The following is a 57,671-nucleotide window of genomic DNA, read 5'->3' as shown; positions in this document are numbered from 1 at the left end:
TCCAGCGGGGTTAGCCATGCCAAATAATAAATAGGTGGCAGCACGGTGGTGCATACACCATCGTCTTCATTTGTAGAACGACAAGCAGGCCAAGCTTCCAAAGCATCTAAAATAAAGGCACCGTTTTGTTCTACCAGTCCTTTAATAAGTAATGGGTATTCCTTTGGCCAAATCAGTACATTTTCCATTAAAACAACACAACTCCAGTGTGGCTTGGGGGTGGTAAGTTATATCAGTTTTAAGCTGACACCACGCTTAATCAAAGTGCCGATATTCTAGCACACCTTTGTTTTGCTGCTAGCGCAAAATTACGCAATAACAACAATCCTTTAGGATTATAACAATTCGCTTAATTAAGTGATTTATTTTGAGGTAGAAAACCGTGTGATAGCAAGGAAAAATTTCGTTATTTAGTTGTTCTAAATGATTAAGTATTACTGTGGATTGGTATTGTCCTTAGCAAAAATATAAAAACGGCCAAGTACATAAGTAATTGGCCGTTTTTGAGGTTGGAGTTGGGCTTAATCAGAGCCAGACAAATAGTCTATTTACTTTTTAACTCGCTAATAACTTGCTCTAAACCCACATCAGAAATGCGTTGAATAATCTCTTTTTGTTTAGCACTTAATAGTGAAATGCCTTCAGCAACAATATCGTATACTTTCCACTCATTGTTTTTACCTAAACGAAGCTTAAAGCTTAAGTCGATAGTAGGCGCATTTGGCTCAATAATTTGCGTATTAACTGTTGCGTACTCAGAGTCACTTTTTGCGTTATTACGCTCAAATACTACTTTTTGACCCGTGTACTTCATTAGTGCACCGGCGTATGTGCCTGTTAAGTAATGCTCTACTGCATCTATAAATTGAACAGCTTGCTCGCGCTCAATACCTTTAATGTGTTTACCTAATAATTTAAACGACACAAACTTAACGTCAATATGTGGCATTAAACGTTTTTCAACAATGGCAGCCATCGCGTCTTTGCTGGCTGTACCTTTTGAGTTTACTTGGCCAATATCTGCAAAAAGCTTGTCGGCTACCGATTCAAGTAACTGATCTGGTGATTGCTGAGCTTGTGCAAATAACGAACTGCTAAAAAAAGCAGTGGCTAAAACGAATAGTTTAAAGAGTTTCATAATTGTATATGTCTGTGTGATTAAGATGACTGTAATTTACGCGAACTATACGCAATAAAAAAGGCACAAATAAGCAACTTATTAATGCTCAATTAGCACCAATCCAATAAATAAAATAAATTCAAGCAGTTAGAAAACTCTATTAACAGCTCATATACAACCGGCATTTTGTCCTCATTGTAATTGTTAACAGGCCGCCCTTATCATTTAGTTATCAACTTAAATCAAACAAACATTTGGCACCTATGAAAACGTCACTTAAAACACTTATTATCTCTTTTGTATTAGTAGTTTCACTTTTTGGCAAGCTTGCTTTTGCTCAATCGGACCACGGTTATGCCGTTGACTTTCTCAAAGGCGAAGGTAACGTAAACGGCGTTAAGCTTGCGTATCAGTATCATGCGCCTGGTATGCAAAACCTTATTGGTGATGCACGCTTTTACTTTGAAACCAGCGTAAATATGTGGGAATACCGCCACGGCGATGAAACACAATCAAACCTAGTACTTGCTATGTCACCTGTACTGCAATTTCCTGCTTTTAGTTTTAACAACACCCCATTTTATGTAGAAGCAGGCATTGGTGTATCACTGATTGATGAAACGCAGTTTGCCGGTAAAAACATAAGTACTCACTACCAGTTTGAAGACCGCATAGGCCTTGTAGCCGATTTTGGCCACACCAATGTTGCCCTTCGCGTTATTCACTATTCAAACGCAGGCTTTAAAGAGCCAAACCCTGGGCTTAACTTTTTAACGCTTTCGGTAGCGAGACGTTTTTAACGTTATTGATTGTATTTTTGAGTAAATTAATTGCTGTTATAGCGCAAAGCGGTCACACTTAAACGTACTAAAGTTTAGGTGATACTGCGATGCAAACTTGGCATATTGTAATTATTGTCGCTGTTGTTTTTGCCATTATCATTGGTAATATTGCGCTGATTAGACTCTCTGCAAAACAGGAGTTTATAAAGCCCAACGCCAATATAAAAAATACAACAGACACAAAAAAGCCCTGATCAATCAGGGCTTTTTCAATAATACCAATTCGCTAAATATATTTTTGCTAATTTAGCCTACTAGCCAATGCGCCATTAGCGCAATAACCGGTAAAGTAATTAGTGTTCGCAAAATAAATATAATAAATAGCTCTAAAATATTTACCGGTATTTTACTGCCAAGTAAAAGTGCACCCACCTCAGACATATAAATAAGCTGAGTTACACTCATTGCGGCAATAATAAAGCGCGTTACATCACTTTCAATAGTCCCTGCTGCTAATATTGACGGAATAAACATATCAGCAAAACCAACCATAATAGTTTGCGACGCAGCGGCTGCTTCGGGTACTTGCAATAGCTCTAAAAATGGCACAAACGGCATACCTAAATACTGAAATATAGGCGTATGCTCAGCAATGATCAGTGCAAATGTGCCTACCGCCATTACTACAGGTAACACACCAAACACCATATCAAGCGCATTATGTACGCCCTCTTTTATAGTGCCTTTAACACCCGTTGAGTTATCTGCTTTAGCTAGTGCAACATCTAACGAATGCCCAAATAAAGTTTTATGACCCGGAATTGTTTCAGTGTCTCTATCTGGCTCAGTGCCATCAATGAGTAAATCTTTTTTAAAGCGCAGTGGCGGTAATCGCGGCACAATAATAGCGGCAACAATACCGGCTAAACATACCGTTGCGTAAAACGGAGCAAATAGGTATTCAAGTTTAACTTGCCCAAGCACCACTAAACTAAATGTAATTGAAACCGCTGAAAACGTAGTACCAATAATAGCCGCTTCACGTTGTGTATAATGCTTTTGATCGTACTGCCTTGCAGTCATCAAAATACCCACACTGCCATCACCTAACCACGACGCAGTACAGTCAACCGCGCTTCTACCTGGTACACCAAATACAGGGCGCATTACTTTGGTCATTAACGTACCAGCAAGCTCTAATAGACCAAAGTTAATTAATAGCGGCAGTAATAAGCCCGCTAAAATAAATACCGAAAACAACACAGGCAATAAGTCATTTAATACCAGCGCGCCAGTATTAGCCGAGGTAATCATCTCGCTGCCTAGGCTTAAGTACGTCATTAAACCAAACGCCATACCAAATAAGCGTACCACCAGCCATGTCCAGCTCACATCAAATAAATGCTTTAACAAAGGTGAGTTACATATAGCGGCGGGTTTAAACACTTTAGTAATTACAGAGATAACCCCTGTAATACAAATAATGAGGGTAATAATTGCTTGAGCAGAGCCAAGCATCATTGCTTGAACCGCTTTTGCCATAACGGCAATAGGAATGGTCATCCCTTGCGAAGTACTAATGGGTGTCATAAATAAAAACACACCAATTAACGAAGGAACCAAAAAAGTAAACCAAGTGCGCCACGTATAGTGTGAACGTTCAGGTAGCTGAGACATATTGTTTAACCTATAAAAACCACAAAAAGAGCATAGCGCTCTTTTTGTGGTAAAACTTATTATTATTTAAATTTTAATGCCGCGCTGAATGAGTGCTGCTTCTAATGCTTGTTGTAAACCATTCATAGTACCTGGCTCAAGCGTTTCGCCTTTATCATCCATCCACGTTAAGCTAGTACCGCCTTCTTTAGTTTTGCTTACTAAAATTTGGTATTGGCCTTCATCAATAGGTAGTTGAGCTACGTCATCACCCCAAATTGAATCCCAAACGCTTGTTTCTGGTTTAGTATAATCTGCAGTAATTAAGCCCGTATCTGGGTTAATTTCAACAATAGAGAACGACAAGCGCTCTAAAAACCCAGAGAAACGGTCAAACACAGCGTCGTAAGATTGCTCAGTTACAAGTGCTGCATTACCTTTATTATCAAAGCCCATTTCAAGAGAAATAATACCTTGGCGTTTACGCATATCAACTTCAAGTTGACGGTAACGGTAATCAAACTCGCTCACTACTTGGTTAAGCGCACGTACTTCTAGCTGCTGCTTGAGTAAGTCTGTTAGCGTTTTATCACCTTTAAAATCAATCAGCTCTACACGTAAAGACGCAGTGCGTTGATGTGATTTTTCTTCAATAGTGAATCTAAACTTTTCTAAATCATCGTTAACTTCATCGCCCCACCACCAAAAACCTTCTTCGGTTTTAATGATTGAGTACCAATCAGTTTCAATAATACCAAGTAGCTTATCTTCTTTAGTAGTTCCTGCATTATTATCAGCTAGGACAGATTTAATCGTATCCCAAAGAAACTCATCTAAATCAGCAATGCCATCATTTTTATCAAAATAAATACGCGCTTGTTTATCTGTCTCTTCTACCCAACTGCCTTTAGCAATTGTTAATACTTGTGCCGGTGGGCGGTAATTTGTAGCTTCAGGATTATTGTCGTATTGACCTACATCCATTTTATAAACTGGGTCTTGAGCTGGTTGAGATAACGACGCTGGTGCTTTTACAGGCTCATGCGTACGATAATTACGCTCGTCATGTGCCTTATTAATAAATACACTACACCCTGATAAACTTACCAATACACTTACTGCAAGTGCTTTTGGGATCCAATACTGCACAGATATTTCTCCTTAGCATACCCTTTAATTGTTTTAACAAATATATGAGTGGGTAATACCGATTTGGTTCAGTGTAAAATCAATATTAACTTTACATTTATTATTTGGCTGCCTAAATGCAATAAAGTTCAGCACTTCAACTTAGTAAGCAACTAAGCGCAAATAAGCAAATTTTAGCTATGGTACTTTCCTGTGCCAGTAAAAACAAGAAACACCGCACTTTAAAAGCGCTTAATTAGCGTGTGCTGTAGTTTAGAGCCCTTTTTGTGTTAAACTTCGCCGCCGTGCAACTTCTCGTGTGTATTTTTGGTGTTGCCAACTCGGTTGATATAATCCAAGTAACAAGGTATTTGAACTCATGACTGCATTTTCAAATCATCAAATTGTTTTAACAGCGATTGGCGAAGACAGACCCGGTATAGTAAGTGAACTAACCCAACTGGTTAGCGATTGCCACTGCAACATTATTGACAGCCGTATTGCTATTTTAGGCTGCGAATTTACCTTCATAATGCTACTTAGCGGCGACATGTCGGCAATAAGCCGCATAGAGCACGTACTGCCCACTAAAGCCATGGAACTTGGCCTGCTAACCATGATGAAGCGTACCGCGAGTCATACTCCTGAGGAGTTTTGTGCAGGTTACACACTAGAATACACAGGCATAGACACCCCTGGTACATTGAGCAAAGTAACGCGCTTTTTTGCCGACAATAATATTAGTATTTGCTCACTTAAGTCAGACACTTATTCCCAAGAAGACAACATAAAGATGCGTTGTGAACTTGAATTCAACATACCTGTTGATGTAGATATAGATCAATTTAAAATTAGTTTTGAGAGCCTTTCTCACACACTAAACGTAGATTATATTTTTAAACGAATTCGTTAAGGATGCTAAACATGAACACAATTAGTCCATTACAAGCTGGCGATACTGCACCCGCTTTTAGCCTACAAAACCAAAACGACGAAACAGTAACATTAAGCGAGCTGTTAAAAGAGCAACAAGTGCTTGTGTACTTTTACCCTAAAGCGTCAACGCCGGGCTGTACTGTACAAGCCGAAAACCTACGCGATGAGCAAGCACAGCTTGCTAAATTTAACACCCGCGTTGTAGGTATTAGCCCAGATCCAATTAAGCGCCTTAAAAACTTTGAAACTAAAAAAGAGCTTAACTTTGATTTATTAGCCGACGAAGATCACGCCATTGCTGAAGCATTTGGTGTATGGGGCTACAAAAAATTTATGGGTAAAGAGTACGATGGTATTCACCGCTTAACGTTTTTAGTAGGCCAAGACGGTAAAATTAAACACCTATTTGATAAGTTTAAAACTAAAGATCACCATCAAGTAGTGTTAGATTATTTAGCTGCAGAATAAGTTTGTGGCAGAATAAGCAGCGGCTGAGTAAATTAGCTGCCAGCTATTAGACAAATACAGAAAAGCGTTGCTCAAGGGCAACGCTTTTTTTATGCTGGTTATTAAGTATTTTGGTTAAGTGAAAGCATGATCGAGGGATAAATAGGCAGTCGATAGTTTTGATGTATGAAGTCAAGATTTCCCCCCTTCTGGTTTTAATTTATTATGTTTAAAAACAATCAGTATTTGTCTATTTAAAATTATTAATGCACAATATTCTGACATACAAATCAGGGATGTAGCTAACTACCTTTCAGCCTTTTTATTTAAAAACGGATTTATAATCATGAGCCTTACTCAATCTTTACAGCAAGCCCTATCAAGTAAAAAAATAATACCGTTGGTTGGTGCTGGTGTTTCGATGTCAATCAAGGATAAAAATGGAAATCCAGTGTTTCCTAGCTGGAAAGACTTACTTTTAAGTGCGGCAGAAAAACTTAAAAGTGAACAATTAAATAATAAAGCAAAATTAGTAGAGGCTTTTTTAGAGGAGGAAGAGTATCAGCAAGCTGCTAAGTATGCTTATGAAGGATTGAAAAATGGCCATTGGCATAATTTTATTCAAGAAAAAATAGATATAGACCTTGATACATTAGATGATAAAAGTGCAGAACTGCCTAAAGCCATATGGAAGTTAAGTAAACAAATAATAACACTTAATTATGACCGTATCCTTTCTTGGAGCTACCCAGGAAGTTCAGCTCAAGTATCAATAATTGAAAATAGTAAAGCTGCAAATTTATCAAATATTCATAACGATTCCCAAAAGCCAATTGTCTGGCATTTACACGGTCATATTGATAATTCTGAAAAATTAATTTTAACTCCTGATAGTTACGCAAAATTATACCCAACATCAGAGCAAGCAGAGACTGAATATTTAGCAGCCCTACAAACGTTGAAGAATATAGTTTCTAATCGAAATTTACTATTTATCGGATGTAGCTTAGCAGATGCTGAATTGCTAGCAGAAATAAACAAACAAAATGATCTTTTTTCAGGTAATGGCAAAATTCATTTTGCTTTAATTAAAGAATCTAATAAATGTGAAATTGAGAAAAGACTCAAAGATACTTCAATTCAGATAGTAACCTTTGAAGATTATGGTGAACCTCTTGTTAGCAAGATTAATGAAATGGCAGCTTATATTGATACTCCTGCAGTTATCAATGAAGAAACTAAAATTGAAAATAAAACAACTGCGATAACAGCAAAAGAAACTAAAGTGGTCTTTTTATCCGCTAACCCTTTAGGTCAAAATATAGATTACCACCCTATTATTAAAGAGCTAAAAAAATTACCCTTTAGCATTGATTGCTTCACATTATCTTTAAGTCACTTACAACAACTAGATGACTATGATTATGTTTTTATTGCTAGTAAGATTGTAAAAAATCGTCTAGTTGTAGAAGATGAAGACATATCACTAGCAAAAATAGACCTTATCGATTTACAAAAAAACACCGCTCTTGGTAATAAAAAAGGTGTATTTATTTTAACCGACACCCTCATAGATAAAGAGAAATTACAAGGAATAGAGTTCCCTTTACTTGTATTACCTTTGGTTGAGACCAAGGTGCATAAAAAATTCCTCACTAACTTTATATTTCAAATATTTAATAAGCAAAATATTAAGTATGCTGAAGATATAGGTTTAATCTTAAATTATGAAAAAATTGCATTACCTGATTCGAAAAGTAAAGCTTTAAATACAAGCAAAAAATTCATTAAAAGTGAAACTAGATTACCTTCAGATATAGACAAGTGCCTCCTAAAAAGATTTATAGGTCGTAAAGAGGATTTAGTGACCTTGAGTCGTGAGGTATTAAAATTAGAAAATGACAACGGCTTTGTCAATATCATAGGCAGTGGAGGTTTAGGTAAAACAACTCTAGCAAAAGTTTTAGCTATACACTTAGCTGAACGAGGACGGTTCAATGGTGGAGTTGCGTTTGTTGATTGTGAACATCTAATAAACTTTGATCAATTTAAATCAGGTATTGCTTCACCTTTTAATTTAGAAAAGGCACAGCACTTAGAAGAGCATCTGTCTAATAATTTTGATGGTGAATCTAGGTTAATCATTTTAGACAATTTTGAAACCCTTTTAATATTAGAAGATAAAAAGCAAATATTGCAGCTTTTAAGTTTTATGTCGGAATTCGCTATAATCTTAGTGACATCACGTGAACTTCTTAATATAGCTGGTGAAATCCCTCACACATTGAGGCCAATGACTTTAGACGAAGCTTTCGAATTGTTTATTTCGAATTTAGGGAAAAGAAAGCTATCCATTAAAGAAAAAAAGTTGGTTCGCGACGAAATCATAGAAAATTTACTAGATAGAAACCCCTTAGCCATTAGTGTTATTACCTCTAATATATTTCAAAATACTAATCTTTTAGAATTAAAAAAAGAGCTTCAGTCAGATATTTTTAATGTATCTGAAGATGATTTAAGCTTATTTGATAATGCTGTAGACGTAAACATCGATAGAAAGAAGTCGCTCTACGCTTCAATATTATATTCTTATAATATGTTACTAGATAATGAAAAAGAAGCCTTAGAGAAGTTAGCACTTTTCCCTGATGGCATCAATATACAAAATTTAAAGAGAATAGGGGGTTATTCTAAAAACACAGATATAAAAACAAATATAATAAAAGAAAAAGTTTTAAAAAAATTACAAAACAAATCATTACTTGAGGAAAGCCAAAACAAAGTAAAATTACAATCGATTATTGGACGATTCGCAGAACGACAATTTATTCATAGAGAAAAAAACACGGCTTTTTTTGATTCTGTATTTCACTATAACAATACACTCACCAGAAAAATTCGAGATTTGCTGGATTCAGAAGACCAACCTAAGAGGAGTTTTGCTTTAAAACTTTTTGAAGATAATCAAATGAATATATTAAAAATAATAGATTATTTGAATGAGTGTTCGATACCTGAAAAAGATAAACTATTTTATATCAATACAAACTGTATGCTATTTAATACAATTTGCTCTTTAAATAATATTATAAACACTCTAGAAAGAAATATCACCATATTTTCAGGCACTTATTACCGAGCAGTAGGAACTGCTATTGATATATGCAAGTACTTTAATGGCGATTTTGAACGTGTTTTTCAGAGAGTTAAAAAAAACATACCAATAACTAGTTTAAAACAACTTGACAAGGATGATACTGGCGACTTAATGACATTTGAAAACACGCTTAACATTTATGCTCTGGAAGGAAATCAAGCATATATATACCACCTTATAAGTGAGGATAATTTTCCAATTACTAAGTCATCAACAGCTATAAATTTAGGAATTTTAGAACAAAAGCCACCAATAACTTTTGGTTTAACGCACTTTGAATATAAATGGTTAACGGACACCTTGGACTTAGCAGAAATTGATGAATATCTTAGTTTAATGCACGCAAAAGAACATTTAGATAAAATACAAATATCTTATGTGAGGGCTAAGCAAAAACCTTACGATAAAGAGTATATTAATTTATTGGTTGATGTTAACCCCTACACCTTTGGCCTAAAGTCCCTTATGCTTGCTTTTTGTGAATCAGACTTAGAAAAGGCTAGAAACTACTACAATCTAGGTATTAAAAATTTAGAACATATTAAGTATTACTACGTAGAAGCCATATATTGGTATGCCAAATTTTTAAAAGAGCATAATCAGCATGAATACAAAGATGTGCATTCAAAGGGATCTGATTTAGCTAAAAAATACTACTATCGTTATTTGCAATTTCTCTTTGATGAGTTAGAAATTCCGACAGGTTTAGTGTACAACCCTGAACATTATCCACTTCCTAACTCTGTATCGCTAGAACCTAGCGATGTATTGTAAGGCTCGGGAACTCCTCCCCCCCCTGATTTAACATACAAAAATTAAATAATGGCTGCTGTTGGCAGCCAATAAAGCCAAAGGGGTCACCCATTAGAAAGTTCCGTTTAAGCAAACCAAAGGGGTCAAATCTTGACTTCATACATCATAATTAATTAGCTGTTGTATTCGCCGAAACTTGAATAGGTTACTGTGTCGGATGGCGCTTCGCTTATCGACCTACGTTTTCAAATATATAATGCGGGGTTGTTGGAGGCGTGAATATGGAGGTCCGTTGGGTTTCGCTGCGCTCTGCCCAACCTTTTATCTCTTCTTGATGAGTGTTTAACTTAAATTTTTACGCAGACGAAAATGGCGTTGCCTGAGCGCTCTGCCCATGGGGTTATTTTGTCGTAGTCATGTTCAAATATGTGAATTTCGAAGTACGGTTTTAATGCTTCTTTAAGCTCGGTATAACTAAAAGCAACCATTGGGTGCTCGTCGTGCCATACGAGTGTGTTGTCTGCGGTGGTTTTTTCTATGCTGAGTTTTAATAACTGTTTACTGCCAGTGCCACTGTAGTGCCAGCCAGAGCGAAATGTGAAGAAGCTATTTTCGCTTGTTGCGGTGTGCTCTACAAATGAATCGCTGTCGATTTTGTTTTTATCAACAGTGTTAAAACAAAATATTCCACCTACGTTTAATGCATTGTATACGCTAGCAAGGCACTCTTTTAGTTTATTAATGCCGTCGCAGTAATGGATTGAATACAAAAAGCAGGTAATTAAATCCAAGTGCTCAGTTACCTTAAATTCACTCATGTTTTGCAATGAAAATTGCGCTTCTGGGCAACGCGTTTTTGCTTTATCTAGCATTGGCTGGTTTAAATCAAGCCCACTACTTTTATAACCGTTATCAATAAAGTGGCGTACATGCGGGCCGGTGCCACATGCTAAATCTAGATGGGTGTTTGCGCCATTACCAAAAATTTGGTGCAGCCTGTGAATAGAATTGCTTTGGGCTTGATAATTAATATCTGCACACATTAAGTCGTAGTAATCAGAAAGGTCGGTGTAAAGCGCGTTTGCGGACATATAAGCCTAGTGGTAAGTAGTAGAATATTTTTAAGTCGCGCATAGTAAACTAGTTATGGCTATTAGCGAAGAAGATATGAGCTTTAAAGTCGATGTAATTAAGAATTGTCGTGTGGCGCTTCGGTTATCCGAGCTAAGTACACGACCTACGTATTTAAATATTATGAAAGGTTATTAGAAAATGGTGCGGAAGTGGAGATTTGTTGGGTTTAGCTTCGCTCTACCCAACATACGTAATATAACTTTAAGCTGGTTTTAACTAATTCCTAAATACTTATGTACTTGTATTGATAGGCGCCAGTTTTTGGCAATACAGGTGTCGATTGCTAATTTTGTTGCTGATACTTTTTGGCTAATTGGCTGCAAATAAACAAGCTTAGGATTAACGCCTGTTTTAGCAAATAATTCTTCTAGCTCTTCTACGTGCTTTTGCATCGCAACGGGGTGTTTAATTTCGTTGGCACGCTTCATAGCGCTGGTAAGTACTTCATAACCGCCGCGCATATTGATTTTTGGCGATACCGTTACCCATGTTTGCTCTGGGGCGAGTATTTCAAACGTGCCGCTGGTTTCTATTTGTGTGCTAAAACCGTGTTCATGTAATAAGTTACATACTGGATTTAAATCAAACATGCATGGCTCGCCGCCAGTAATTACAACATGCTTTGCGGTATACCCACGTGATTGAAACAAAGCTAAAATTTGCTCTGCACTGGCGTTAGCCCAATGATCTGAGTCGGCTTTTTTTTCTACGGTTTCATCCAGCGATACTTTATATACATTATCAACATCCCACGTTTGCTTAGTGTCGCACCAAGAGCAACCTACTGGGCAGCCTTGCAGACGTAAAAATATTGAGGGTGTGCCAGTAAAGCTAGCTTCACCTTGAATGGTTTCAAACACTTCATTAATTTTGTACAAAAGAGATCTCACTTACTACCTAGCAGCCAAATTGCTACTATTAAAAAACCAAAAAGCGCTGTGCAAAAATTGTTATTTAAGCTGCGGCCGTGTAGTATATCGCGCCCTGATATAAACCTCTATTAAAACTAAGAGCAAAACAGATATGACGCAAAAAGTAGTTGTTATTTATTCCGGCGGTATGGACTCATTTACCGTATTAAATAAAGCCCTGCAACAAGGCCATGATGTATATGCCCTTTCATTTGACTATGGTCAGCGTCATGTAAAAGAGCTTAAAGTAGCGGCAAGTGTGTGTGAAAAATTAAACGTTCCACATAAAATTGTCGATATTTCGGCGATTAACCAACTTATTGGTGGCTCATCACTTACTGATGATATTGACGTACCTGAAGGCCATTACGAAGAAGAAAGCATGAAAAGTACGATTGTACCTAATCGTAATATGATTTTGCTCTCGCTTGCTGTTGGCTACGCGGTATCACTTAAAGCTAGCCAAGTTTATTACGGCGCTCATTCTGGGGATCATGCTATTTACCCTGATTGCCGTCCTGAATTTGTGCAAAAAATGGATGATGTGTGTCGTATTGCTAACTACGACGCGGTAGAAATTTTTAGCCCGTATTTAAATAATACTAAAATTGGTATTTTGACCGACGGTATTGAAATGGGTTTAGATTACAGCCAAACGTGGACCTGTTATAACGGCCGTGAAAAGGCCTGTGGTAAATGTGGCGCGTGCCAAGAACGCCTTGAAGCATTTGCACTAAATAACATTACAGACCCGTTAGAATACGAATAAGCCGCAATTAATTAGTAATACAATTGCTGCAAACAAAAAAAGGCTATCATCGATAGCCTTTTTTGTTTGTCAGGTTTTAAGTCAATGATATTGATTACAGCCAGCGTTTTACGCGCGCTTTGTAAGCGGTAAACTCTTCGCCAAATAATTTAGTGAGCGCACGCTCCTCGGGTATTATTTGAAAAAATGTTAAATAGGCAATAAACCCGATAATACATAAAAGCGCCCACAAGGAACTTAACCAAACACCCCACCCTGCTAAAATAAATGCAAAACCCACATACATTGGGTTACGCGAAATTTTATAAATGCCGCTCGTAATAAGTTTTGACGCTTGCTCTGGTTTATTAGGATTTACTGTGGTGTTTGCTATTTTAAAGCTCGCCACACCTGCAATACAAAAAACACACCCAATAATGACCAAACTTGCTGCTAGGTAGGTAATAAAGGCGGTGAAATCAATAACACTGTAATGCGCAATAAGCGCCATTATGCCTGCAAAAAACAGCACAACGATAACCGGTGGAATTTTATTATTTAACATGGCAACTCACTGTATTGGCTAAAGTATGTTTATTATATGGTGGCTATGCAGCCATTAAACAATATCTAAAGTGTATAAATGATGAACACGCTCAAAGCTTGGCTTAAGTGAACTATACAGATTAAGTTACAATTGTCAGCTTTATCAAAAGCGCTTAAAGGTTATACTTTAACCATAAACGAATAATAAAATGATAAGGAATGAGGTTATGTCTGGAACTACGATGATTGTACTTATTGTGCTAATTTCGGTTGGCTCAGGAGTAGTTTACGATATGTATAAAAAGCATCTTGAGTTTAAGCATAAAATGCAAAACAACAACAGCGATGCCCATAAACAATTAGCTGAAACAAACGCACAAGTGCTTGCATTAAAAGAGCGTGTACAAACACTTGAGGCTATTGTTACTGATTCAAGCTTTAACGTTAAAGATGAAATTAATAAACTTTAAGTTGTTATAAGTAATTTGGATATAAATGCGCATTTTCTGGCTGCTCAATGCCGTGAGCAGCTAAAAACCCACCAATAGCTTGCCCGCAGCCCTGTGGTGCTCGCCCACTGTCTATCTCAAAATTTAACTGATTAGCATGTTGCTTACCCATAGAGCAAAGCCCTACGGTACTTGGCGAACGCATAGCGATACTTAGGTTACCTATTTGTTCAACCACAACGTGCTTACTAAAGCGGGCAAAACCTTTGTATTTAAACTGCTCGTTTACGTAGTCATTACTTGTGGCCACCAATGCCGCAATTAAGCCATGTAAAAAACTATTAGCGGATGAGTCTGCTGTTAAAAACGCAATTGTTTTTTTGTTAAACTCGCTAAGCTGGCAATCCTCACACAACAGTTCAACAGTATATAAATGTTGCTCGGCTACTTGCTGCTGACTTTTAAGCTCAATACTTTTTCCTGCAAATACAATACGTTTAAGCACTTCATCAACGTTACCTGTAACCGCTTCGCTTTTAACAAGTTCAGGGTTTTGCGCCATTACAGGTAAGTCGTGGTGATTGTTAAATGGCGTGCTTGTTGCGCCGCTTTGCATTAACTGAAAAAGTTCTCTTACTTCATGTTCTCGCGCTACTTTTAACGCTAAAAATGCGGTTTGAATAAGCTCTGAGGTAGGTAAGTTTTCCTCTACTATCCAACGTCTGCCAAATAATAGTTTTTTAGCTTTGGCTTCATTAGTAGATGCGCTTTTTTGGTAGTTATCAGGGCTCAGCACTGCTACTTGCAGGTAAATTTCTTCACCTTTTTGTGCAGCAAGCACCCTAAAGTGAGCCGAAAACTCAATACTCTCAAGTACTTCGTTTACGCTTTGAAGCGTGTGCTTGTAACGTAAAAAATGCTGTGGCACCACCCAATTACTATTAGCCAATTGCACAAGGGGTGCATAAGAAATAGGTTGCTCGTAACTGTGTTGCCATTTTTGCTCATTGCTAAGCAAATGATTAATGTGACTCTTGTTATCTGACATAAATAAACCAAATAAACTCGCGTTGTGCGATATAAACTATGAACACATTACGTCGTCAATGTCGTAATTAGATCACATGTACGCCCTACTTTTGGGCTTTTTTAACTATCGGTGAGTTCTTGATAGTCTGTTATAACTTTTTGATAGTATGGCTTATCTTTATTGAGCATTTTATTATAATGATTTATGAGTTGCCGTTGATACATAACGTGCTCTGTACTAGCAAAGTCCCACATTTTTTTGCCGGTATGGCTAATCTCAATATTGGTACTAAAGCTCACTTCAATCACTTCATAAAAACGTTTGTTGTCGTAAACTATTTGCTCACTTATAAGCCCTAAACCAAGTTGTTTTAAACCTACTCGCAACTTATAAGTGTGATGCACGGGGCATAAAATAAACCGAACATTATTTAAATGCTCCACTGCGTTATTAGCAATAATTTGTTGTACTAAACTTAACAACAGCTCACCGCCAACACCTGCTATTACAACTACTTGGCTTTTACTTTGAGCAATTTCTATTTTGCCTACATCCTGACATAAGACCTGCCACTGCGGGTTTTTATCACAGGTTTTTTGTAATTTATTAATAGATGATAATTGCGCTTCTAAATCGTTCATTAAAGTGGCGACTATATCTACAAAAATAACGTGGTTTGCAGCTGCGCGTTTTAATAGCGCCATGCCTAAATAACCATGGTCGCAGCAACAATCCCAAATAATATCGTGATGCTGCGAAATTAATTTATCAATGGCAGTTAGGCGTTTACTGAGCTTCATTTAAGCAGGTATTTGTGACGTTTTATAGACAAGCGCTTTTAAACTTTTGTCGCTGTCTACTTCAATAAAACGCTCGGTGGGGGCTAGGCGCTCAACAAATTCAATTGCGCCTTGGGTGTTCTCGTTTATTAACGCTTTAAATGCATCTTCGCTAAGCTCTGGGCTATTCGCACACAATAGTAATTGTGTGGTATCGCAAAGTAGCTCTGGCAACCTGCGCAGCACTTTTTGATAGTCTTTAGTTAATATAAAGCTGCCTTTTTGAAAGCTTGGCGGATCAACTATTATTAAATCAAACGGGGCTGCTTTTTTTAGTTTTCCAAACGATTTTAAAATATCGTGAGGTAAAAAACTGACGCCGCGCTCAAAACCATTTAGCTGATGGTTTTGCTTGCCGACTTTAAGCACGCCTTTGCTCATATCCATGTTCATCACATGATCTGCCCCGCCTTGCATGGCGGCAAGCGAAAACCCACATGTATACGAAAACAAATTAAGCACTTTGCCATGCTTGCTGTTAGCCATTACAAATTCACGGCCGCTGCGCATATCGGGAAATATTCCGGTATTTTGGCGGCTTTGTAAATCAACCAAAAAGCGAATGCCGTTTTCAGTTACAACATGCGGGTTAGGTAATTGCCCATAAACCACGGTGTTTTGGCTTTGTACGCCAGCACGTTGCTGGTACACAAGTGACGTAATAAGCTCAGGCTGATTTTTTTGTGCCCACTGCCACACAACATTGGTGAGCTCGCTTAGTGTTTGCTCATCAATTTCATCGTACGAAACCAAAAATAAACTTGGCGGGTAAAAGTCTAAATTAATATGGCTTAATGCTTCGACGCTGTGGCCTCGGCCATGAAAAACACGACACAGTTCATTTTTTAAAATTGGCGCGTTTTCAAGCGCAGTAATAAGAGGTGTAAAGTTTGCTGTCATTTTTAATTAATCAACTGTTGTTGTAGTTCATGTATTTCATCGCGAACAGAGCCCGCTTTTTCAAATTCTAGGTCGCTTGCGTATGCATGCATTTTGGTTTCAAGCTGCTTAATTTGCACGGCAATTTCTTTCGCACTAAGTACCTTTTTAGACTCTTTACGAATAAGTTTAAGGTTGTCTTTAGGAGCCGCTTCTTCGCCTACATCCATTACATCAAGTATTTTTTTAGCCAGAGCATGAGGCTCTATACCGTGCTCAACGTTGTATGCATGCTGAATTTCGCGCCTGCGTGCTGTTTCGTCCATGGCTTTTGCCATTGATTTTGTAATTCTGTCGCCATATAAAATAGCGCGGCCATCTAAGTGACGCGCAGCACGGCCAATGGTTTGTATCAGCGAGCGAGCTGAGCGTAAAAAGCCCTCTTTGTCAGCATCAAGTATGGCAACAAGTGCCACTTCTGGCATATCAAGGCCTTCTCGCAGTAAGTTAATACCCACTAACACATCAAATACGCCAGCTCGTAAGTCACGAATTATTTCTACGCGCTCAACGGTATCAATGTCTGAATGTAAGTAACGTACTTTAACATTATGCTCGCTTAGGTAGTCAGTTAAATCCTCAGACATACGTTTAGTAAGTGTAGTTACCAGTACGCGTTCGCCCTTCTCCACACTTTTGTATATTTCTGAGAGTAAATCATCAACCTGATCGCCCACAGGACGTACTTCTATAAGTGGGTCGAGCAGCCCTGTTGGGCGAATTACTTGCTCTGCTACTTCGCCTGCGCTGCGTTCTAACTCAAAGTCGCCAGGCGTTGCCGATACATAAATAGTTTGTGGTGCTATGGCTTCAAATTCTTCAAAACGCAATGGCCTATTATCCATTGCGGAGGGCATTCTAAAACCATACTCAACAAGGTTTTCTTTGCGGCTTCTGTCGCCTTTATACATTGCGCCAATTTGCGATACGGTTACATGCGATTCATCAATAATCATTAATGCGTCATCAGGTAGGTAATCAAGCAATGTTGGCGGCGGATCGCCTGGCGTACGACCCGATAAATAACGGCTGTAGTTTTCTATACCCGAGCAATAACCTAGCTCGGTCATCATTTCTATATCGTATTGCGTTCGCTGTGCTACACGTTGCTCTTCTACTAACTTGTTTGCACTGAGTAACTGGGCGCGTCGCTCTTTTAGTTCTTCTTTTATTTTTTCGATAGCGCCAAGTATTTTTTCACGCGGGGTAACATAGTGCGTTTTAGGATAAATAGTAGCGCGCACTATGTGCTTTTCAATTGCACCGGTAAGCGGGTCAAAAATACTTAAGCGTTCTATTTCATCATCAAACATTTCTACACGTACAGCAAAAGTGTCTGACTCAGCTGGGAATATATCAACTACTTCGCCACGTACACGGTATGTACCTCGGCTAAAATCTATATCATTGCGGGTATATTGTATTTCAGCAAGGCGGCGTAGCATGTCGCGTTGATCGACTTTTTCGCCCACTTTTAAAAGTAGCATCATTTTCATGTACGATTTAGGGTCACCCAAACCATAAATAGCCGATACCGATGCCACAATAATGGTGTCGCGACGCTCAAGCAATGCTTTGGTCGCACTTAAACGCATTTGCTCTATGTGCTCGTTTATCGAAGCATCTTTTTCAATAAATGTGTCGCTAGATACAACATAGGCTTCTGGCTGGTAGTAATCGTAATACGATACAAAGTATTCAACCGCGTTTTTAGGAAAAAACTCTTTCATCTCGCCGTATAGCTGCGCAGCCAATGTTTTATTGTGCGCCATTATTATTGTTGGACGATTTAAATCGCTAATAATATTGGCCATAGTAAAGGTTTTACCTGTACCGGTGGCACCTAATAACGTTTGGTGTGCAAGCCCCGCTTCTAACCCTTCGCATAGCTGTTTAATGGCGGTAGGCTGATCGCCTGCTGGTTTGAAATGTGATTTTAACTGAAAATGGTCGCTCAATTATTGCACTCCTGTAACGATTCGCCGCTCAGCGCTTCTAGTTTTTTCATAAACCATTTATATGCCACTATTGCTGTAAATAAATTACCTATGGCAGCGCCTATAAATAACCCTAATAATCCGGCTATTTCGTTGCCGATATAAGCAAATGGTACATAAAATATGAATAAACGAATAACGCTTAGTACCAATGCGTTCATTGGTTTGTGTAAAGCATTAAACGATGAGTTTGATAATATGATCACCCCTTGTAAGCCATAGCTTAGTGGGATGGTATAAATAAAGAGCTTAATTACATCTATTACGGCTTGTTCTTTACCAAATAATTGGCTTATAACACCTGAAAATGCAATTAGTAATACGTAAATGGCAAATTGCCATACCATCACAAATTTTAGTGTGCCGGTATACGCTTCTTTAACACGGCATAATTTGCCAGCCCCAAAGTTTTGACTCACAAATGGCGGTAAAGTCATCGATAACGCAAGCACTAAAATACTTGCAATAGATTCTATCCGGCTTCCTACTCCAAATGCGGCCACGGCTTCTGGCCCATGATGCGCTACTAAGGCGGTCATTACAGCCATTGCAACGGGTGTAAGCATGTTTGCACCTGCAGCAGGTAAACCAATTTTTAATATTTTACGAATAGCGCCAGTTACAGTTTGCTTGCCCGCTTTGAGACTCAACAAACGTTTTTTAACCGCTAATATATATAAAATAATAACCACAGCGACCGACCATGCAACAACACTTGCTATGGCAGCGCCTTGAATTCCTAACGCGGGTACCGGCCCAAAGCCAAATATTAGTATTGGGTCAAGTACGGCGTTTATCAGCCCGGCCCCGCCCATTACTATACTTGGCGTTTTGGTATCACCGCTGGCACGCAGTACCGAATTACCAATCATTGGAGTTATTAAAAATACGCTACCGATAAACCATACATTCATGTATTCGTGTATTAACGGCAATACTTGTGCGCCCGCTCCTAGCAAAGTAAATATGGGGTCAATCAGTAAATATCCAACAGATGACAACACAATAACCAAAACCACACCAACCATTAAAGAAATACTGGCATCAAAACGTGCTTCATCAATTTTATTACTGCCGAGCGCTTTCGCTATTACTGCTGATGTACCGATCCCCAGCCCTATTGCTAAGCTGATAACGGTAAAAGTAACTGGAAATGTAAAGCTCACGGCAGCTAATGGTTCGGTGCCAAGTAAACTTATAAAAAAGGTGTCTACAATATTGAACATCATTAGTGTGATCATGCCGAATATCATCGGTATGGTCATCGTCTTTAATGTAGGCAAGATAGGATCGTTTAGTAAATCTGGGCGAGTCTGAGATTTTGAAATTGCGCGCATGAAATAAATAGGCCTCTTTTTACTGAACGAATCATTTTAAAGCATCAAGGCAGTTCAAGCCACGGATTTATCACTACAATTGATGTAATTACGGAAGTAAATATTCTAAAAAATAGTAAAACTTGGTTTTTACATCTTTTTGTTAAAATAGAGCCTAAACACGCCAAAAAACAATTAAAACACATTTTTATAACTTTTATTACAAACACCCTGTGTTATCTGATGCTTTTTTACACAAAGCAACTACTTGGTTTATCGTTACGAAAAAATTCATTCATGGAGTTACATCTATTAGCCAGCAAAACATAACCTACTGTTTTACAATGAATAAAAAATAGTGATTTAAAAGCTTGAAATCGTTGTAGCACCCTAAAACATTGGTGCCGATGATGTTCTTAAAGTTTCATAAACAGAGTTATCCACAGAAACCGTGGATAACTCATTCAAAGCCGCATTTATAAAGGCCTTGAGAGACTCGCAATTTTCACTGAGGTCCAACCAATTGTTGATTTGCTAATTGTGGCATTTTTATAAACTCACACTGAAAACGCAAGCTTGCCGATTTTTCTTCTTAACATAGTTATACGTTAGTAAATAAAAAACGTTTAATACAAAGTTAAGTTATTGATTGTTCTATTTTTGAGCGAAGATAATAAATGCTCAATTTATAGAACAAAATTGGATCACTATTAAGGGGGAAAATACTTTTATGACTATTCGTGCAGGTATATTTTTAGAAAATTAAAATAAAAAAGTAAATAAATACGAAGAATACCCCAAAGTAAAAAATGAAATTTTATGTTTTTGAGTTGTTTTTTGATTACAAGTGGCTTTAATGGCGTGTTTAATTTAACCAATTTAAAGACTCAATAATAATAAAACTCGCATTAGTATTCTTAAATTCTCAAAAAAATAGCTTTAATAGAGCTATAAATCACGCAGATCGAACACAAAAACAACGAATAAACCTCTTTTTTCAATTTATGACTTTTATATGTTGACACTTTGCGGCTCCATCATTAATATTTCGCCCCGTTGAAAGGCAAGACGCTTCCCCCTTAGCTCAGTTGGTTAGAGCGACGGACTGTTAATCCGCAGGTCCCCCGTTCGAGTCGGGGAGGGGGAGCCAAGTTTTTCAACCATAAACGATTCCCCCTTAGCTCAGTTGGTTAGAGCGACGGACTGTTAATCCGCAGGTCCCCCGTTCGAGTCGGGGAGGGGGAGCCAAGTTTATGTTTATGATGTAGTTCCCCCTTAGCTCAGTTGGTTAGAGCGACGGACTGTTAATCCGCAGGTCCCCCGTTCGAGTCGGGGAGGGGGAGCCAAATCATCATAATAATATCAGTACTTTAGTTCCCCCTTAGCTCAGTTGGTTAGAGCGACGGACTGTTAATCCGCAGGTCCCCCGTTCGAGTCGGGGAGGGGGAGCCAATTCTAAGAATTTCATAGACATTCCAAGCTATTTCCACTACTCTTCCTTATATAACTAAAGCATTAGTTTAATTCTTTAATGCGCTGTACTTAGTTTATTAATCAAGGACTTGATTCCTTCCCTTTTGATTATTAAAAGACTGAAAACATGGCTGGATTTAAAAAACTTATTTTTATACAAATTATCTCTTGGTTATTGTGTGTTGCAGCAGGAAGCTACTTCATATCTATAAGCTTTGATACTGCGGTAAGTGATGCACAAAAAAATGCACAAAAAACTGTTACTAAGTATATTAATGACCTTTCTTTAGACGATATTTCTGCTCAAAATTTAAAACAATCAATTGCAGATGGTAATACGTTTTCAAGCTTTACCCTAAGAGATTACCAAGGTGCTGAAGTATTTAGCATTAACCCCCCTACTCAATTACCAATGTTTGCTGATTTTGTACTCTCTAACTTTAACTCTGTACGCCCACAGTTTGCTGTAAACGATGCCGCAGATATAAAAGTTGAATTTGTACTTAATATTGAGTATTTAGCGTCGCAGCTACAAACGTCCCTTTTTATTGTTATTTTGATTTCTGCCATTTTAGTTATTATTCCAATAATTCTAATGAAATCCATTTTTTATCATTTAAATAAAAATATAAGTACAACAGTTGCTGACATTATCGATATTTATATCAATCAAAACCAACTTGATAATGATTTAGAAGCAGCATTAGATGGCACTCGATTGAAAAAAATGGGAAAAGATTTAGTACCTAGTTTTAATCGGTTATCACATTTTTTAAAAAACAAAAACGAAGACATACAAAGCGCTGCTATGACTATCAAGCATGAAGCGTACAAAGATGTAATTACCTCGCTTGGTAATCGTAATATGTTTGTTGAGTACTACGAAAAAAATATTGAAAACACTGAGCAAAGTACATTTGGCTCTTTAGCTATGGTTCGTTGTAGCGAACTACAAGCTATAAACCAAAGCCGTGGTTATCAAAAAGGTGACGAGTACGTTAAAGGCGTTGCTGATATTATTAAGCACATAAGCGGCACTTACACGGGTAGCCAAGTATTTAGATTAAACAGCTCTGATTTTGCGGTAGTACTCCCCCACATTCCTTTAAAAGAAGCTGAGCGCTTTGGTGAAAACCTGCAATCGCGCTTCACGCAGTACCAACAAAACCAAGAGTTAAGCTCGGTAGCTAATACGGGTATTGTGGGTTACGAAAAAGGTAAACCGTTAGGCGAACTACTTTCTGTTGTTGATAACGCGATGAGCATGGCGCAGTCAAAACAAGTGAATGCATGGCATGTACAACGCGAAACCGATTTAGTTAATAACGTAAGTGCGGGGTTTGGTAATCAAAACTGGCGTAAGGTTATTAAGGAAGTTATTGAATCTAAGCGTGTGCATTTAGTGATGCAAAACATTATGCCGCTTGGTAAAAGCATAAAAGCCTACGCTGAAGTACAAGTTCGATTTAAAACAGAAGACAATCAAGTACTGCCTACCGCTTCTTTTTTAGCAATGGCCGAAAAACTTGATATGGCAATAGAAATTGATCGCCTGATCATCGACTCTTCTCTTGAAAAGGTTAAAAGCCGTAATTTATCTGAAAAGTTTTTTGGTTTAAACGTAACAGCCTCAAGTGCACACAACGATCAGTTTGTAATTTGGCTAGAGCGCCGATTATTGAAAGATACGCATATTGCATCTAAACTAGTATTTGAGGTTAGCGAGTTTGGTTTACAGCAAAACATCAAAGCTAGTAAGCGCTTTATCGACATGGTTCACCGTGTTGGCGCACGCGTAACTGTTGAACGTTTTGGTGTTGGCTTAACTTCATTTAAGTTTTTCCGCGATTTAAAACCTGATTTTATTAAAATGGATGCAAGTTATACTCGCGGCCTAGAAGATGATAAAAATAATCAGTACTTTATGCGCTTAATGGTCGATTTAGCCCACCGCATTGGTGTTAGCGTATTTGCTGAAGGCGTTGAGAGCCAAGAAGAGAAACACATTATAGAAACGTTGTGTTTAGATGGCGTTCAAGGTTATTACATAGAAAAACCTAAAGACATATAGTCTATTGGAGGCATCATGAAAAGAGTAGTTACCTTTATTATACTTTTTATTATGCCTTTGAGTTTGTACGCAAGCGCCCCGCAAAAAGAATTAGTTTTTAGCACTCACAACTATCCTCCATTTTCATTTGTTGATGAAAGCAATAATGCCACTGGCCCCTTTGTTGATATACTTACCTTAGCGTGTAAACGCCTCAATTATAAATGTGAGTTTATTAGCGTACCAAATCGTCGCTCTAAGCTGATGTTAAAAAACCTGCAAGCTCAAGGAAACTTTCCTATGGGCTGGAATATTGACCGCAACGAATGGCTTTACTTTTCGATTCCGCTTATGAAAATGCAATATGGTTTTTTTCAACCTGAAGGTGCTAAAAAAACCATTAAAAGCCTCAATGATCTACAAAAAATGCAAATTGCTGTTTTTGGCCCTTCAAATGCATCTTTTCAACTAATCAAAATACAGCAACAAATGATCAAAGACGGATTGAGAGAATTTGATATCGTTTTACTCACTGATGCCAATGGTACGGGTGTAAAAATGATAGAAAATAACCGTATAGATGGATATTTTGCCAATACTTTACAAGCGCGCGCTAGGCTAAAACAATTTAACTTACATCATGTTAATTTGGCTTTTTTACAAAGCGAATCCCCCTATTTTATTGGGTTTAATAAAATTCAATTATCTCCTGAAAAAATCGCCCTGTTTAATAAAGCACTATTAGATTTATACCAAGAACACGATCAATTTAAAGATATTTTAAAGCCGTATAATATTGATCCTATTCTAATTACACCTGAAATCTTAAGTCGCTTTAATATCATTACTGATTGAGTCGTTTATTTGCTTCTCATGTGTTGTTAATCGATAAAGAAAAAAGGATAATACCCACGTTTATTATAGCGTGAGGCACACATGACAGAATATGTCTTGTTATTAATTGGAACCGTTCTGGTTAATAACTTTGTATTAGTACAATTTTTAGGCTTATGTCCGTTTATGGGCGTATCAGGTAAGCTTGATACGGCGATTGGTATGTCTTTGGCAACCACGTTTGTGCTTACCCTTGCCTCTGTAACTAGCTATTTAGTTAATCAATATATTTTAATCCCTCTGGATATCGCCTTTTTACGCACCATGAGCTTTATTTTAGTGATTGCCGTTGTAGTGCAATTTACCGAAATGGTTGTGCGTAAAACCAGCCCTACTCTATATCGTTTATTAGGCATATTTTTACCGCTGATCACCACTAACTGTGCGGTATTAGGTGTGGCTTTATTAAATATCAAAGAAGATCATTCGTTTTTACAATCTGCGGTATATGGCTTTGGTGCTGCGGTTGGTTTTTCTTTAGTGCTTGTATTGTTTGCAGCACTACGAGAGCGTTTAGCATCTGCTGACGTTCCTACGCCTTTTAAAGGCGCCTCTATTGCAATGATCACTGCAGGCTTAATGTCGATGGCGTTTATGGGTTTTACTGGATTAGTGAAGTTTTAATATGACCTTGTTTTATGCCTTGATAGCGATTGGTTCGCTAGCACTCATTTTTGGACTTATTTTAGGGTTTGCAGCAATTCGCTTTCGCGTTGAAGGTAACCCTATTGTTGAGCAAATTGATACTATTTTACCGCAAACTCAATGCGGACAATGTGGCTACCCGGGTTGTCGCCCTTACGCCGAAGCCATAGCTAATGGCGATGAAATAAATAAATGCCCACCAGGCGGCGAATCTACCATGAAAAAGCTTGCCGGCTTAATGGGGGTTGATGAAAAACCACTTGCCGGTGGCGAGCAAGCAGAACCTGTAAAAACAGTGGCTTATATTCGTGAAGACGAATGTATTGGCTGTACCAAATGTATTCAAGCCTGCCCAGTTGACGCTATTTTAGGCGCAACTCGTCAAATGCATACAGTGTTAATTGATGAATGTACTGGCTGTGATTTATGTGTTGAGCCTTGCCCTGTAGATTGCATTGATATGCTACCTGTAGCCGAAACTAAACAAAACTGGAAATGGCAGCTAGACGCTATTCCTGTTACACAAATAGATTAGAGGTTTGAGTGGACAAGTTACTTGAACAAATAAAAAAAGGCACCGTGTGGGCATTTCCTGGCGGCATACACCCACCACAACAAAAATCACTCTCTAATAGTGCGAGTATCACTCGCCTACCTTTGCCCGACAAACTCATTGTTGCGCTTAAGCAGCATATAGGCGCAAATGGTAAGTTACTTGTAGAAAAAGGCCAACACGTCTTAAAAGGCCAACCACTAACAGAGCCTGCTGCTAACTGGTCGGTACCTGTGCATGCGCCAAGCTCTGGTGTGGTTACTGATATTGCACCTATGCCATCAGCACATCCATCGGCCCTGCCTGAACTAAGTGTTATTATTGAACCAGACGGCAAAGACGAATGGGTAGCTCTAAATAAAAATAAAAATCCTGCTGAGCTTAGCCATGATGAGCTTATAAATATTATTCACCAAGCCGGTATTAGCGGTATGGGTGGTGCTGGTTTTCCTACTTATGTAAAAGCAGATACTAAGCAACCTATCGAATTTTTGATTGTAAATGCAGTTGAGTGCGAACCTTATATTACTGCCGATGACGTTTTAATGCGCGAACACGCTAAAGAAGTTATCCAAGGTATTGAAATAATGCAGCAACTTTTAAACCCAACACTGTGCATTGTGGGTATAGAAGATAACAAGCCTGAAGCTATTGCAGCAATGAAGCAAGCAGCTGAGCATAACTCAAAAATTATTATTCAAACGGTGCCAACTATTTATCCATCTGGCGGTGAAAAGCAATTAATTAAATTACTTACTAACCGTGAAGTTCCTAGCATTGGTATTCCAGCCGATATTGGTATTTTAGTGCATAACACGGGTACTTTGTTTGCCGTACAACAAGCCGTTTATGAAGGCAAACCGCTAATTGAACGTATAGTTACAGTAACAGGCAACACTATTCATAAACCTGGAAATGTATGGGCACTACTTGGTACTGAAATAAAACACTTACTTGATTGCCAAGGGTTCTCGCCTGTGCCGCAGCAAAGTGTTGTGATGGGCGGCCCAATGATGGGCTTTACACTACCCACAGTACGTATTGGCATAGTTAAAACCACTAACTGTATTTTAGCGCCTGATCATAAAGAGCTAGCGGAACCCGGCCCTGAAAAAGCCTGTATACGTTGTAGCGCCTGTGCCGATGCCTGCCCTGCTTCTTTATTGCCACAACAATTGCAGTGGTTTGCTAAATCAAAAGAGTACGACAAACTACAAGAGCACAATTTATTTGACTGTATTGAATGTGGTGCCTGTGCATACGTGTGCCCAAGCGAAATCCCTCTTGTACAGTACTACCGTATAGCCAAAGTTGAAATTAAAGAACAACAAGCTGACAAAATTAAAGCCGACAGAGCAAAAGAGCGTTTTGATGCCCGAAAAGAACGTTTAGAGCGTGAGCAAGAAGAACGCCAAAACCGCCATAAACGCAAACCTGCTGCTAAGTCTGCTGACGAAAAGCAAAAAGTAGCTGAGGCACTAGCCCGTGTTAAAAATAAATCAGATAACGGCGATGAAAAATCAGCTGTTGCTGCCGCTATTGCACGCGCTAAAGTTAAAAAGCAAGAAGGCGAAGAACTAGAGCCAGACAACAGCGAAGTAGCAAAAGAGCGCGCACTACGTAAAGAACAAGCGCGTAAATATAAAGAGCAAAAATCGCAAACAGATGAATCGGCTGAGACTGCACCCGTTGATGATAAAAAATCAGCAGTCGCTGCAGCCATTGCTCGCGCTAAAGCTAAAAAAGCAGCACAAGCATTAGATAACGCTGAACAAACAACAAGTGAAGAGCCACAAACTGATGCCCCCGTTGATGACAAAAAAGCAGCCGTAGCGGCGGCCATTGCTCGTGCAAAAGCTAAAAAAGCGGCTAAAGCATTAGAAGACGCTGAGCAAACCGTGAGTGAAGAGCCACAAAGCGATACGCCTGCTGATAATAAAAAATCAGCAGTCGCTGCAGCCATTGCTCGCGCTAAAGCCAAAAAGGCAGCACAAGCATTAGATAACGCTGAACAAACAACAAGTGAAGTGCCACAAAGTGATGCCCCTGTTGATGACAAAAAGGCAGCAGTAGCGGCGGCCATAGCTCGTGCTAAAGCTAAAAAAGCAGCTAAAGCATTAGAAGACGCTGAGCAAACCGTGAGTGAAGAGCCACAAAGTGATGCCCCTGTTGATGATAAAAAAGCAACGGTAGCGGCGGCCATAGCTCGTGCTAAAGCTAAAAAAGCAGCTAAAGCATTAGAAGACGCTGAGCAAGCCACAAGTGAAGAGCCACAAAGTGATGCCCCTGTTGATGATAAAAAAGCAGCGGTAGCGGCGGCCATAGCTCGTGCTAAAGCTAAAAAAGCAGCTAAAGCACTAGAAGATACCGAACAAACTCAGCTACAAGTTGATAGCGCAGCACCTAAGAGTGCAGAAAGTAACACCGATGACTCATCAGATCTTATTAACGTAGATAAACCTAAATCAGCCGACGATAAGAAAAAAGCCGCCGTGGCTGCTGCAATTGCGAGAGCAAAAGCTAAAAAGTTACAAAAAGAAGGAAATAATCAGTCATGAAATTAACCATGGCCAGTTCGCCGCATAATCACAGCCATAAATCGTTAACGCGATTAATGCTTAGCGTTATTGCTGCGTGTATTCCTGGGCTAATTGCTCAAGTTTTCTTTTTTGGAACAGGTGTACTTATTCAATTGGTACTAGCGCTTGTTGCTGTAAGCGTATTTGAAGCTGCAATAATGCTAATACGAAAGCGCCCTGTTTGGCCTGCATTAAGTGATGGCAGTGCGTGGCTTACTGCCGTGTTATTGGCATTGAGTATTCCACCACTTGCCCCTTGGTGGATAATCGTGATTGGCTGTTTATTTTCTATTGTTATAGTTAAACAGCTTTATGGCGGCCTTGGGTTTAACTTATTCAATCCAGCAATGGCGGCTTATGTACTGCTTTTAGTTTCGTTTCCGGTACAAATGACCGCATGGTTGCCTGTTACCGATTTAATAAATACGCCAATAGGCTTTGCAGATCAGCTAAGGCTAATATTTACCGATTTTACGGCCTCTGGGTTTAGCCTAGATCAAGTACGCGCAGGGGTTGATGGCCTAACAATGGCAACCCCGCTGGATACTGTTAAAACAGACATAGCCCACGGTTTAACCGTTACCGAAAGTATGCAAAAGTCAATATTTAACGAATGGGCTGGCCTTGGTTGGGCCTGGGTTAATTTAGGCTATTTAATGGGTGGTTTATACTTACTAAAAGCAAAAATAATTAACTGGCATATTCCTGTCAGTTTTATCGCAACTTTAGCTGTATGTAGTGCTATTGGATATATCGCATCACCTGGTACAGAGCCGGGCACCCTATTTCACTTATTAAGTGGTGCCACTATGATGGGAGCCTTTTTTATAGCAACCGATCCGGTATCTGCAGCAACAACTAACAAAGGGCGCTTAATTTATGGCGCACTAATTGGCTTACTAATTTATTTAATTCGTACCTTTGGTGGTTTTCCTGATGCCATCGCATTTAGCGTATTATTGATTAATATTGCAGTGCCGCTAATAGACTACTACACACAGCCACGTACTTATGGCCATGGAGCAGTAAAATGATCATTTCGTCAATGGCTAAAAATGGTGCTATTTTAACTGCGTTTGCGTTAGCAACAACGGGCTTAGTTGCCTCTATCAACGCGCTTACTGCCGATAAAATTGCAGAGCAAGAACAACTGCAACTTACTGCGCAGCTACAAGAAGTGCTCGACCCAAAATCGTACGACAATCAATTATCACAAGATTGCGTAGTTATTACTGACGAAAAACTAGGCCCATACGCAAATCAAGTAATTTATCGTGCTCGTAAAAATAATAAACCAGTCGCTGTTGTTATTAGGCATGTTACGCCAAACGGCTACAGTGGCGATATTAACTTATTAACAGCTGTATTGAGCGATGGCACTATTGCTGGCGTGCGTACGACTAAACACGAAGAAACCCCTGGTTTAGGCGACAAAGTAGAAGTTAAAAAATCACTTTGGATCACAACATTTAAAAGCTTAACGGTTGAAGGCGAAGAAGACGCTCGCTGGGCTGTTAAAAAAGATGGCGGCCAGTTTGATCAATTTACAGGCGCGACCATAACGCCACGTGCTGTTGTGGGCTCTGTTAAAAATGCCGTATTGTTCGCACAAACTAATTTTGATGATATTTTTGCAGCACCTAATGCCGAATGTATGGAGGTAGCTAAATGAGTGAGTTAAAAACATTATACAAAGAAGGTGTATGGGTAAATAACCCTGCCCTTGTACAGCTTTTAGGTTTATGCCCGTTACTTGCCGTTACCTCAACTGTAACAAATGCCTTAGGTTTAGGCTTAGCAACTTTACTCGTACTAATAGGCTCAAATGTTACCGTATCGATTGTGCGTAACTGGGTACCAAAAGATATTCGTATACCTGTATTTGTAATGATCATCGCGGGCTTTGTAACAATAGTTCAATTACTTATGAACGCTTATACCTTTGGTTTATATCAATCATTGGGAATTTTTATCCCGTTGATTGTAACTAACTGCGCCATTATTGGCCGCGCCGAAGCATACGCCTCTAAAAATCCTGTTCATTTATCAGCATTTGACGGCTTAATGATGGGCTTAGGCTTTATGGCTGTATTGTTAGTATTAGGGGCTATGCGTGAATTAATTGGCCAAGGTACGCTGTTTGACGGAGCCGATTTATTACTTGGCCCATGGGCACAGAGCTTGCGTATAGAAGTATTTAACTTTGATAACCAATTTTTACTGGCAATTTTACCACCGGGTGCCTTTCTAGGGCTTGGGCTGCTTATTGCTGCAAAAAACGTAATTGACGCACAAATAAAATCAAAACAAGTTGCACCGCCAGAGGCTGAAAAAGGCCCTCGAGCACGTGTTACTAGCTTAACTTAAGGGGAAAACGTATTAGAGCAACAATTTGCACTAATACGTTTTAAGTTGCATGAATAAAGAAAAACGTCACCAAATACTGTCGCGCCTGCGCGACGATAACCCGCACCCAGTTACAGAGCTTGAATATTCAAGCCCATTTGAGTTACTAGTAGCAGTAACTCTTTCAGCACAAGCAACTGATGTAGGCGTTAATAAAGCCACTCGAAAGTTGTTCCCTGTTGCTAATACACCACAAGCCATTTTAGATTTAGGTCACGATACACTGCGTGATTATATAAAAACCATCGGCTTATTTAACTCTAAAGCCGCCAACGTGTTCAAAATGTGCCAAATTTTGGTGGATGAACATAACAGCATCGTGCCAGAAAATCGTGAAGCCCTAGAAGCCCTACCAGGCGTTGGCCGTAAAACCGCTAATGTTGTACTCAATACAGCCTTTGGCTGGCCTGTAATAGCCGTAGATACACATATATTTCGTGTATCTAATCGTACCAAGCTTGCCATGGGTAAAGATGTTGTAGCTGTAGAACAAAAGCTTGAAAAGGTTGTACCAAAAGAATTTAAAGTAGACGTACATCACTGGTTGATTCTTCACGGACGTTACACCTGCGTAGCACGTAAACCAAAGTGTGGCAGCTGTATTATTGAAGACTTGTGTGAGTTTAAAGATAAGACTGAATAAAAATGAACTAATTGACATATTTTGCAACTAATATATAGTTGCACCCTCAGGAATGGACATCTATATTATGGGTAAACAAGAAAAGTTAATCGCAAAATTATTAACCAAGCCTAAAACATTTATTTGGAAAGATTTGTGCTCAATTATGGAAGGTTTAGGCTTTGAAATTCTTGAAGGGAGTGGTTCTAGGAGAAAATTTATTAATAAAGAAATGAGCCTTTATGCCAGCTGGCATGAGCCTCATCCTGGAAATGAAGTGAAACAGTATGTCATTAAAGAAGCAATTCAGTTAATAAAGGATTATCGTAATGAGCAATAAATCCATATCATATAAAGGCTATTTAGCTTCAATTGATTTTTCAATTGAAGATGAGTGTCTTGTAGGACGTATCGAGCATATCAGGGATAGTATTGTTTTTGGTGCAGATACTTTACCTGAATTAATCAATGAGTTTCATAACTCTGTTGATGATTACCTAGACACTTGTAAAATCCTAGGAAAAGAACCTGATAAACCTTTTAAAGGGTCATTCAATATTCGAGTTACGCCCCTGCTTCATAAAGAAGCAGCATACGCCGCAACAGCATGCGGAGAAACATTAAACCAATACGTATCAAAGTCTATTGAAAATAGGTTATCTAATACTACCAATATTAATTTAACAATTAATTCAGCTGCTGAAGTAAAAGAGTTAACTAGATTACCTATTCATGCAGATATGGATTGGCTTAGGTCTACTCACACAACGTTGAAAGGTGAAAATAATGTTAGAAGCCATTAATCTTGCGGGAAAAAAAATATCCTCTTTTGTTTTCAAAGAATCTGAGCAAATCGAAAGTTTAAACGTAGCTAACAGTGATGGCTTTGTAACTATCGAGCTTTCTATACCAAAAATTACTGCGGTCAAAGATGAAATATATGAAGTATCTTATTTTATTACTGTAAAAGGTTATATTAATAACGATGGTAGTGACACAATAGATGAGTGTGATGACAAAACTGAATTATTTAACTTCAGTTCAGAATTTTCTTTAGCGTACCATTCTAAGTATGATTTAGGGCAATTCCAAAAGCTTCATGATGGTAATGAGTGGTACTTTGAAAAAGATGCTCATTTTTATATGAATGAATACATAAATAAATTTTTAATGGATACACGGTTTAGAAGTATTAAAATCCCTCTTCAACCATAAAGTACCTCTTGGCCACTTTATGTGGCCACTACAAGTTACAAACCCCACACCGTAATTAAATATCATCTAGATTGAACTAATTTTAATCCTAAAATTTCAACAGCCGTGTCAATGAAATAGAGAAATTATTAGAACATTATCAAAGTATTAATTTCACAAGTTACACTCCTTTGGTTATGCTAGTGAGCATTATAAAATTATATTGCGAAACCCTCTATGCTACCTCTACTTCGTATCTTGATAATTGAGCAAGACCCAGCCACTTTACAAGGGCTTTCAACGAACCTATCAAAGACCATTCCTAACTTTGAGCGAGACGATATTCATATCGATATTATTGAATGCCTCGAGCTTAAACACGCGCTGGAATGTGTAGAGGAAGATGGTGATATTCAAGCCGTGGTTCTAAGCTGGGATATGCACAATAAAGTGGGTGAGCGGATGTATAGCCGCTTTATCGAGGATTTAAAGGCAATTCGCCTTGAGTTGCCGGTTTATGTTATTGGCGACGACACAAAAGGGCTGGAGATCGTAAACGAATCAGAAGAAATCGAATCATTCTTTTTTAAAGATGAAGTGATTTCTGACCCAGAAGCTATTTTAGGTTATATGATTAACGATTTTGACGACCGCTCTGAAACACCATTTTGGACGGCATATCGTCGTTACGTTGGTGAAGCAAACGACTCTTGGCATACACCGGGTCATAGTGGGGGTTCTAGCTTTAGAAACTCACCTTACATCAAAGATTTTTATCAGTTTTACGGCCGCAATGTATTTGTTGGCGACCTGTCGGTTTCGGTAGACTCGCTAGGTTCATTATCAGACAGCACTAATACTATTGGTCGCGCCCAAGAATCAGCAGCGGCGACGTTTGAAGTTAAACACACCTACTTTGTTACAAATGGTTCATCCACCTCAAATAAAATCATCTTGCAGACGCTCCTGCGTAAGGGAGATAAAGTAATTGTCGACCGTAATTGCCATAAATCAGTACACTATGGCATCTTGCAATCAGCTAGTTACCCCATTTATTTGGCGAGTATCTTAAATCCAAAATATGGTATTTTCGCGCCACCGTCGTTGGCCGACATCAAGTTAGCAATTGAAAACAATACTGATGCTAAATTACTAGTGCTTACCGGTTGTACTTACGATGGCTTACTTAGCGACCTGAAACAAGTGGTAGATTATGCTCATCAATATGGTATTAAGGTGTTTATAGATGAAGCCTGGTTTGCATACTCTTTGTTTCATCCTAGCTTTCGTCATTATTCTGCGATACATGCTGGGGCTGACTACATTACGCATTCGGCGCATAAAGTAGTATCGGCGTTTTCTCAAGCGTCCTATATTCATATTAACGACCCCGATTTTGATGCCGATTTCTTTCGAGAGATTTATAGCATCTACGCCAGCACATCGCCAAAATACCAGCTTATTGCATCGCTTGACGTGTGCCAGAAGCAATTAGAGATGGAAGGCTATAAGCTGCTCAATGCGCTGCTAAATCATGTTGAAGAGTTTAAACAACAGATGGCCTCGCTTAAGCAAATTAAAGTATTAGCTAAGCAAGACTTTATGGAAATATTCCCACATTTTAGTGGTGATAACATGGGCCACGACCCATTAAAAATCCTTATTGATATTAGTGAGCTACCTTACTCATTAAAAGATATTCATAAATATCTACTGGATGAAATTGGGCTAGAGATAGAAAAATACACACACAGCACCATTTTGGTTTTACTGACGCTTGGCGGCACGCGCTCAAAAATAATTCGTTTGTACAATGCATTGAAAAAGCTAGACAGCGGTAAAGTAAAGCTGTCGAAATCGACACGTAGAGCTCGCTTACCTGAAAATTTACCAGCTATAGATTTGGCGTGTATTCCAAGCGATGCTTTTTATGGCGACCGCGAATCTGTGCCTATCAGTAAAAGCAACAACCGCATTTGTGCAGGTTTAGTTACTCCATATCCACCGGGCATTCCGCTTTTAGTCCCAGGCCAGCATATTACTGATGATCATGTTGAATATTTGCAAGAGTTGGCAAGCCAAGGGCTAACGATTCAAGGCAGTTTCGATGGTGAAATTTATGTTCTTAAGGGAAAAGTTAAAAAATAAAGGTATTGGTTTAATACTATCTCGAGCATTATTACTGGCGGTAGTATCGTAAGATATTGCCGCTGTAACATTGAAGGTTTGTGTGAGTTTGAAGATCAAACGGGCTAGATTTTTTGTTTCCTTTGGGCTGTGAGTTCAGCCACTCGACAACATAAAATGTTGATGATAATTGGCAAGGTATTTTACTGTGTCGGATGCCGCTTCGCTTATCCGTCCTACACTGGCACATACCAGTCTACATAACTAATCTAACTTGAATTATAAACATGAAAAAAGGCGGTAAAACCGCCTTTTTAATGTTTATAATATTTTAACTATTATTACAGCTTGTAGCTTAAGCCTAAGAATAAGCGTGGGCCGTAGTCATTCACTTCACCTAGGTTACCTTCAACAAAGAAATCTTGTGATTTAGGTGCGCTGAACAAGTTAATTGCTTCTGCTTTAACTCTAAAGTGCTCATCAATTTTGTATGATGCGCGCATTTCCCATACGCCTACAGAATCAACATAACGAAGTCGAGTACCATTTGTAGTATATGGTTGGAAATACTCACTACGATATTTGTAAATAACGGCAGTATCAAACCCACCAATTTGGTAGTACAGCTGGCTGCTAAATACATGCTTTGAGAAGCCAGGTACTGAAGCCGACTCAACAATACCGTCAGTTAATTGTGTAGTATTACCGTCTACATCAGTAACAAACGTATCGCCGTATAAGCTATCTTGGAACTCAAAGTCAGTGTCTGCATAGTTGTAACCAAATTTCATACCGATGCCATTATCCCAGCGGTAAGAAAATGAAGCTTCTAGGCCTAGTATTTCACTGTCCTCGTCTGACGTAACAGAGTTGGTGATTGGTAGTGAAACTGTTTCACCACCAACAGTAAATTCTTCAATTACGGTTTGTTGTTGAAAACCGCCATTGAACTGTTTGTAGTATAGGCTTAACGCTAAGATTGAATCTTCGTTAGGGTACCATTCAAACGCAGCGTCGTAGTTCCAAGACATAAGTGGTTGAGTGTCTGGATTACCAGAACCATTTACACCCACTAATAAATCGCTGATTGATGTTGCTGTACCTTCTGTATCTTCTTGGAATGTACGGCTATAGCCTAAATCAGATGGATCTGCGCGTGACATACCACGGTATATACCTGCACGGAATAAAATATCTTCACTGTAATCAATAACTAGGTTAAAGCTTGGTAAATACTTAGTGTAATCGCCACCACTTTTTATTTTATCCATTGAACCGTTATCAGACTCAACTAGAGACAGTATACCTGTGTCACTTGTTACTACGTCAAAGCTATTTCTAAAGCCAATCGAAGTTACTTCTGTGTCTACAATACGAAGACCAAAGTTACCGCGAATGAATTTGCCAAACATTTCAGTATCGTAGTTAGCCATTAAGTACACTGATGTTGTTTTCTCTGTTACATCAATTGTACCTGCATTTTCATATTCAACTTCTGGGTAAGCAAACACACCATCAGCGTTAGAACCAGCTACAGCTTGTGAGAAACATACGTTATCGTATGTAGCCCATGATGAACCTGTACCGCTAGCTACAACGTTACCGTCGCTATCAATATTTGTTACGATATCGCCATCAGATACACTCGATAAAAAGCCTGATTCAGGAAAATCGATTTGACAACCTTGTAATACGTCAAGCGCTTCAGTACCAGAGTCTAGTGTAAATTCGTTTCTTGAACCGTTACCTTGGCTACCACCATACTGTAGGAAGGTCATTTCAGATGTTCTAATACCACCTTGAATACTTGTAATAACGTTGCCATCTAGCGCATAGTCAAAATCTAGTCGCGCTGAGATAACTTCGTTTTCACGAACATTTTCACGGTCAAGTCGTGTTCTTAGGCTATCTGTAAAGTTTGAAATATCTGTTACGTCAAAATCTGTCAATGTGAAATGAGGAATTTCATCGCCCATATCCCAAGAAAAGAAATTGCGACCTGATGTTCTACCACGATTAGATATTTGAAGTTCTTCACGTTCAGTTTTTGAATACGCTAAATCTAAGTCAACAGTTAATCTATCGGTAACTGTATGTTCTATATTTATGCCGTAACCTTGGTAGTTTTCTTCACGAGAAAATTGCTCACCCGCTGATTCAATACGCTCTTCACCTTCCCAATGTAAAATACCGCCTACATCGTTAGTGACAAGTGTTGGACCGGTTACACCTGGTGTAGCACGTTTTTGTAAAAAGATTAAATCGTGGCGTGCTTCTTGTTGTGTTCTATCTGAAATTTGTGCATCAAAGTTAATATCCCAATCAGCTGACGGTTGGTATTGCAGTGCAAAAAATACTGCATCACGTTCATCAGATGTCTCGTTTTGACGAAAGCTTCGGCTACTGCCAGTCCAAGCATAAGGAGTCCCATCACTTACTGCTTTACCTGTTTCTGGATCGATTTCTGTATCGTAACCTTGGTTGCTACTGCCATTAACTTGGTCTTCACAGTCGCCTGCGCTGCTACGGTAAAAACCTTCATTGGTATTAGTCGGATCGTTTAAACACGCCCATAATGAAGAACCTGATGGGCTAGAGCTTCTGTATTCAGCTTCTGGTTGACTAATTTCTTGGCGCTGCACACCAAAAGACACACCAACGGCTTGGCCGTTATCAAATTCAAACTGATCAACATAACTAAACGTGCCACGGTAACCCGCGTCACTTTGCAGCGAGTTATCTACATTACCTTCATCAGGGTTGTAATTTAATTTAACCTCAGCTGATACACGTTGTTTGCCAAAATCAAGTGGAGTTATAGTTTCAAGTGCAATAACACCTGCAACACCACCTTCAATCATTGACGCATCTTGCGTTTTATATATCGCTACTTTTTTTACAAGTTCAGAAGGAAACTGCGAAAAGTTAACTGAGCGGTCACCACTACCATTTGTCGCTTCACGACCATTAATGTGTGTTGCACTTAAAAATGGACCAAGACCACGGATAGTGATTTCTGTAGCACCACCGTTTTCACGGTGAGATGCAGCACCTGTAATTGATTCTAGTGCTTCACCGATAGACAGTGCTGGTAAATCACCAATATCTTCAGATGACAGGCCATCAACTACTGTTGTTGCTTCACGTTTAATTGCTATTTGATCTTGTATCGTTCTACGTGTACCTGTAACACTAATTATTTCAACGTCTTCTTCAACTTCTGTCGCTTTTCCCTGATCTTCCTGTGCGCTTGCTGTAAATACGCAAGAACTTGCCATACCTGCGATGACCGCTGTTCTTACCCATTTTGCAACTGGGCGCATTGCAAACTGCCCTGTTGTAGAATTATTGTTATCTCGTGACTTCAACGACATTTGAATTCTCCGCTGGTTGTTGTTGTGTGATTTTAGTGTGTTAGCTTGTTATGCTGATGTATATTTTATGTGACCTTTGACATTAATATACTTAAACCCAGCACGATGATCAACCAATTTGACGTTTTAATATTACCATAAGGTATACCAATTTTAACTTAACGGCATTACCAGTAGGTCAGGCAGTTTTTTACTAGAATATAAATAGCTCTAAACTAGTCCATAAATGAGTTATGGAGGCTAAAAAAGCGTGGTGAAAAGTATAAATAATAAAAAAGCCCCAAATTTGGGGCTTTTAAAAGTTAACTGATTAATTGGTTACTTAATCGTTTTGTATTTTCCATGTAGATCCAACACCTACTTCAGATGATTGAATATAATGAAGACCTTTAGCACCCGCCTCTGCCTGAAGGCCTGCAGGGTCAGTTTCTAATAACGTACTTGCTGCTGTAACGTACTCAAGCACTTCTTTACCGTTAGTTGCTGGGTCTTGGTCAATTGCACCATCAGTATCGAATGCGCCATTACCATTTAGTTTTCTAATTTCAACCCAGTCACCGCTTGCATCGCCTGATACTCGACTATCCATATAACCAAAGTTATTACTTAGCACCGAACTATCATGATTAATTAAGTCACAGTCATATTCAAAAGCATGGTCACTTTCAAGTGTATTTGGGTAAAATAGGCCTTGAGTTGTGGCACTGCTGTTTATTGTATCTGCGTCTGTTTGATCGCCTAAACCGTTTGCAATTAAATTTCCATTAAAGTTTATAACAAACGCATTTTTGGTCAGCCCGTATAGTACCGGTGCATTCGCTGCGGTTAACTCATCACAATCACTTGTTGGTGCTTTAGGGCCTATTTCCGTACTAAATACAATAGGTTGCTGTGAGTTCAAAACCGTATTGTTTGTTACATTTAGTGTAAAGTCGCCAGCGCTATCAAGTACAGCTTGGTTACCTGAGTTTGGCACACCGCCATCAGCTTGTGAAAATGGGTTAGCTGTAAATACAATACCGCCCGCTTCTTTATTACCAGAACGAATACCTGCAATGTAGTTGTTACTCACGGTGTGACCAAGTGGTGTGATCAATACCCCAGCAGGTCTATCGCTTGAGCTTGCAATATCTGTAGTACGAATAATAATGTTGTCTGTAACACTATTAAACCCACCATCTTCTAATGAAATACCACCATTAGGATTTACGATTGTATTGCCTTTGATGGTTGCGCCAGAAGTTTGTACACGCATTAAACGACGACCCGTTACAAAGTTTTCTACGCGGTTATACTGAATAGTAAAGTTTGCGTTATCAGCTGCACCACTACCCGTTGTACTACCTGCATTGATTAAGTATAGACTTGATTGATCTAAGTTTGGATTATCACTGTCACTAAATAAATTATATTGAATAACGTGATCAGAGCTTGATGATGATATTTTTATCACAGACCCTTTTTCTGCTACATTTCGATTAGAGAATGTATTTCGTTCAACCAACGCACTTTGACCTTTTATCATCAGCCAATGGTATTCAGAATTATTGAGTGTCGCTTCTTCTCCATCCATCGTGTTTTGCGAAAAAGTAAAGTTATCCCCTTCTGAGTAAATAACAGCACCTTCTTCGGTTTCACAAAATGCACCCGCTTTAGTATCTATATTCTTAAAGGTAAGCCCTGTTAACCCAGCGCCATCTACTCCAGCAGCTACATGCACACATACTTCACCACTAAGTACAGGAGTTTGACCTTCTACAGCGCGAAGCGTTACTGCACTGGTTAATAAAATTGCGTCCATATCAGCATAAACACCGGTGTTTAAACCAATAACATCACCGTCAGCTAAACCGCCACTTATAGCACCAAGGAGTGCTTCAGGGTTACTAACTAATTGAGTGTAAACCAGTGTATCAAGTGAGTTTGTAACCTCACTCGCAAAGCCATCATTATCTGTATACGTGGCTTTTACTGACATTATTGAGCCAGCGTAATCAGAAGGCGTAAATGTTTTACTATTGCTCCCTGCTATTTCAACACCATCAGCAGACCAAGTATAAGTAACGTTAGCCTCTTCAACGCCGTTGTTATCAGTTATCTCAGCGGTTAACTCGCCATTTGTTAAATAAGGCACTATACCCATAATGGCTACGCTACCGGCTTCATCAACCGCAACAGCAGAAACAGCAATTGTTTCCTCTGATGTATTATCCTCGATAAACCCATTATCATCTGTATAAGCAACCTGAACACTTATCTTTTGACCTAAAAGTGATGCATCAACTGTAAAGGTGCTCTCTATTGCGCCATCTATCTCTTGTGCGTCAGCAAGCCATTGATAAGTAATATCTCCTGTCGCCCCATCGGTATCATTAATTTCTGCTGTTAAAGTATTTCCAACAGTTGGCGTGCCGCTAATTGTAACTTCACCTTCTGAGTTTGTTCGTGCGACAACCTCTGTACCGGCTGAAGTTACAGACTCGTTAAACCCACGGCTATCTTCAAAAGATGCACTAACTGTAATAACTGTACCAAACTGTGCGTCTGTTAACGTGAGCGTTGAAAGTGCTTCATCAGCAATTTCTACGTCATCTGCAAACCATTTATAAGTTACTGTATCACCATCAAAGCCATTGTCGTCAGCTACATTAGCAGTTAGTTGCGAACCAACTAGTGCGTCACCTGTAATAGTTAAACTTGCAGGAAATGCGATTGCGGCAACATCTGCGGTTGGTTCTGTAATATGCGATTCATTAATACCGCCATCATCGGTATAAAGCCCTTGAACTGTAATTGGTAACCCTATCTGATCGTCAGTCAATGTAAATGAAGCGCTATTTGCACCAGCAATTGCCTCACCATCTGCATACCAGTAGTAAGTCACGTCACCTGAGATACCATCAGGGTCACTAACTTCAGCTGTTAATGTTTGTCCGCTTGTAACAGTTCCACTAAGAGCAATAGAGCCCAAGTTGTTGTCATTGTTGTTTGAGTTTGTGTCACAACCAACGATTGCAGCTGCAATAGCGCATAGCGCAAAATGTTTGAATTTCATGGTGGCTCTATTCTCCAAATTTATAGTTTTAATATTTGGCCATCTATTGTGTGTGTTACCAAATAAATCATGTGTTTATTACCAAATTTATTTAAATTGCAAATAAATTGTTAACCAACTTGGTAATATAACCACAATAAAATAAGTTTTTCCACTATCCCCACCTAATTAAATAACAATAAACAAACACCAAGTTAACCTTGGGCTTTTATTTTTGGTTAAGAATTGAATTCAATTGTGAAAAATAACGTTGAAGATACATAGCGTTATAGTAAAAACTTAGTTTTATATAGGGTTTAGTAAGTAATATTATTAAATATATGTGAAGTATTCTTATTTGAAGACAATAAGAAAAGAAGTGAGTTTGTATAAAGAGGATGATTTACAAAGAGAATTAAAATTAAGGGTAAAACAAGGGGCAATTTTCTTACCCCTTTTTTTGAGTGCTGTTTTATAACATGGCGTTATTATAAAACTCTACAGGCTCATTTGAACCCAAAGCAACAGGCACACGCTGGTGCAAGCTAGTTGGCGCAATATCTAAAATTCGCGCTCCTCTAGAGGTTGCTTTACCACCTGCGTTTTCAACTAAAAGTGCTAACGGGTTTGCTTCATAAAGCAGTCTTATTTTTCCGTTATCGTTACCACTGCGTTTATCTTGTGGATACAAAAATAACCCGCCTCGGCATAAAATACGATGAACGTCGCCTACCATCGCTGCATTCCAACGCATTGAGCTTTTTTCAAAGCTTTCACAGGTGTATAGCAATTTATCAAAATACACTTGTGTTGGTTCGTCCCAGTAACGGTAGTTAGCCATATTAACGGCAAATTCACGACTTTGTTCTGGCACACTTAACTGCTTATTTGTCAGTAAGTAACCGCCATGTGTTGAGTCTAACGTATAACAACGCGTAGGACCGCCAGTACTCATTACAAGTAATGATGAAGGGCCATATAACACATAGCCTGCACATACTTGATTTACACCGGGCTGACTAAATTGCTCGTCGCTGTCGAAGGCAACATCGTCACGGGCTAAGTAAATAGTAAATATAGTGCCTATTTGCCCATTAACATCAATATTCGAAGAGCCATCTAACGGGTCAAAAGCAACAATAAACTTACCTTCAGGGTGGCCACCTACCGCATGATCTTCTTCCTCTGATGCAACAGATCGTACACTGCTATCATCAAGTAGGATGTCTTTAAGTAGTTGGTTTGCGATTACATCAAGCTTTTTTTGAACTTCACCTTGAACGTTTTCATTCAAAGTTGAGCCTAAAACACCGGCTAATTCACCTTGGCTTACTCGAAAAGCAATTTCTTTACTGGTCGCTAAAATTGTGCGAATAAGTAAAATAAGATCGGTATCTACACCGTCTTCTTTCAATACTGTATTTAATCTTTTCATGCGCTATACCTGTTTACACAATTTAGATCGTCAAAGCATTGCTCTAGCCTTGCAACCATACTTTGCTCTGAATGACGCAACCATACACGAGGGTCATAGTATTTCTTGTTTGGCTTATCATCCCCGTCAGGGTTACCAATTTGCCCCTGTAGGTATGCTTGCTTGTCTTTGTAGTAATCTAAAATACCTGTCCAACACGCCCACTGCGTATCGGTATCAATATTCATCTTCACTACACCATACGTTAAAGACTCTGCAATTTTACTGTACTCAGAACCACTACCACCATGAAATACAAAGTTAATTGAGTTGCTTGGTAGATTAAATTTTTCTGATACGTAAGCTTGTGAATCTTTTAAAATAGTTGGCGTAAGAACAACGTTACCCGGTTTATATACACCATGAACATTGCCAAAAGAGGCTGCAATTATAAAGTTAGGGCTAATACGACTTAAGCGTTCGTAAGCAAATGCAACATCTTCAGGTTGAGTATATAAAGCAGAACTATCTAAGTGTGAGTTATCAACACCGTCTTCTTCGCCACCCGTGCAACCAAGCTCAATTTCAAGCGTCATACCTATTTTTGCCATACGCGTTAAGTAACGTTCACAAATTTCGATATTTTCTTCTAAAGGCTCTTCTGACAGATCAATCATATGTGAGCTAAACAATGGTTTGCCAGTCAGTTCAAAGTGTCTTTCACCTTCATCAAGCAAACCATCAATCCAAGGTAGTAGCTTTTTAGCTGCGTGATCAGTGTGAAGCATCACTGCTACTTCATAATGTGCTGCCACTGAATGTACATATCTTGCAGCACTTACCGCCCCAAGCACAGCTGATTGTTGCTCTGGTAAAGATAAGCTTTTACCACAAAAAAATTGTGCTCCACCATTAGAAAGCTGAATAATAACGGGCGAGTTTTTCTTTTTAGCAGCTTCTAGCGTCGCATTTATAGATGTTGTACTAACAACATTTACCGCTGGCAACGCATATTGATGTGTACGTGCATGCTCGTACACAGCACTTACTTCGTCGCCAACGATTACGCCTGGTAGTATTGTTGGGGCTAAATAATTCATTTATGAAATCCTTTCTATTTTAAAGCCTGGATACAAGAATCAGTAATTGCTTGCCAATTTTCTTGTTCAACCCATTCTTTTTTCGCTATCCAAGTACCGCCAACGGCGAATACATTATTTAAAGAAAGATAGTCCATTTTGTTACTTTCGCTAACGCCACCTGTAGGACAAAAGCTGACTGCTCTAAATACTGACGACACAGCTGACACAAAAGGAGCGCCACCAGCAAGCGATGCTGGGAATAATTTTTGCTCTTCAAAGCCATATTCAAGCGCCATTAAAATATCACCGGTGTTTGATACACCAGGAAGTACCGGCACATTACATTTAGCAAGTGCTTCAAGTAACGTAGGAGACACCGCTGGGGTTACAATAAAATCAGAACCCGCTTCAAGTGCTTGCTCCAAAATATCAGTATTGATGACTGTTCCCGCACCTACTTTTAGCTCAGGCACCTGTGCTTTAATAGCTTTTAATGCCTCTATTGATGCCTCTGTTCTTAGCACTACTTCAACTAAAGTAAGCCCAGCATTGGCCATAGCTTTCGCTATTTGAACACCTTGCTCTGGAGTATCTGCTTGAATTATAGGTAGCAGTGTTTGTCCTGCCATAAGTTCAGAAAAGCGAGTCATAACGTTGTTCCTTTATAAAAAGTAATGCGGCCGAGGTATGGCGGCCTTTAATGTTTGATTAACCTGAACTCTAGATAATAAATCTATCTCAAGCAGCTATTTTCAGCGCTAACTGCGTTGAATTTACTTGCAATAGGCCCGCTATTGACGCGTAAATTCGCCTTGTTTTCACTGAAAATCTCTAGCTAGAGAAAATAATTTTAAATATCACCATGATTCAATATGTTAGTAAATCTCTTAACCAGAGTTCAGGTTAATTATTTTGTTATACCAATTGCATTAAATTAATGAGTTATTATAGCGACAAGAAAATAGCTCAATAACAAGGCTAAAATTATGATACATAGTTGTTCTATATAAATAATTTTTAACGTAGTTAGTGAGTTATTTAATACGCTAAGGTGATCATGTTTTTAATAAAATTGGTATCACATGCCAGCTTCAGCCATTGCTAGCTGAAATATATCTTTTGGAGCAATAGCACCTGGTTGCTGTATAACAGTCCCTGCCGCTTTTGCAGCAAGTTGTACAGCACTTGAAATTGATTTATCAGATAAACGTGCACCTAAGTAAACACCGTTAAAGGCATCGCCTGCGGATGTCGTATCTACAACATTTGTTACCGGTATTATGGTGTGGCTTTGAAGCGTATCGCCCTCTTTTGTCACTACCGATTCAGGGCCATTTTTAACAACAATTTCTTCAATTTGGTAAGGCTTTAAATATTCAACAACTGCTTCTACGCTATGAACGCCATAAAGTGTTGTTAAATCTTCAACGCCTGGTAGGGTAATATCTGCAAACGTAAAGGCTAAATGATATTGCTCTTTTGTTTCCTCTACACTATTCCACAAACGTGCTCTATAGTTAGGATCAAAAACGATTTTAACCCCAACATCTTTAAGCTGCTTTACAACTTTCCAAAAGTCTTCACGTGCACTTTCTTCAATTATTGCTAATGAAATTCCTGAAAAGAAAAACATATCACCTTGGCTAAGCTGCTCGAGTGCATCAGCATCTAAAAAATCAACAACCTTTTTAGCTGCAGAATCATTGCGCCAATAAATAAAGCTACGCTCACCATGCTCATCAGTTTCTATGTAGTACATACCAGGTACTTTGGTGTCGTGAGCAAATACAAGTTGCGTATTTATTTGTTCACTCTCAAAGCGTTCTAGCATTTTTTTACTTAAATTATCTTGACCTAAAGCCGTAACAACCGAAGTAGTAACCTGCGGGAAGCAACGTTTTAAATACACTGCAGAATTATAAACATCGCCTGCAAATGATTGGTGCAGTGTTGCCGCGCTCATAGCTCTAAGCTCGACCATGCATTCACCGATAAAGTAAATATTTTTCATCTTGGAAGTTACCCTATGTAGTTAACTGCTATGCACATATACAAAATATGTTGGCATAGCAGTTATTATCTAGATTATTGAGGCTTTTTAAGAGGTTCTATTTTTGGAATTAAAATCCAAACAGCTGCCATTGCAATGATGGCTAAAGAAGCACCAATTACAAATGCTGGTGTGTAGTTACCATCAGCAGTAAGAAAAGGTACTAGCGATGTAAGACCTACAGCACCAAGCTTTGCCGCCATACCAGAAAAACCTGATAATGTACCCACTGCTTTTTTACCTAACAAATCACTTGGTAGTGTTTGCACGTTACCAATTGCAGTTTGAAAACCAAATAAGATAACAGCCATAATTAGTACCGCTGTTGTTGGTCCGCCTGGATTTGCCATTGCAAGTAGCGCTGGTAACATAATTAAACAACCCAGCGTAATAGTAAGCTTACGTGTTTTATCTGTATTCCAACCTGCTTTGAGTCGATTTTGAGCCAATAAACCACCAAACCAAGCACCAAACATAGCGCCAACATAAGGTACCCAACCGTATATACCAATAGATTTAACATCCATACCGTATACTTCATTTAGGTAAATAGGGATCCAAAAAACAAATAACCACCAAATTGGGTCAATTGCGGCAGAGGCAATGATTACACCCCAGCTTTGCTTACGAGAAAGTAACTCAGCAGTTGTAGGGTTATATTCCTCTTCGTCTTCACCAGTTACATCACCGTTGTCATCAACACGTCTTTGACCCGTTAAGATATATTCACGTTCTTCGGCAGTCAGCCAAGGATGTGAGCTAGGCGGTGCTTTAACTAAAATTAACCATGGAACTAACCAAAGGAAACCTAATGCACCAACAAAAACAAACACCATTTGCCAGCTAAAGTAGATAGTTAAATAAGCAATTAAAGGAATAGCAATAATGCCGCCAATTGCGGCGCCAGAGTTAAAAATACCCTGTGCTAAAGCACGTTCTTTAGTAGGGAACCATTCTGCATTACCTTTAGCTGCACCAGGCCAGTTACCGGCTTCTGCTACACCTAAGATTGCGCGAAAAATACTAAGACTAAGTACACCTTGTGCAAATGCATGCGCAACGGTTGCAATAGACCAAACACCTATTGATAGTACAAAACCGAAGCGTGTGCCCACCCAGTCAAATATTTTACCAAAGATTGCCTGACCAAATGCATAAGCAAATACAAACACAATAGAAATATTAGCGTATATTTGTTTGCGTTCTAGCGCTGATTCATCAGGAAATAAATCTTCAACAATGTCCGGCCAAAGCACACTAAGTGCTTGGCGGTCGATATAGTTAATAATGGTAGCTAGCGCTATTAGCGCTATAACCCACCAACGTAAGCCTTTAAGTTGCATAATTAATCCTCAAGAAAGTCTTCACGCGCTGGGCTAAAAGTATCAATCAGGATTCCGCCTGTTGGGCAGGTAGCTCCATGATCAGCAAATGGTGGGATTAAGCAGCTATCACCCGGTTTTAAGATTTTAGTTACGCCATCAATGTTAAAGTGAAACTCACCTTCAACAACATACGTTACTTGAGAATGTCTGTGAGCATGGTTATAACCAATAGCCCCTTTCTCAAACCAAATTTTAACAGCCATTAGCTCTTCGTTATAACCTAGCATTTGACGTTTTAGACCATTTCCTAAGTCTTCTATTTCGGTCTCGTTACCAAATGAAAAGTTTGCGCTTTGCTTTTGCATCCTATTTACTCCTGATTATTGTTCATCATATAAACGCCTAATCGGCCATTTAAAGTGAACTCTTTATTTTGATAATTGAATGTGTTTTTAGCTGATGTTTGTGCTTTATTAATTGCCACTAAATATGAGTTGCTTTTAATATCAAGTTCAACAAGTGTTAAATTGCCCTGCTGACTATATTCAAGCTTTGTAACTCGACTAACAGCTTCTAGGGTATATTCTTTACTTGGGTTGTACTCACCATGTGGCTCTAATACAGATATAAACTTATGTTGCTTTTGACCCTCAACACGACGAATAAAACCATTTTCGTTGCGTAAATTAAAGTGAGGGTCATTTGCGCCTATTTGAGTAAACAAGAAAGACTCATCACCTTTAACCAAGCTCGTTTGCGTATAAAAACGACCATTTTCGTTTAGCCACGTTACTTTAGCTAAACCACTTTGAGGTTGCGCTTGAGCTTTAAGCCATAAATGTTGGTAGCCATTTTTAGTACCTAGCGCAGACAGCTGCGTTGCATTCGCTTTTAGCTCAAAGCTGGTATCTATAAGCTGACCTTTATAATGCAAAGGCAAATCAAGCTGATGTGCTTTATTTGCAACAACATCAAATATATCAAGTGCAACTGTGCTTTGTAGTTCAGGTAAGTTAATAAGTGCAAGCGTACGCTCAAGATCAACGCCTTTATAAGCTGTGCTTATTTCGCCGCTTGAAACCGTGCCGTATTCATTCGTTTCGAAAAAGTTAAGTGCAGGGTAATTACTATTTCCTACTTCAACATTTGCATTAAAATGCGTTGTTTCGTCAACCACTACCGTATTGTGCGCAACAGTGTGTTTAGCGTAAGTTTCGTTTTCAGGTAAATAACGACCGCCGTATTTAGCTTCTACATTTAAAAAACGTGCTGCGCCATAATCAGATACAATTTCATTTCCGTGGTCGTAAAACTGCCATGTTAATTTATCAAAATGACCATGGCCCAAACCTTGTGCAGCAGGTTTAAACAGTAGCGCTTGATCGCCACCTACCTGCGTTCTCATTACAACTAGAGCACCTTGTTTACCGTCATTACCATCACCGAAGGCAACGGATTTAAACGAATAAGGTTTTGCCATGTTGTTATCAAGTGCTTGAGCTACTTTTAGCCCATCACCAGAGAGAATTATTTGGTCTTGTTGCTTAGCAATATCTAAATAACCTGCATCGTTGGTTAAGCCATACGCTGCCGTTACCCCATTTACTAACTCAATGGTATCGATGCCTTTACTTTTTATTGCATCGTTAATTGGGAAGAACAAACCGTTGTAGCTAAGTTGAATCGTCGTATCAATCGCTTTTAATAATATGCCATCGCGATATTCAAAGATTTTTCGTTGTGGTTCGTTGTTTTCAATCGCTTTAGCAAACGTTACAAATGGTAATAGTGCAAAGCGTTGATAGTAAGGACCTTCGTTATAGTAACCTTGTGGTGAAAACAGCATCTCTAGCTGCTTAATAAAGCCACCCTTACCCGACTTTTCTAAATCGTATAATGATTTTTCTACCCACTCAGGTTCACCTAATACATACCCTGCCATGCCAACACCCGCTGTTGCCCATGTTCCATGGTTATGTACTTTATTAAATGTAGACGGTTGGCCTACAGATGTGAACAACGAAACAGGACGGAGTAAGTCATTCTCGATTGTTTTAATATTATCGGCATTTAACGAGTCATAAATTAGATCATAAGCTTGTATTGTGTACACAAGCCACATTGCTTCATTTAGGCTTTGCCAAAAGAATTTCCCTGGGTTTTGCGAGTCCATTTTACGTTTTGGATGCAGACCAAGCGTTGGGTATAATTTTGCGTACTCAAGCAACATATCACGTACATAGTTTGCGTATTTATCATCTTGGCTTAATTGATAAATAATGCCCGCGTTGTACATAAGTTGGTAATTCTTCTTATGGCGCTCATGTGTATAACCACCACCGCCATCTTTTGGAACGGGTACAGTGATAGGCTGTGCAATTTGTTCATCTACTTGCGCTTTTAGCGATTCAAACGCAGTAGCAAACTTTGTGCTACCGTTGCTACTAATTGCTTGGCGCATTTGCTTAACATCATCAGTAGTAATCACTAAGTTTGGGTGCGCTGCATGCGCCCCCAGTGATGTAAGTAATGTAATTGCAGCTACAGCAGCTATTTTAAAACGTGTTTGGCATTTTAATAAGTACATAGTATTTACCCTGCCTTATTTAAAATGTTGTTATTTTTTAATACTGCCGTGTGTGGGCCTTTAACTCTTAACTCTTTAACATTTGGTGCTTTAGTTGCATCAAATGTATTGCCTGAGATTTCAGTTTTAGGCTCGCCTACTGTGTGCTCTACAACAATAGGAGCAGATTTAACAAATTTATTATCTTTAATATTAGTAACCTGAACACCGTGAACATAAATGCTCGCTTGCTCTTTGTTACGCTTACCAAGGCCAACGTTATTAAGCGTGTTATTTGTCATTTCAAAATGAGGACCAAATGTGCTTTCATCAGTGCCACCACGGTAAAGCTTAAGTACACCGCCTTCTACATCATTAAATGTATTATTATTGACAATAACGTATTCCGCGTTATAAACACCTAAGTCTTCAATTTCAGTATTTAGACGTAAAATGTCACCTGTTACTGTATTAAAGGTATTACCTGTAACAATAATTTCGTCAGCCATTGCACCTTTACCAGTGATAAAGAAATGGAATGAATGATTAATATCTAAAGCATTTAACTCTGAGTTGATCATTACAAAGCGGTAATTATCAACCATACCCCATTTTTGCGTACGAACAATGCTGTTACCTATTGCATCTGGCGCGTTTTCACCTGAAATTGATAAACCAACTAGTTTTAAGCTGCCGCCATCATGTATTTCAAACAAGGTAGAGCGTTGAAAAGTAAGTTTAGCCTTTGCGCTCTGCTTTGCTTTAATTGTCAACGTTTTATCAATTTTAACCAGTTTAGACACATCATACTGGCCAGGCGCTAGTTCTAGAACATCGCCCGACTCTGCATTATCAATAGCATCTAGTAATGCACTTACATCAGCTTTAACAGAATGTGTCTTACCAGAATCAAAATCAACTAAAGCAGGTACTTTTGCATACCAACTAACACCGGTATCTTCTTTTTTAAGTACTTTTAAATCGCGCTTTGCACCTACATTTAAACTTTTAGATGTTGGGTAAAGTAGACCATTACTTGCTTTTTCAAGCGTGATTTTATCTTTTTTTACACCGTACGTTAGCTCAGAAAGCACTTTTGTATCTGCAATGTTGTTACTTAATACTAACCCACTTACATCGTCGAATGTTGTAAATGGCTGTTCACCATTTTGGTTTATGATTAAGTTGTTTTTCATTACGCTATTTTTTGGGGCTGCGCTACGCTCAGCATCGCTACCTGCAGCAAGTTGAATATGACGCACATTTATAAATGTGTTGTTTTCAATCGTCGCATTTTCTACTTGGTGATAACGATTAATAGATGAATTTGGTACGCCGTTCATCACAGTAAAACCACTGCCAAAACGATAGCCTGTTAGGCCTTGTAGGTAGTTATTTCTTACAATTTGATCTTTATTGATAACGCGGATACCACCTGTGTGATCAACACCATTACCAATGAAGATATTTTCTTCTATAAGATTGCCATTACCATGGCGCAGCGTTAATGTACCGCGCGCTTCATAAAATACGTTATTACGAAGGATGTTTTTACCTGATTTAACCGAAACAATTTCGACTTCACCATTGGTACGTTCAAAGTAATTATTTTCAACCAATGTATGCGAATCAGTTAGTGAGTAATGGCTTGTGCCAATACGCAGGGTTTCACCACCGTTAGAACCAAAAGTAGGACGGTAGCCAAAATAGTTGTTATCTATACGATGATAGTTTTCCTGGCTTGCTTTAGTGTTTAAACGAACAGCAACTGTCACACCTTTATTTCGTTTGCCAACTAAATGACTATGATCAAAGCGGTTATGTTGTCCATATAAGGCAACCCAATAATCAGACTCTCGTTTGTCTGGATTACTGTAATTATCGATTACTGTTTGAGTAACTCGTGAATTGTAGGCTAATTCATTTTTATTTTTACGAAATTCTATTACAGCTGAGCTCGGTGTGTAGCCGTCTTTAAATACTAAACCAGAAGCTTCAAGGTATTTACCTGCAAGTCTTAGGTTAGATTGACCTGATAGAATTACTTTTCCGTTAGTTTCAGCGGTTAATATAATAGGAGAGTTTTTTGTACCTTGGCCTTCAAGTAAAATTTCGAAGTCAGACCAAGTACCATTTTTAAGTACTACTTTGTCGCCAGCAACTAGATTAGCTGCGATATCATTAAAAGCTTGTTTATTTTCTATAAAATAATCTTTGGCCGCTACTTGTGTGGATATGCAACCGATGAGAACTAGACTAAGCTTTATTGTATTAATCAAACGCATAGTTAACTCTTTTTCGTTGTGACTGAAAGTAGTGCTTCATCAGAATTAAAAAAAGCTGACATTGCACAAAGACTTTAGTCAATTGGTGTCATGTGTGTTAAAGCGCTTTAAGTTAAAGCTCAAAGCGCTCAATAAGGTCGAGAAGTATTACTTTTCTAACTTTTTGAAGTAATCAAAAATTTCAGGAACGTTACCTTGACCCATACCAGCGTCAAACGCTGCTTGTAGGTTAGCTGATGAACCTTCAGCGATTTTTGATTCAGTACCTAGGTCTTCTACCATTTGTAGGAAGTAGCCTAAATCTTTGTTTGCATTAGCAATCGAGAAACCAAGGTCGCTAACATTATCAACTGCATAGTTTTTACAAAATTGCATAAACGGTGAGTTAGATGGGCCAGTCGACATAATGTCAAAAAGTTGTTGACGGTCAACACCAGCAAGCTCTGCCACTGCAAATGCTTGTGACATAGCACATACTGTCGTCATGCCCATGAAGTTGTTGATAAGCTTAGTTGTATGACCTGCACCTAGCTCGCCAAGATGGAAAACGTTTTCACCTTGATCTTCCAGTACTGGTTTAACTTTATTGAATGTATCAATATCGCCTGCAGCCATAATGTTTAAAAGACCGTCTTTAGCATGTGCTGGTGTACGACCTAGTGGCGCGTCGATCATGCCTGCGCCTTTAGCTGCTAAATCAGCACCAATTTTTTTAGTAGATGATGGGATAGAAGTACCAAAATCAACTAATACTGCACCTTCTTTAATACCCGCTAGGATACCGTCTTCTGCGTAAACAATTTTTTCTACAACGGCAGACGTTGTAAGACAAAACATAACAATATCTGAACCTTCAGCTAGCTCTTTTGCAGTGCTTGCTGTTTTTGCGCCTCTAGCAACACATGCTGCAACCGCATCTTTGCTAAGGTCCATAACAATTAGCTCATAGCCTTTGTTTTGTAAATTTTCGGCCATGTTGCCGCCCATTAAGCCTAAGCCGATGAAACCGATGACTGGTTTTGACATGAATAACTCCTAAATATGTGGCGCATACTTTTATAAGAACAAGTAAAATTTACTCTATAAATACGCTGTGTCTTTTGTTTCAATTTGTAGAGTAACTTTAAGCCTGAGTTATTTATAAATTAACCTGTGCAAAACGTAACTCTGATTAATTACCAATACATTGTATTCACTCAAACCAAGCAACTTACCAATTGGTATGCAAAAACTGTATTACCATACGACTTTTTTGTCAACCAATAAGTTAACCAAACAAACGCCACATTTTTACAAATTACACAACAATAAATTTAATAACCTATAAAAACAGATGGTTACATAGCAATGGCACAATTAAGCAAAGGTTAACTTTTGTTGAACAATCAGTAACTTTTTTTATACTAATAGGTTGACCAATAATTGAGTACTGGTTATTTAAATATCCAAAATTTAATAAAATGATTAATTAATTGGTAATTTATAAAGGTCGAACTCAAACTGTTTTAAGCTCACTCTCATATTAAGGTTGTGATTTATATGTAATGCCTACATATATGGCTAATACATATAACCCCCCTAAAACGCGCTTAATAATAGCGCTTAGTTAAAAATACCCTTAACTTTGAATAAATAACTAAAGGAACTAAAAATGCGTTTATTACATACTATGCTTCGTGTAGCCGATTTGGATAAATCAATTGCTTTTTATACTGAAATATTAGGTATGAAAGAATTACGCAGAGCTGATAACAGTGAATACAGATACACTCTTGCCTTTGTTGGATATGGCGACGAAGCAGATAACACAGTATTAGAGCTAACTTATAACTGGGACGAGGATAGCTACGACCTAGGTAATGGATATGGTCATATTGCTATTGAATTTGATGATATTTACAAAGCATGTGCAGATATTAAAGCTGCTGGTGGCAATGTAAGCCGTGAACCAGGGCCTGTAAAAGGCGGTACTACTGAAATTGCTTTTGTAAAAGACCCAGATGGCTATGCAATTGAGTTAATTCAGAAAAAAGAAGACATGAGTAAATTTTAAATTACTTAACAACCAATTCAAGTAATAACAATTTGCTTAATGCCAATCTGCTTATATATGGGGTCTATTTAACGTTAAGAAAATTACGCTAGAACTAGGCAAAAATTTTTGTATCTAGTTGTTCTAAATAAAAAATTTTTAACTACGTTATAGTGCAATTTAATTCGTTAGATCGATCAAAGATTTATGCTGGTTGGTATAACTATGGAGGGGTTTAATTTTATATATTGTTCAAATGGTTATGCCGATTGGTATTAAATAAAAGGTGCTTTGCAGCACCTTTTTTTAACGCAACTGACTATCTTTACTACCACGCCTATTAAACGATTTAGCGCTAGCATCATTACCTTCTATTGCAGCTTGGCATGCAACACAGTAGCGAACTCCTGGTAGCGCGAGCCTTCGTGCTTGTGGGATTTTTTCATCGCACTCGTCACATAGCTCAGCACTTGCACCAGATATTAAATTGCTTCTTGCATACTGTACGGCGTCGTTAACACTTGCATCAATTTGATCTTGAATTGCACCGTCTCGTGCCCACCCACTTGCCATAAATCCTCCTAATAAAGTTGGATGTCTAAATTTATTCTACCAAATTGAATCTTTATAAGTACTGAATAATAAAGCTAGGAATGGGGTGTTATTTGAAGGTTTAAACTACAAAATTATATTTTATATCTAAAAAAAGACGCTGTAGTTGTTCCTTGTAATCTACTTTCGAAAAGATCAACACTCTAAAATCAGGCAAAAAAAAGCAGCTAAAAAAGCTGCTTTGTAATTCTAATTATTTAAATGTTAAAGACTGTAGTCAACAACCTTCATACCTAATTTTTCAAGCTCTGGGCGAAGTGTTTTAGCATCACCCACTACTAAATAAATCATATCTTTAGTGTTTAAGTGTTTTTTAGCTAAGGCGTTAACTTCTTCTTTGCTAATATTGCTAACAATCTCATTTCTTTCTTTTACAAAGCTAGGTTTTAAATCGAACTCTAATATTTGTGCTAAAAAGCCAAGTTTTGCATTAGGCGTTTCGTATTTAAGCGCATCTTTTTGATTGATAGCTTTACGCATAAACATAAGCTCTTCATCAGTGACACCGTTTTGAGCATAGTTATTAAGCTCATTAGTAAACTCTGTAATAGATGCTGCAGTAGAGTCGGCTCTCACCGCTGCAGAAGCTGTAAAGCCGCCTGATGTTTTATCACCCCAAAAACGAGAGCGAGCACCGTAAGTGTAGCCTTTATCTTCTCGTAAATTTAGATTGATACGGCTGTTAAACGTGCCACCAAATGCAAAGTTCATTAAGTTGGCTTTAAAAAACTCACCAGTAATGTCTTCAACCATATCGCGTTTACCAATACGAATTTCTGATTGAGGGGCACCTGGTTTATCTACAAGATAAATGACATTAGTTTCTACTTTAGGTTCACTGAAATCAACCGCTACTGGGCTCGATTTACCTTGCCAGTTTGCAAGTGTAGCTTTAACCTTTGGCTCAATTTTTGACTCTTTTAAATCAGAAACAATAATGACTTGCGCGCCCTGTGGTTTAAAGTTTGCGTTATAAAAAGCTTTAACGTCATCTAATGTAATAGCCTCAATACTATTAAGCGTTCCAGTACTTGGAAGTGCAGCTATATTGTCGCCATATAGTAATTTGCTGTATGTATTAGATGCTAAATACCCTGCATCCTTCATTGAATGTTGAATATTTTGAATGATTTGCTTTTTATTACGCTCAAAGTCATCGGCATTAAATGCTGGTTTAAATAATTTCTCTTCAACAAGCTTTAGCGTTGCATCTACATTTTTGGTTAAGCTAGAAACATACACATTTGTATGTGTTTTATCTGAGTAGATACTTACCTGGCTACCCAGTTTTTCAAGCGCGTTACTCATTTGCTCTGTAGTGTAGTTTTGCGTTGACTCGCTCATTAACGATGCAGTCATTGACGATAAACCCACTTTACTAGCTTGCTCATTATACAAGCCACCCGGAACTTTAATGAAAATAGCGGTGGTTGGCGTTTCTGTACTTTGCGTACCTAATATTTTAATACCGTTTTCGGTCTTAGTTTGCCAAAGAGAAGGAACATCAACAGCAGGATTTGCGCCGGCTACAGGGTGAACACTTCGATCAAATGTATCAACAGCTCTTCGTGCCACTAAATCATCAGCTGAAGTTGTAGATGGACCTCCAAAATCATGCGCTTTAGGCGTAAAGTTGTCTGGGGCAGCTATAAGTTGAGTTTGACCTTCTGGCACAACACTCATAATAACGGCAGATTTACCTTTGATATATTGATTAAAAACACGCATAACATCAGCTTTTGTAACTTTGTTATAACGTGAAATCTCATCTTTAGCTGAGTTTGGGTTACCTGTAAACGTTTCAGATGCGGCTAGTTGAGAGACTTTTCCTGATACGCTTTGCAGACCAAAAATTGCACCCGACTCTATTTTAGCTTTTACTTTATCTAAATCATCTTGTGTAACGCCACGCTCTTCAAATTCAACAAATGAATCACGAATGATTTTTTCCATATCAGCTAACGTTTTCCCTGCTGTAGGATTTGGTAAAGCATAAAGACTAATTGAACACGCTAACTCTTGGCATGGATGATTTGCACTTGCTTGAACAGCAAGTTGAGTTTTAACTAGGTTTTTGTATAGTAGTGAATTATTACCTCCACCTAATATTTCAGCAAGTATATCAAGAGGTGCTTCATCTTCAGAGCGAGCGTAAGTCGTTGGGAAACTCATACTTAATAAAGGTAAGTGAACCTTATCTTCCATTGAAATATATCTATCGGCATTTAGTGTTACCGCTGTTTTTTCAACTTTAGGTATTTCAGGACCTTTTGGGATTGGTGCAAAGTATTTAGTAACTAATGGCAGTATTTCATTAGCGCTGATGTCACCACCAATGGTAAGCGTTGCATTATTTGGTCCGTACCATTTTAAAAAGAATGCTTTTAAATCATTTACATTTACGCGATTTAAATCGTCCATAAAACCAATTACAGGCCATGAATATGGATGGCCGTCTGGATACATCGCTTGAGCAACACGTTCACCTAAACGACCATAAGGGCGATTATCAACACGTTGGCCGCGCTCGTTTTTTACTGTTTCGCGTTGTACTTCAAATTTTTCTTGGGTTACAGCATCGAGTAAAAAGCCCATTCGATCAGCTTCTAGCCACAACATTTTTTCTAATTGATTTACTGGTACTGTTTCAAAATAGTTTGTTCTATCTGAGTTAGTTGTACCATTTAAAGTACCGCCTGCTTCAGATATTATTTTAAAATGTTCCTCATCAGCAACATTTTCTGAACCTTGAAACATCATATGCTCAAAAAAGTGAGCAAAGCCTGACTTACCCAACTCTTCGCGAGCAGAACCAACGTGGTATGTTACATCAACGTGTACTAAGGGATCTGAATGATCCTCATGCACAATTACAGTTAAACCGTTATCTAGTTTATATTTTTTATACGGTATGTTGATTTCACCTGCATTAGATTTCACTGATTCAATAAGTGTAACGCCAGGAATTGATGTTTCTGTAACAATATTTTTATCAACAGCTTGAGTTGAGCTATTACATGCAGCCAACCCTGATGCAAGTAAAACAGCAAGTGCAATTTTTGTGAGTTTCATTTTTTAGTCCATATTTAAATTAACTCAATGAGTTTAAAGACTAATTAAAAGTACAACAAGGAATATGGAGCGATTATGGGTTTGGTTTTGTAACAAAGTGTAAATAGATTGATATAAAAATGAAGTATAAAATGAGGGTATTAATTTGTGGTTTTATTCTAATAACACTGCACTTTCCTATCTAAGTAGTAAATGACATATCTAAGAGATTGGTACTCTTGATAACGTCGTGCATAGAGAGTGCGGTGTCACACTGCTTTACACAATACTTAAAATAAGTAAGTGGCGTCCCCAAGGGGATTCGAACCCCTGTTACCGCCGTGAAAGGGCGGTGTCCTAGGCCTCTAGACGATGGGGACACATAAATGTGTCACTAGGACAACTGAATTTTTAG

The 57,671-nt window shown here is 38.6% G+C and carries 46 protein-coding genes and 5 tRNA genes (1 of these 51 running past the window's edge); 25 read left to right on the top strand and 26 right to left on the bottom strand.

What is annotated here, in order from left to right; genetic code table 11:
* Window positions 1-188, bottom strand: the beginning of a protein-coding gene (locus tag H5122_RS01200; RefSeq protein WP_182682120.1) for an ankyrin repeat domain-containing protein. 1,150 nt of this gene lie to the left of the window's left edge; 188 of the gene's 1,338 nt are visible here — the first part of the coding sequence; it begins with the start codon at window positions 186-188; its stop codon lies off the left edge, out of view.
* Between the two features lie 356 nt (window positions 189-544).
* Window positions 545-1,138 (bottom strand): phospholipid-binding protein MlaC, encoded by a 594-nt coding sequence (locus H5122_RS01195; protein WP_024595677.1) that lies wholly within the window; start codon window positions 1,136-1,138, stop codon window positions 545-547.
* A 245-nt stretch (window positions 1,139-1,383) separates the two neighbouring features.
* Here H5122_RS01195 and H5122_RS01190 point away from each other — a divergent pair, with 245 nt between their 5' ends.
* Window positions 1,384-1,920 (top strand): acyloxyacyl hydrolase, encoded by a 537-nt coding sequence (locus tag H5122_RS01190; RefSeq protein WP_182672816.1) that lies wholly within the window; start codon window positions 1,384-1,386, stop codon window positions 1,918-1,920.
* Between the two features lie 89 nt (window positions 1,921-2,009).
* Window positions 2,010-2,156, top strand: coding sequence for a DUF2897 family protein (locus H5122_RS01185; protein WP_076914920.1), 147 nt, complete (start codon window positions 2,010-2,012; stop codon window positions 2,154-2,156).
* 52 nt (window positions 2,157-2,208) lie between these two features.
* Here the strand turns inward: H5122_RS01185 and H5122_RS01180 are convergent, their stop codons facing one another.
* Both H5122_RS01180 and bamC read right to left on the bottom strand, forming a co-directional pair.
* Window positions 2,209-3,579 carry a YjiH family protein gene (locus tag H5122_RS01180; protein WP_182682119.1) on the bottom strand — a complete coding sequence of 457 codons (1,371 nt, stop codon included), beginning with the start codon at window positions 3,577-3,579 and terminating at the stop codon, window positions 2,209-2,211.
* A 66-nt stretch (window positions 3,580-3,645) separates the two neighbouring features.
* Window positions 3,646-4,707, bottom strand: coding sequence for an outer membrane protein assembly factor BamC (gene bamC, locus H5122_RS01175; RefSeq protein WP_039487313.1), 1,062 nt, complete (start codon window positions 4,705-4,707; stop codon window positions 3,646-3,648).
* Between the two features lie 358 nt (window positions 4,708-5,065).
* Here bamC and H5122_RS01170 point away from each other — a divergent pair, with 358 nt between their 5' ends.
* The 3 genes from H5122_RS01170 (at window position 5,066) to H5122_RS01160 (ending at window position 10,000) form a co-directional block, all read left to right on the top strand.
* Window positions 5,066-5,599 (top strand): glycine cleavage system protein R, encoded by a 534-nt coding sequence (locus H5122_RS01170; RefSeq protein ID WP_149591933.1) that lies wholly within the window; start codon window positions 5,066-5,068, stop codon window positions 5,597-5,599.
* A gap of 11 nt (window positions 5,600-5,610) precedes the next feature.
* Window positions 5,611-6,090, top strand: a complete 480-nt coding sequence (gene bcp / locus H5122_RS01165; RefSeq protein ID WP_002963124.1) for a thioredoxin-dependent thiol peroxidase — start codon at window positions 5,611-5,613, stop codon at window positions 6,088-6,090.
* Window positions 6,091-6,415: 325 nt separating this feature from the next.
* Window positions 6,416-10,000, top strand: a complete 3,585-nt coding sequence (locus H5122_RS01160; RefSeq protein WP_182682118.1) for an SIR2 family protein — start codon at window positions 6,416-6,418, stop codon at window positions 9,998-10,000.
* A 326-nt stretch (window positions 10,001-10,326) separates the two neighbouring features.
* Here H5122_RS01160 and H5122_RS01155 read toward each other — a convergent pair whose 3' ends face one another.
* Both H5122_RS01155 and queE read right to left on the bottom strand, forming a co-directional pair.
* The gene (locus H5122_RS01155; protein WP_182682117.1) at window positions 10,327-11,070 is read right to left on the bottom strand and encodes a class I SAM-dependent methyltransferase; all 744 of its coding nucleotides are present in this window, start codon (window positions 11,068-11,070) and stop codon (window positions 10,327-10,329) included.
* Between the two features lie 255 nt (window positions 11,071-11,325).
* Entirely contained in the window at window positions 11,326-11,991 is a 666-nt protein-coding gene (queE, locus tag H5122_RS01150; RefSeq protein ID WP_024591014.1) for a 7-carboxy-7-deazaguanine synthase QueE, read from the bottom strand.
* A 145-nt stretch (window positions 11,992-12,136) separates the two neighbouring features.
* Here queE and queC point away from each other — a divergent pair, with 145 nt between their 5' ends.
* Window positions 12,137-12,793, top strand: a complete 657-nt coding sequence (gene queC, locus H5122_RS01145; RefSeq protein WP_002960416.1) for a 7-cyano-7-deazaguanine synthase QueC — start codon at window positions 12,137-12,139, stop codon at window positions 12,791-12,793.
* A 94-nt stretch (window positions 12,794-12,887) separates the two neighbouring features.
* Here queC and H5122_RS01140 read toward each other — a convergent pair whose 3' ends face one another.
* A complete protein-coding gene (locus H5122_RS01140) occupies window positions 12,888-13,337 on the bottom strand; it encodes an isoprenylcysteine carboxylmethyltransferase family protein (protein WP_007378935.1) in 450 nt (149 codons plus the stop codon).
* Between the two features lie 208 nt (window positions 13,338-13,545).
* On the opposite strand from H5122_RS01140, the gene H5122_RS01135 reads away from it, so the two are divergent.
* Complete coding sequence (locus H5122_RS01135) at window positions 13,546-13,788, top strand: hypothetical protein (protein WP_010553668.1); 243 nt, start codon at window positions 13,546-13,548, stop codon at window positions 13,786-13,788.
* Window positions 13,789-13,792: 4 nt separating this feature from the next.
* Here H5122_RS01135 and H5122_RS01130 read toward each other — a convergent pair whose 3' ends face one another.
* The 5 genes from H5122_RS01130 to H5122_RS01110 form a co-directional block, all read right to left on the bottom strand.
* Window positions 13,793-14,815 (bottom strand): hypothetical protein, encoded by a 1,023-nt coding sequence (locus H5122_RS01130; protein ID WP_182682116.1) that lies wholly within the window; start codon window positions 14,813-14,815, stop codon window positions 13,793-13,795.
* A gap of 101 nt (window positions 14,816-14,916) precedes the next feature.
* The gene (locus H5122_RS01125) at window positions 14,917-15,597 is read right to left on the bottom strand and encodes a tRNA (adenine(22)-N(1))-methyltransferase TrmK (RefSeq protein WP_182682115.1); all 681 of its coding nucleotides are present in this window, start codon (window positions 15,595-15,597) and stop codon (window positions 14,917-14,919) included.
* The gene (locus tag H5122_RS01120) at window positions 15,598-16,536 is read right to left on the bottom strand and encodes a class I SAM-dependent methyltransferase (RefSeq protein ID WP_182682114.1); all 939 of its coding nucleotides are present in this window, start codon (window positions 16,534-16,536) and stop codon (window positions 15,598-15,600) included.
* A gap of 2 nt (window positions 16,537-16,538) precedes the next feature.
* Window positions 16,539-18,533 (bottom strand): excinuclease ABC subunit UvrB, encoded by a 1,995-nt coding sequence (uvrB, locus tag H5122_RS01115; RefSeq protein ID WP_154903414.1) that lies wholly within the window; start codon window positions 18,531-18,533, stop codon window positions 16,539-16,541.
* Window positions 18,530-19,909, bottom strand: a complete 1,380-nt coding sequence (locus H5122_RS01110; protein ID WP_138489356.1) for an MATE family efflux transporter — start codon at window positions 19,907-19,909, stop codon at window positions 18,530-18,532. The genes uvrB and H5122_RS01110 overlap by 4 nt, the downstream gene beginning before the upstream one ends.
* A gap of 1,052 nt (window positions 19,910-20,961) precedes the next feature.
* Between H5122_RS01110 and H5122_RS01105 the strand changes: the two genes are divergently transcribed.
* From H5122_RS01105 to H5122_RS01025, 17 genes are all read left to right on the top strand, one after another.
* A tRNA-Asn gene (locus H5122_RS01105) sits at window positions 20,962-21,038 on the top strand.
* A 21-nt stretch (window positions 21,039-21,059) separates the two neighbouring features.
* Window positions 21,060-21,136 (top strand) — tRNA-Asn (locus tag H5122_RS01100).
* A gap of 21 nt (window positions 21,137-21,157) precedes the next feature.
* A tRNA-Asn gene (locus H5122_RS01095) sits at window positions 21,158-21,234 on the top strand.
* A 29-nt stretch (window positions 21,235-21,263) separates the two neighbouring features.
* Window positions 21,264-21,340: transfer RNA gene (locus tag H5122_RS01090), tRNA-Asn, on the top strand.
* 148 nt (window positions 21,341-21,488) lie between these two features.
* A complete protein-coding gene (locus tag H5122_RS01085; RefSeq protein WP_182682113.1) occupies window positions 21,489-23,432 on the top strand; it encodes an EAL domain-containing protein in 1,944 nt (647 codons plus the stop codon).
* A 15-nt stretch (window positions 23,433-23,447) separates the two neighbouring features.
* Complete coding sequence (locus H5122_RS01080; RefSeq protein WP_182673833.1) at window positions 23,448-24,266, top strand: ABC transporter substrate-binding protein; 819 nt, start codon at window positions 23,448-23,450, stop codon at window positions 24,264-24,266.
* Between the two features lie 81 nt (window positions 24,267-24,347).
* Window positions 24,348-24,929 carry an electron transport complex subunit RsxA gene (gene rsxA / locus H5122_RS01075; protein WP_182682112.1) on the top strand — a complete coding sequence of 194 codons (582 nt, stop codon included), beginning with the start codon at window positions 24,348-24,350 and terminating at the stop codon, window positions 24,927-24,929.
* A gap of 1 nt (window position 24,930) precedes the next feature.
* Window positions 24,931-25,485, top strand: coding sequence for an electron transport complex subunit RsxB (gene rsxB / locus H5122_RS01070; RefSeq protein WP_154903411.1), 555 nt, complete (start codon window positions 24,931-24,933; stop codon window positions 25,483-25,485).
* Window positions 25,486-25,493: 8 nt separating this feature from the next.
* Window positions 25,494-28,061, top strand: a complete 2,568-nt coding sequence (gene rsxC, locus H5122_RS01065; protein ID WP_182682111.1) for an electron transport complex subunit RsxC — start codon at window positions 25,494-25,496, stop codon at window positions 28,059-28,061.
* Window positions 28,058-29,116, top strand: a complete 1,059-nt coding sequence (gene rsxD, locus H5122_RS01060; RefSeq protein WP_182682110.1) for an electron transport complex subunit RsxD — start codon at window positions 28,058-28,060, stop codon at window positions 29,114-29,116. The genes rsxC and rsxD overlap by 4 nt, the downstream gene beginning before the upstream one ends.
* Complete coding sequence (gene rsxG / locus H5122_RS01055; protein WP_149602385.1) at window positions 29,113-29,754, top strand: electron transport complex subunit RsxG; 642 nt, start codon at window positions 29,113-29,115, stop codon at window positions 29,752-29,754. The genes rsxD and rsxG overlap by 4 nt, the downstream gene beginning before the upstream one ends.
* Window positions 29,751-30,449 (top strand): electron transport complex subunit E, encoded by a 699-nt coding sequence (locus tag H5122_RS01050; RefSeq protein ID WP_039487268.1) that lies wholly within the window; start codon window positions 29,751-29,753, stop codon window positions 30,447-30,449. The genes rsxG and H5122_RS01050 overlap by 4 nt, the downstream gene beginning before the upstream one ends.
* Before the next feature lie 49 nt (window positions 30,450-30,498).
* Complete coding sequence (nth, locus tag H5122_RS01045; RefSeq protein ID WP_182682109.1) at window positions 30,499-31,131, top strand: endonuclease III; 633 nt, start codon at window positions 30,499-30,501, stop codon at window positions 31,129-31,131.
* A gap of 67 nt (window positions 31,132-31,198) precedes the next feature.
* The gene (locus tag H5122_RS01040) at window positions 31,199-31,450 is read left to right on the top strand and encodes a type II toxin-antitoxin system HicA family toxin (RefSeq protein ID WP_182682108.1); all 252 of its coding nucleotides are present in this window, start codon (window positions 31,199-31,201) and stop codon (window positions 31,448-31,450) included.
* Entirely contained in the window at window positions 31,440-31,913 is a 474-nt protein-coding gene (locus H5122_RS01035; protein WP_182682107.1) for a type II toxin-antitoxin system HicB family antitoxin, read from the top strand. Before H5122_RS01040 ends, H5122_RS01035 begins: the two co-directional genes overlap by 11 nt.
* Window positions 31,897-32,325 carry a hypothetical protein gene (locus H5122_RS01030; RefSeq protein ID WP_182682106.1) on the top strand — a complete coding sequence of 143 codons (429 nt, stop codon included), beginning with the start codon at window positions 31,897-31,899 and terminating at the stop codon, window positions 32,323-32,325. Before H5122_RS01035 ends, H5122_RS01030 begins: the two co-directional genes overlap by 17 nt.
* Before the next feature lie 216 nt (window positions 32,326-32,541).
* Window positions 32,542-34,452: an aminotransferase class V-fold PLP-dependent enzyme gene (locus H5122_RS01025; RefSeq protein WP_033021837.1), complete on the top strand. Its 1,911-nt coding sequence runs from the start codon at window positions 32,542-32,544 to the stop codon at window positions 34,450-34,452.
* Window positions 34,453-34,772: 320 nt separating this feature from the next.
* On the opposite strand, the gene H5122_RS01020 is transcribed toward H5122_RS01025, so the two are convergent.
* The 11 genes from H5122_RS01020 to H5122_RS00970 all read right to left on the bottom strand — a co-directional run bounded on the left by H5122_RS01020 (window position 34,773) and on the right by H5122_RS00970 (window position 52,587).
* Window positions 34,773-37,805, bottom strand: a complete 3,033-nt coding sequence (locus tag H5122_RS01020) for a TonB-dependent receptor (protein ID WP_182682105.1) — start codon at window positions 37,803-37,805, stop codon at window positions 34,773-34,775.
* Between the two features lie 322 nt (window positions 37,806-38,127).
* Window positions 38,128-40,860 carry a poly(beta-D-mannuronate) lyase gene (locus H5122_RS01015; protein WP_182682104.1) on the bottom strand — a complete coding sequence of 911 codons (2,733 nt, stop codon included), beginning with the start codon at window positions 40,858-40,860 and terminating at the stop codon, window positions 38,128-38,130.
* 451 nt (window positions 40,861-41,311) lie between these two features.
* A complete protein-coding gene (locus H5122_RS01010) occupies window positions 41,312-42,274 on the bottom strand; it encodes a class 1 fructose-bisphosphatase (RefSeq protein ID WP_182682103.1) in 963 nt (320 codons plus the stop codon).
* Entirely contained in the window at window positions 42,271-43,353 is a 1,083-nt protein-coding gene (gene fbaA, locus H5122_RS01005; RefSeq protein WP_002962276.1) for a class II fructose-bisphosphate aldolase, read from the bottom strand. The genes H5122_RS01010 and fbaA overlap by 4 nt, the downstream gene beginning before the upstream one ends.
* Window positions 43,354-43,367: 14 nt before the next feature.
* A complete protein-coding gene (gene eda / locus H5122_RS01000) occupies window positions 43,368-43,985 on the bottom strand; it encodes a bifunctional 4-hydroxy-2-oxoglutarate aldolase/2-dehydro-3-deoxy-phosphogluconate aldolase (protein WP_058154918.1) in 618 nt (205 codons plus the stop codon).
* Between the two features lie 428 nt (window positions 43,986-44,413).
* Window positions 44,414-45,346, bottom strand: coding sequence for a sugar kinase (locus H5122_RS00995; protein ID WP_182682102.1), 933 nt, complete (start codon window positions 45,344-45,346; stop codon window positions 44,414-44,416).
* A 74-nt stretch (window positions 45,347-45,420) separates the two neighbouring features.
* Window positions 45,421-46,728, bottom strand: a complete 1,308-nt coding sequence (locus tag H5122_RS00990; RefSeq protein WP_002962964.1) for an MFS transporter — start codon at window positions 46,726-46,728, stop codon at window positions 45,421-45,423.
* Between the two features lie 2 nt (window positions 46,729-46,730).
* Complete coding sequence (locus H5122_RS00985) at window positions 46,731-47,075, bottom strand: cupin domain-containing protein (protein ID WP_002962963.1); 345 nt, start codon at window positions 47,073-47,075, stop codon at window positions 46,731-46,733.
* Window positions 47,076-47,080: 5 nt separating this feature from the next.
* Window positions 47,081-49,297: a heparinase II/III family protein gene (locus tag H5122_RS00980; RefSeq protein ID WP_182682101.1), complete on the bottom strand. Its 2,217-nt coding sequence runs from the start codon at window positions 49,295-49,297 to the stop codon at window positions 47,081-47,083.
* Between the two features lie 5 nt (window positions 49,298-49,302).
* On the bottom strand, window positions 49,303-51,561 hold the full coding sequence (locus tag H5122_RS00975) for a polysaccharide lyase 6 family protein (protein ID WP_182682100.1): 2,259 nt from the start codon (window positions 51,559-51,561) through the stop codon (window positions 49,303-49,305).
* Between the two features lie 147 nt (window positions 51,562-51,708).
* A complete protein-coding gene (locus H5122_RS00970; RefSeq protein WP_002962960.1) occupies window positions 51,709-52,587 on the bottom strand; it encodes an NAD(P)-dependent oxidoreductase in 879 nt (292 codons plus the stop codon).
* A 625-nt stretch (window positions 52,588-53,212) separates the two neighbouring features.
* Between H5122_RS00970 and gloA the strand changes: the two genes are divergently transcribed.
* On the top strand, window positions 53,213-53,614 hold the full coding sequence (gene gloA / locus H5122_RS00965) for a lactoylglutathione lyase (protein WP_024594782.1): 402 nt from the start codon (window positions 53,213-53,215) through the stop codon (window positions 53,612-53,614).
* 285 nt (window positions 53,615-53,899) lie between these two features.
* Here the strand turns inward: gloA and H5122_RS00960 are convergent, their stop codons facing one another.
* The 3 genes from H5122_RS00960 to H5122_RS00950 form a co-directional block, all read right to left on the bottom strand.
* The gene (locus tag H5122_RS00960) at window positions 53,900-54,166 is read right to left on the bottom strand and encodes a DksA/TraR family C4-type zinc finger protein (protein ID WP_024591534.1); all 267 of its coding nucleotides are present in this window, start codon (window positions 54,164-54,166) and stop codon (window positions 53,900-53,902) included.
* 243 nt (window positions 54,167-54,409) lie between these two features.
* Complete coding sequence (locus H5122_RS00955) at window positions 54,410-57,277, bottom strand: pitrilysin family protein (RefSeq protein ID WP_182673843.1); 2,868 nt, start codon at window positions 57,275-57,277, stop codon at window positions 54,410-54,412.
* Between the two features lie 283 nt (window positions 57,278-57,560).
* Window positions 57,561-57,636, bottom strand: a tRNA-Glu gene (locus tag H5122_RS00950).
* Window positions 57,637-57,671: the final 35 nt, after the last annotated feature.

This window comes from Pseudoalteromonas sp. SG43-8, from assembly GCF_014164245.1.
Lineage (GTDB): Bacteria > Pseudomonadota > Gammaproteobacteria > Enterobacterales > Alteromonadaceae > Pseudoalteromonas > Pseudoalteromonas distincta.
The sequence above is the reverse complement of the archived record's forward strand: the minus strand, read 5'-3'. Positions and strand labels throughout refer to the sequence as shown.

Coding starts and splice junctions, on each gene's coding strand:
- H5122_RS01015 (WP_182682104.1), bottom strand. CDS start 40,860: ATGAAATTCAAACATTTTGCGCTATGCGCTATTGCAGCTGCAATCGTT.
- rsxG (WP_149602385.1), top strand. CDS start 29,113: ATGATCATTTCGTCAATGGCTAAAAATGGTGCTATTTTAACTGCGTTT.
- H5122_RS01195 (WP_024595677.1), bottom strand. CDS start 1,138: ATGAAACTCTTTAAACTATTCGTTTTAGCCACTGCTTTTTTTAGCAGT.
- H5122_RS01185 (WP_076914920.1), top strand. CDS start 2,010: ATGCAAACTTGGCATATTGTAATTATTGTCGCTGTTGTTTTTGCCATT.
- rsxD (WP_182682110.1), top strand. CDS start 28,058: ATGAAATTAACCATGGCCAGTTCGCCGCATAATCACAGCCATAAATCG.
- H5122_RS01155 (WP_182682117.1), bottom strand. CDS start 11,070: ATGTCCGCAAACGCGCTTTACACCGACCTTTCTGATTACTACGACTTA.
- nth (WP_182682109.1), top strand. CDS start 30,499: ATGAATAAAGAAAAACGTCACCAAATACTGTCGCGCCTGCGCGACGAT.
- H5122_RS00995 (WP_182682102.1), bottom strand. CDS start 45,346: ATGAAAAATATTTACTTTATCGGTGAATGCATGGTCGAGCTTAGAGCT.
- gloA (WP_024594782.1), top strand. CDS start 53,213: ATGCGTTTATTACATACTATGCTTCGTGTAGCCGATTTGGATAAATCA.
- rsxA (WP_182682112.1), top strand. CDS start 24,348: ATGACAGAATATGTCTTGTTATTAATTGGAACCGTTCTGGTTAATAAC.
- H5122_RS01050 (WP_039487268.1), top strand. CDS start 29,751: ATGAGTGAGTTAAAAACATTATACAAAGAAGGTGTATGGGTAAATAAC.
- fbaA (WP_002962276.1), bottom strand. CDS start 43,353: ATGAATTATTTAGCCCCAACAATACTACCAGGCGTAATCGTTGGCGAC.
- H5122_RS00955 (WP_182673843.1), bottom strand. CDS start 57,277: ATGAAACTCACAAAAATTGCACTTGCTGTTTTACTTGCATCAGGGTTG.
- H5122_RS01160 (WP_182682118.1), top strand. CDS start 6,416: ATGAGCCTTACTCAATCTTTACAGCAAGCCCTATCAAGTAAAAAAATA.
- H5122_RS01170 (WP_149591933.1), top strand. CDS start 5,066: ATGACTGCATTTTCAAATCATCAAATTGTTTTAACAGCGATTGGCGAA.
- H5122_RS00975 (WP_182682100.1), bottom strand. CDS start 51,561: ATGCGTTTGATTAATACAATAAAGCTTAGTCTAGTTCTCATCGGTTGC.
- H5122_RS00985 (WP_002962963.1), bottom strand. CDS start 47,075: ATGCAAAAGCAAAGCGCAAACTTTTCATTTGGTAACGAGACCGAAATA.
- H5122_RS01035 (WP_182682107.1), top strand. CDS start 31,440: ATGAGCAATAAATCCATATCATATAAAGGCTATTTAGCTTCAATTGAT.
- H5122_RS00970 (WP_002962960.1), bottom strand. CDS start 52,587: ATGTCAAAACCAGTCATCGGTTTCATCGGCTTAGGCTTAATGGGCGGC.
- H5122_RS01080 (WP_182673833.1), top strand. CDS start 23,448: ATGAAAAGAGTAGTTACCTTTATTATACTTTTTATTATGCCTTTGAGT.
- rsxB (WP_154903411.1), top strand. CDS start 24,931: ATGACCTTGTTTTATGCCTTGATAGCGATTGGTTCGCTAGCACTCATT.
- eda (WP_058154918.1), bottom strand. CDS start 43,985: ATGACTCGCTTTTCTGAACTTATGGCAGGACAAACACTGCTACCTATA.
- H5122_RS01020 (WP_182682105.1), bottom strand. CDS start 37,805: ATGTCGTTGAAGTCACGAGATAACAATAATTCTACAACAGGGCAGTTT.
- H5122_RS01010 (WP_182682103.1), bottom strand. CDS start 42,274: ATGAAAAGATTAAATACAGTATTGAAAGAAGACGGTGTAGATACCGAT.
- H5122_RS01140 (WP_007378935.1), bottom strand. CDS start 13,337: ATGTTAAATAATAAAATTCCACCGGTTATCGTTGTGCTGTTTTTTGCA.
- H5122_RS01190 (WP_182672816.1), top strand. CDS start 1,384: ATGAAAACGTCACTTAAAACACTTATTATCTCTTTTGTATTAGTAGTT.
- H5122_RS00960 (WP_024591534.1), bottom strand. CDS start 54,166: ATGGCAAGTGGGTGGGCACGAGACGGTGCAATTCAAGATCAAATTGAT.
- queC (WP_002960416.1), top strand. CDS start 12,137: ATGACGCAAAAAGTAGTTGTTATTTATTCCGGCGGTATGGACTCATTT.
- H5122_RS01135 (WP_010553668.1), top strand. CDS start 13,546: ATGTCTGGAACTACGATGATTGTACTTATTGTGCTAATTTCGGTTGGC.
- H5122_RS00990 (WP_002962964.1), bottom strand. CDS start 46,728: ATGCAACTTAAAGGCTTACGTTGGTGGGTTATAGCGCTAATAGCGCTA.
- H5122_RS01030 (WP_182682106.1), top strand. CDS start 31,897: ATGTTAGAAGCCATTAATCTTGCGGGAAAAAAAATATCCTCTTTTGTT.
- H5122_RS01085 (WP_182682113.1), top strand. CDS start 21,489: ATGGCTGGATTTAAAAAACTTATTTTTATACAAATTATCTCTTGGTTA.
- H5122_RS01040 (WP_182682108.1), top strand. CDS start 31,199: ATGGGTAAACAAGAAAAGTTAATCGCAAAATTATTAACCAAGCCTAAA.
- H5122_RS01125 (WP_182682115.1), bottom strand. CDS start 15,597: ATGAAGCTCAGTAAACGCCTAACTGCCATTGATAAATTAATTTCGCAG.
- H5122_RS01110 (WP_138489356.1), bottom strand. CDS start 19,909: ATGCGCGCAATTTCAAAATCTCAGACTCGCCCAGATTTACTAAACGAT.
- H5122_RS01025 (WP_033021837.1), top strand. CDS start 32,542: ATGCTACCTCTACTTCGTATCTTGATAATTGAGCAAGACCCAGCCACT.
- H5122_RS01130 (WP_182682116.1), bottom strand. CDS start 14,815: ATGTCAGATAACAAGAGTCACATTAATCATTTGCTTAGCAATGAGCAA.
- H5122_RS01180 (WP_182682119.1), bottom strand. CDS start 3,579: ATGTCTCAGCTACCTGAACGTTCACACTATACGTGGCGCACTTGGTTT.
- H5122_RS00980 (WP_182682101.1), bottom strand. CDS start 49,297: ATGTACTTATTAAAATGCCAAACACGTTTTAAAATAGCTGCTGTAGCT.
- bcp (WP_002963124.1), top strand. CDS start 5,611: ATGAACACAATTAGTCCATTACAAGCTGGCGATACTGCACCCGCTTTT.
- H5122_RS01120 (WP_182682114.1), bottom strand. CDS start 16,536: ATGACAGCAAACTTTACACCTCTTATTACTGCGCTTGAAAACGCGCCA.